The sequence below is a fragment of the Pseudoalteromonas sp. SWYJ118 genome (assembly GCF_015864505.1).
In the GTDB taxonomy this organism is placed as follows: Bacteria; Pseudomonadota; Gammaproteobacteria; order Enterobacterales; family Alteromonadaceae; genus Pseudoalteromonas; species Pseudoalteromonas arctica.
Window position 1 is genome coordinate 57,672 of the sequence record NZ_JADYXC010000011.1, and the last position, 57,671, is coordinate 115,342.

The 57,671-nt window shown below is 38.6% G+C and carries 43 protein-coding genes and 1 pseudogene (2 of these 44 cut by a window edge); 20 read left to right on the plus strand and 24 right to left on the minus strand.

Annotated features, from left to right (window positions below; translation table 11 throughout):
• The 3 genes from I6F48_RS11950 to I6F48_RS11960 all read left to right on the plus strand — a co-directional run.
• On the plus strand, positions 1–1,085 hold the 3' portion of the coding sequence (locus I6F48_RS11950) for an acetyl-CoA hydrolase/transferase family protein (RefSeq protein ID WP_197119495.1). Its footprint begins 442 nt before the window's first position; only the last 1,085 of its 1,527 coding nucleotides appear in the window; the start codon falls outside the window, past its left edge; the stop codon is at positions 1,083–1,085.
• A 592-nt stretch (positions 1,086–1,677) separates the two neighbouring features.
• Positions 1,678–1,989, plus strand: coding sequence for an EthD family reductase (locus I6F48_RS11955; protein WP_197119496.1), 312 nt, complete (start codon positions 1,678–1,680; stop codon positions 1,987–1,989).
• Between the two features lie 219 nt (positions 1,990–2,208).
• A complete protein-coding gene (locus I6F48_RS11960; protein ID WP_165728564.1) occupies positions 2,209–4,344 on the plus strand; it encodes a TonB-dependent siderophore receptor in 2,136 nt (711 codons plus the stop codon).
• Positions 4,345–4,377: 33 nt separating this feature from the next.
• Here the strand turns inward: I6F48_RS11960 and I6F48_RS11965 are convergent, their stop codons facing one another.
• From I6F48_RS11965 to I6F48_RS11985, 5 genes are all read right to left on the minus strand, one after another.
• Positions 4,378–5,472 (minus strand): mechanosensitive ion channel family protein, encoded by a 1,095-nt coding sequence (locus tag I6F48_RS11965; protein ID WP_197119497.1) that lies wholly within the window; start codon positions 5,470–5,472, stop codon positions 4,378–4,380.
• Positions 5,473–5,568: 96 nt separating this feature from the next.
• Positions 5,569–5,970 (minus strand): DUF6691 family protein, encoded by a 402-nt coding sequence (locus I6F48_RS11970; protein WP_165740904.1) that lies wholly within the window; start codon positions 5,968–5,970, stop codon positions 5,569–5,571.
• A gap of 3 nt (positions 5,971–5,973) precedes the next feature.
• The gene (locus I6F48_RS11975; protein ID WP_165740903.1) at positions 5,974–6,387 is read right to left on the minus strand and encodes a YeeE/YedE family protein; all 414 of its coding nucleotides are present in this window, start codon (positions 6,385–6,387) and stop codon (positions 5,974–5,976) included.
• A gap of 3 nt (positions 6,388–6,390) precedes the next feature.
• Positions 6,391–7,650: an OmpP1/FadL family transporter gene (locus I6F48_RS11980; RefSeq protein ID WP_197119498.1), complete on the minus strand. Its 1,260-nt coding sequence runs from the start codon at positions 7,648–7,650 to the stop codon at positions 6,391–6,393.
• A gap of 240 nt (positions 7,651–7,890) precedes the next feature.
• Entirely contained in the window at positions 7,891–9,315 is a 1,425-nt protein-coding gene (locus I6F48_RS11985; protein WP_197119499.1) for a sugar porter family MFS transporter, read from the minus strand.
• A gap of 368 nt (positions 9,316–9,683) precedes the next feature.
• On the opposite strand from I6F48_RS11985, the gene I6F48_RS11990 reads away from it, so the two are divergent.
• Both I6F48_RS11990 and I6F48_RS11995 read left to right on the plus strand, forming a co-directional pair.
• A complete protein-coding gene (locus tag I6F48_RS11990; protein ID WP_197119500.1) occupies positions 9,684–10,136 on the plus strand; it encodes a hypothetical protein in 453 nt (150 codons plus the stop codon).
• Between the two features lie 118 nt (positions 10,137–10,254).
• The gene (locus I6F48_RS11995) at positions 10,255–11,214 is read left to right on the plus strand and encodes a hypothetical protein (protein ID WP_197119501.1); all 960 of its coding nucleotides are present in this window, start codon (positions 10,255–10,257) and stop codon (positions 11,212–11,214) included.
• A 122-nt stretch (positions 11,215–11,336) separates the two neighbouring features.
• Here the strand turns inward: I6F48_RS11995 and I6F48_RS21360 are convergent.
• A pseudogene (locus tag I6F48_RS21360) lies at positions 11,337–11,516 on the minus strand (protein phosphatase); the annotation flags it as partial.
• Between the two features lie 90 nt (positions 11,517–11,606).
• Here I6F48_RS21360 and I6F48_RS12000 point away from each other — a divergent pair.
• The 3 genes from I6F48_RS12000 (at position 11,607) to I6F48_RS12010 (ending at position 19,628) form a co-directional block, all read left to right on the plus strand.
• Positions 11,607–13,805: an exonuclease domain-containing protein gene (locus I6F48_RS12000; RefSeq protein ID WP_197119502.1), complete on the plus strand. Its 2,199-nt coding sequence runs from the start codon at positions 11,607–11,609 to the stop codon at positions 13,803–13,805.
• A 468-nt stretch (positions 13,806–14,273) separates the two neighbouring features.
• Entirely contained in the window at positions 14,274–16,628 is a 2,355-nt protein-coding gene (locus I6F48_RS12005) for a TonB-dependent receptor (protein WP_197119503.1), read from the plus strand.
• Between the two features lie 594 nt (positions 16,629–17,222).
• Positions 17,223–19,628, plus strand: coding sequence for a TonB-dependent receptor (locus tag I6F48_RS12010; protein WP_197119504.1), 2,406 nt, complete (start codon positions 17,223–17,225; stop codon positions 19,626–19,628).
• A 79-nt stretch (positions 19,629–19,707) separates the two neighbouring features.
• Here the strand turns inward: I6F48_RS12010 and I6F48_RS12015 are convergent, their stop codons facing one another.
• From I6F48_RS12015 to I6F48_RS12035, 5 genes are all read right to left on the minus strand, one after another.
• Positions 19,708–20,025 (minus strand): hypothetical protein, encoded by a 318-nt coding sequence (locus I6F48_RS12015; protein WP_197119505.1) that lies wholly within the window; start codon positions 20,023–20,025, stop codon positions 19,708–19,710.
• A gap of 105 nt (positions 20,026–20,130) precedes the next feature.
• Positions 20,131–20,985, minus strand: a complete 855-nt coding sequence (locus tag I6F48_RS12020; protein ID WP_197119506.1) for a hypothetical protein — start codon at positions 20,983–20,985, stop codon at positions 20,131–20,133.
• On the minus strand, positions 20,982–22,085 hold the full coding sequence (locus I6F48_RS12025) for a nuclear transport factor 2 family protein (RefSeq protein ID WP_197119507.1): 1,104 nt from the start codon (positions 22,083–22,085) through the stop codon (positions 20,982–20,984). Before I6F48_RS12025 ends, I6F48_RS12020 begins: the two co-directional genes overlap by 4 nt.
• A gap of 9 nt (positions 22,086–22,094) precedes the next feature.
• Positions 22,095–23,060 carry an ester cyclase gene (locus I6F48_RS12030; RefSeq protein WP_197119508.1) on the minus strand — a complete coding sequence of 322 codons (966 nt, stop codon included), beginning with the start codon at positions 23,058–23,060 and terminating at the stop codon, positions 22,095–22,097.
• Between the two features lie 10 nt (positions 23,061–23,070).
• Positions 23,071–24,681 (minus strand): sodium:solute symporter family transporter, encoded by a 1,611-nt coding sequence (locus tag I6F48_RS12035; protein ID WP_197119509.1) that lies wholly within the window; start codon positions 24,679–24,681, stop codon positions 23,071–23,073.
• Between the two features lie 238 nt (positions 24,682–24,919).
• Between I6F48_RS12035 and I6F48_RS12040 the strand changes: the two genes are divergently transcribed.
• The gene (locus I6F48_RS12040; protein WP_197119510.1) at positions 24,920–25,933 is read left to right on the plus strand and encodes a nuclear transport factor 2 family protein; all 1,014 of its coding nucleotides are present in this window, start codon (positions 24,920–24,922) and stop codon (positions 25,931–25,933) included.
• Positions 25,934–25,998: 65 nt separating this feature from the next.
• Here the strand turns inward: I6F48_RS12040 and I6F48_RS12045 are convergent, their stop codons facing one another.
• Genes I6F48_RS12045 through hisD form a run of 5 tightly spaced genes read right to left on the minus strand, consistent with a single transcriptional unit; the run spans position 25,999 to position 30,787 of the window.
• Positions 25,999–27,021, minus strand: a complete 1,023-nt coding sequence (locus I6F48_RS12045) for an ester cyclase (protein ID WP_197119511.1) — start codon at positions 27,019–27,021, stop codon at positions 25,999–26,001.
• Positions 27,018–27,788, minus strand: a complete 771-nt coding sequence (locus tag I6F48_RS12050; protein WP_197119512.1) for an HpcH/HpaI aldolase family protein — start codon at positions 27,786–27,788, stop codon at positions 27,018–27,020. Before I6F48_RS12050 ends, I6F48_RS12045 begins: the two co-directional genes overlap by 4 nt.
• Positions 27,785–28,486: an alpha/beta fold hydrolase gene (locus I6F48_RS12055; protein ID WP_197119513.1), complete on the minus strand. Its 702-nt coding sequence runs from the start codon at positions 28,484–28,486 to the stop codon at positions 27,785–27,787. The genes I6F48_RS12050 and I6F48_RS12055 overlap by 4 nt, the downstream gene beginning before the upstream one ends.
• Positions 28,487–28,500: 14 nt before the next feature.
• The gene (locus I6F48_RS12060; protein ID WP_149591888.1) at positions 28,501–29,508 is read right to left on the minus strand and encodes a LacI family DNA-binding transcriptional regulator; all 1,008 of its coding nucleotides are present in this window, start codon (positions 29,506–29,508) and stop codon (positions 28,501–28,503) included.
• A 4-nt stretch (positions 29,509–29,512) separates the two neighbouring features.
• The gene (gene hisD, locus I6F48_RS12065) at positions 29,513–30,787 is read right to left on the minus strand and encodes a histidinol dehydrogenase (protein WP_165740531.1); all 1,275 of its coding nucleotides are present in this window, start codon (positions 30,785–30,787) and stop codon (positions 29,513–29,515) included.
• A gap of 129 nt (positions 30,788–30,916) precedes the next feature.
• On the opposite strand from hisD, the gene I6F48_RS12070 reads away from it, so the two are divergent.
• A complete protein-coding gene (locus tag I6F48_RS12070) occupies positions 30,917–31,657 on the plus strand; it encodes an SDR family NAD(P)-dependent oxidoreductase (RefSeq protein ID WP_197119514.1) in 741 nt (246 codons plus the stop codon).
• Positions 31,658–31,675: 18 nt separating this feature from the next.
• Complete coding sequence (locus I6F48_RS12075) at positions 31,676–32,674, plus strand: cupin domain-containing protein (RefSeq protein ID WP_197119515.1); 999 nt, start codon at positions 31,676–31,678, stop codon at positions 32,672–32,674.
• 29 nt (positions 32,675–32,703) lie between these two features.
• Here I6F48_RS12075 and I6F48_RS12080 read toward each other — a convergent pair whose 3' ends face one another.
• The gene (locus I6F48_RS12080; protein ID WP_197119516.1) at positions 32,704–33,588 is read right to left on the minus strand and encodes a DMT family transporter; all 885 of its coding nucleotides are present in this window, start codon (positions 33,586–33,588) and stop codon (positions 32,704–32,706) included.
• A gap of 105 nt (positions 33,589–33,693) precedes the next feature.
• On the opposite strand from I6F48_RS12080, the gene I6F48_RS12085 reads away from it, so the two are divergent.
• The gene (locus I6F48_RS12085) at positions 33,694–34,215 is read left to right on the plus strand and encodes a sel1 repeat family protein (RefSeq protein ID WP_165728573.1); all 522 of its coding nucleotides are present in this window, start codon (positions 33,694–33,696) and stop codon (positions 34,213–34,215) included.
• A gap of 2 nt (positions 34,216–34,217) precedes the next feature.
• Here the strand turns inward: I6F48_RS12085 and I6F48_RS12090 are convergent, their stop codons facing one another.
• Genes I6F48_RS12090 through dinG form a run of 6 tightly spaced genes read right to left on the minus strand, consistent with a single transcriptional unit; the run spans position 34,218 to position 39,055 of the window.
• Complete coding sequence (locus I6F48_RS12090; RefSeq protein WP_197119517.1) at positions 34,218–34,370, minus strand: DUF2496 domain-containing protein; 153 nt, start codon at positions 34,368–34,370, stop codon at positions 34,218–34,220.
• Positions 34,354–34,635 (minus strand): late competence development ComFB family protein, encoded by a 282-nt coding sequence (locus I6F48_RS12095; protein WP_024590772.1) that lies wholly within the window; start codon positions 34,633–34,635, stop codon positions 34,354–34,356. Before I6F48_RS12095 ends, I6F48_RS12090 begins: the two co-directional genes overlap by 17 nt.
• A 51-nt stretch (positions 34,636–34,686) precedes the next feature.
• A complete protein-coding gene (locus tag I6F48_RS12100; protein WP_197119518.1) occupies positions 34,687–35,580 on the minus strand; it encodes a histone deacetylase family protein in 894 nt (297 codons plus the stop codon).
• Between the two features lie 13 nt (positions 35,581–35,593).
• Positions 35,594–36,202, minus strand: coding sequence for a primosomal replication protein (locus tag I6F48_RS12105; protein ID WP_165735671.1), 609 nt, complete (start codon positions 36,200–36,202; stop codon positions 35,594–35,596).
• A gap of 1 nt (position 36,203) precedes the next feature.
• Positions 36,204–36,980, minus strand: a complete 777-nt coding sequence (locus tag I6F48_RS12110; RefSeq protein ID WP_197119519.1) for a TSUP family transporter — start codon at positions 36,978–36,980, stop codon at positions 36,204–36,206.
• Complete coding sequence (gene dinG, locus I6F48_RS12115) at positions 36,980–39,055, minus strand: ATP-dependent DNA helicase DinG (RefSeq protein WP_197119520.1); 2,076 nt, start codon at positions 39,053–39,055, stop codon at positions 36,980–36,982. The genes I6F48_RS12110 and dinG overlap by 1 nt, the downstream gene beginning before the upstream one ends.
• Before the next feature lie 194 nt (positions 39,056–39,249).
• Here dinG and I6F48_RS12120 point away from each other — a divergent pair, with 194 nt between their 5' ends.
• From I6F48_RS12120 to I6F48_RS12150, 7 genes are all read left to right on the plus strand, one after another.
• On the plus strand, positions 39,250–41,592 hold the full coding sequence (locus I6F48_RS12120; RefSeq protein WP_197119521.1) for a DNA polymerase II: 2,343 nt from the start codon (positions 39,250–39,252) through the stop codon (positions 41,590–41,592).
• 241 nt (positions 41,593–41,833) lie between these two features.
• Positions 41,834–44,722, plus strand: a complete 2,889-nt coding sequence (locus I6F48_RS12125) for a TonB-dependent receptor plug domain-containing protein (RefSeq protein ID WP_165728577.1) — start codon at positions 41,834–41,836, stop codon at positions 44,720–44,722.
• A gap of 67 nt (positions 44,723–44,789) precedes the next feature.
• On the plus strand, positions 44,790–45,032 hold the full coding sequence (locus I6F48_RS12130; protein ID WP_024593662.1) for a hypothetical protein: 243 nt from the start codon (positions 44,790–44,792) through the stop codon (positions 45,030–45,032).
• A 1,685-nt stretch (positions 45,033–46,717) separates the two neighbouring features.
• A complete protein-coding gene (locus tag I6F48_RS12135; RefSeq protein ID WP_197119522.1) occupies positions 46,718–49,603 on the plus strand; it encodes a TonB-dependent receptor plug domain-containing protein in 2,886 nt (961 codons plus the stop codon).
• A gap of 1,175 nt (positions 49,604–50,778) precedes the next feature.
• On the plus strand, positions 50,779–53,595 hold the full coding sequence (locus I6F48_RS12140) for a TonB-dependent receptor plug domain-containing protein (RefSeq protein WP_197119523.1): 2,817 nt from the start codon (positions 50,779–50,781) through the stop codon (positions 53,593–53,595).
• Between the two features lie 167 nt (positions 53,596–53,762).
• Positions 53,763–54,065: an H-NS histone family protein gene (locus I6F48_RS12145; RefSeq protein ID WP_007586043.1), complete on the plus strand. Its 303-nt coding sequence runs from the start codon at positions 53,763–53,765 to the stop codon at positions 54,063–54,065.
• Between the two features lie 124 nt (positions 54,066–54,189).
• Positions 54,190–55,941 carry a DEAD/DEAH box helicase gene (locus I6F48_RS12150; protein WP_197119524.1) on the plus strand — a complete coding sequence of 584 codons (1,752 nt, stop codon included), beginning with the start codon at positions 54,190–54,192 and terminating at the stop codon, positions 55,939–55,941.
• Between the two features lie 44 nt (positions 55,942–55,985).
• On the opposite strand, the gene I6F48_RS12155 is transcribed toward I6F48_RS12150, so the two are convergent.
• Entirely contained in the window at positions 55,986–56,321 is a 336-nt protein-coding gene (locus I6F48_RS12155; RefSeq protein WP_165725436.1) for a ribonuclease E inhibitor RraB, read from the minus strand.
• A gap of 214 nt (positions 56,322–56,535) precedes the next feature.
• Here I6F48_RS12155 and I6F48_RS12160 point away from each other — a divergent pair, with 214 nt between their 5' ends.
• Positions 56,536–57,671 carry the 5' portion of an autotransporter assembly complex protein TamA gene (locus I6F48_RS12160; protein WP_010553690.1) on the plus strand. Its footprint extends 592 nt past the window's final position, so 1,136 of the gene's 1,728 nt are visible here — the first part of the coding sequence; its start codon is at positions 56,536–56,538; its stop codon lies off the right edge, out of view.

Sequence of the window (57,671 nt, forward strand, 5' to 3'; positions counted from 1 at the left end):
GTAATTCAGCCAGTTTTGCTATTTTTGCCAAAGAAGTCATTGTTGAAATTAATATGCTGCATAACCCGAATCTTGAAGGTTTGCATGACATATATATTCCTTCGTATCGTCCTACTCGCCAACCAATGCCGTTAGTTAAAGTGGATGACCGAATTGGTAGCACTGCTATTCCTATCGATCCTGCAAAAATTGTTGGTATTGTTTTTACTAACCAAAGCGACTCGTTTTCTACCGTTACCGACCCTGATGAAGACACCGCCGCTATTGCGCGCCATTTAGTTAACTTTTTTAAAGACGAAGTGGCTCAAAATAAATTGCCAGCTAATTTAGGTCCGCTACAAGCAGGCATTGGTAACATTGCTAATGCAGTGATGATGGGACTACTCGACTCTGACTTTAAAGACCTAACAATGTACTCTGAAGTATTACAAGATTCGACGTTTGACCTAATTGATGCAGGTAAGCTTAGTTTTGCATCGGGCAGCTCAATTGTGTTGTCTGAGCGTTGTAACGCGCAAGTATTTAATAATTTAGAACAATACAAAGACAAGCTAGTGTTACGCCCTCAAGAAATTTCGAACCACCCTGAAATAGTCCGCCGTTTAGGTATTATTGCCATTAATACTGCACTTGAGTTTGATATGTATGGCAATGTAAATTCAACACATGTTTGTGGCACACGGATGATGAATGGTATTGGTGGCTCGGGTGATTTTGCTCGTAATGCTCATTTAGCAATATTTGTGACTAAATCGATTGCTAAAAATGGCGCTATTTCAAGCGTAGTGCCTATGGCCAGTCATGTTGATCATAACGAACACGATGTTGATATTTTAGTAACTGAGCAAGGCTTAGCTGATTTACGCGGTTTAGCGCCGCGTGAGCGAGCAATACAAGTCATTAAGCACTGCGTGCACCCAGATTACCGTGACGATATGTTAGATTACTACAATCGCGCTTGTGAGCGTGGTGGGCACACCCCTCATTTACTTGAAGAAGCGTTTAGCTGGCATATTCGTCTTGAACAACAAGGCAGCATGAAAAAAGTATCTGCAGCAGATGCTCAAGTGCAACTGTCTGCATAAGCATTTTGGTTTATTAAAATTGAATTAGTTAGTTTTATACTTACTTTTGAACCGCACTAGTGTCAGCTCAATCAGCTTTGATTAGTGCGGTTTGATATAAACTGTAAGTCCAAAATAATTTTATACCTACTCTTTGTATACCTTTCCCAACCACCTTTTATTATTTTATTCACTTAGGTTTAAGTGCTATTACCGTTATTAAGTGTGTAATGTGCTTATTAAAAATATAGGCACTAAATGGCGTTTGACAGAGGATTAGAAGAGCGACCTTACAGTAAAACCAGTTAAGGGCTTGGTTTATATTTTGCCTGAAGGTTTTGAGTCTGATTCTGATTTAGCATATTGGGTAAATACGTGCGTTAACTTTGTAGAGTCTTTGCCGCCCAAACCTTTTAAAAAAACGACCCGCACTTAAGTAAATTAGCGAAGTATCACCTTAATTAAAATAAGCACTGCAATCAAATTACTGGCGCTATGAGCATGAATGCTACATAATTGAGCGACTGCTCACTTATGCGCTTTTTACTTATGTATGATTCATACTGTTTCAAAAGACGCTTTAAATTTTTTAGTAAATAAAAGAGAGAATGTAATGATTAAAGTAAGCGTATTATACCCAAATAATGAAATTGCTACTTTCGATATGGACTACTACTGTAAAACACATTTACCCCTAGTTGCAGAGTTAGTTGGTAAAGCGCTTATATCAAGTAGTGCAGATGCAGGTTTAGCAGGTGGCGCACCGGGCGAAGCGCCAACTTATATTGCTATGGGGCATTTAGTGTTTGAATCGGTAGAATCTTTTCAGCAAGCCTTTGCACCTCATCAAGAGGCAATAGCCGCTGATTTAGTTAACTTTACTAACGTGTCTCCAGTAATTCAAATTAGCAATATTGCTGGGTAAATTACACGCTAAAACTAATTTAAGAACTACTTAATAACCCCTACCGCATTTAGTGCAGTAGGGGTTTTATTTTAACTGCAATAAAAGGGCTAGCGCTCTGTTTTAAGTAATATTAGTTCTAATATTTAGATGTATTAAACCCGCCCTTGTGTTGATTATGAAAATGATAAAAGTTATCATTTAGGTTGTTGGCTATCTACACTTCTCCCAGGAATTATCATGTTTAACCCTAATTATTTGGCATTAAGTATTGCTGCGTCTTTATCTGTTTTTTCTAATATAGCTTTTTCACAACAAAACGACGACATTGAAACTATTGAAGTAACTGGCCGTGCCCAGCAATTTTACCTAGAAACCGAAAGTAAAATTGGGACTAAAACTAATTTAGATCTTATTAAGCTTCCGCAATCTGCGCAGGTATTAACCGAGCAACTTATTATTGACCAAGCAGCGCGTGACATTACCGATTTGTACCGATCTATTGCGGGAGTGAGCGAATATAGCTACTCAGGCGTAACTTTTCGTGGTTTTAGAGATGACGCAAATGTATTTTACGATGGTGTGCGTGGCGACCCATATTCGGGCTTTGGTGTACCGCAGTTATTTAATGTAGAACGTGTTGAAGTATTAAAAGGGCCTGCCTCTGCTTTGTATGGCGGTGGCGAACCTGGTGGGATGATTAATTACGTAACTAAAAAGCCAAGCTACACACAAAAACGCGAATTAAAGCTTACTTTGGGTAATTACAACACCCGTGGTGCATCACTCGATATGACGGGTGGTTTAAACGATACAATGGCTTATAGATTGGGTGGTTATTATGAAGAGCAAGACAGCTTTCGTAACAATGCAGACTCAGCTAATACCGAGCTAACAGGCGGATTGTTATTTGATTTAAGTGATTCAACAACCTTAACCACAAGTGTTGACTACATAAAACAAGACCTGGGCGGTAACCGCTTACGGGGCGTACCGGTAGATGACAACGGCAACTTTTTAGTTGACCCAAGTTATAACGCTAATGAAGCGGTTGATTATCAAAATATGGAAGCTTTGGTGCTTCAAGCAGAACTTAGCCATTATTTTAATGATGATTTTTCTTTAAGTACTACGTTTCGCTACATGGATAACGAGCGAGACCAAGCCTACCATGAGTCGCAAAGCTGGGTAGATGTAAATGGTGATGGCGAAGCAAACATTGATGACGAAACCATCAAACGAGAATACCGTAAGCAATTTCGTGCCAATAAAGAAGCAAGCTTAACCACCGACTTTGTTTATAACTTTGGACAAGGACAATTAACCCATCAGTTTTTATTTGGTGGTGATTACCACACCGTTGATACCGAATATGACTACTTACGTGCCCGATATGAGGCCGATGGCGTCGCTAATTTAAATATTTTTAATTTAAACTACGGTGAAACCGACCCAAGCACTTATAACCTTACCGACATGAACCGCGATGGCGTTGATACCGACCGATTTGGTGTGTATGCACAAGACGTAATTAGCGTAGGCGAGCAGTGGACAATTATTGCAGGTTTGCGCTATGACCATTTTAAAGAGTTTAATCAAGAAACTGGTTTTAGTTACTCAGATAACGACATAACGCCGCGCGTTGCTGTTACTTATCAGCCAGTAGAAAACACATCGGTATATATTAACTACTCAGAGAGCTTTAACCCTACATCGTCAGCCGACCAAGAAGATGTAGAGGGCGAAGGTAATTTAGAACCAGAAACCGGCAAGCAAACCGAACTGGGTATGAAAAACCAATGGCTTGACGGCAAAATAATGAGCACCTTTGCAATTTACCAAATTAATAAAGAAAACGTGGTAATGAGCAACCCTGACGATACTGGCGCGGGGGATGGCATTGCTGCACTTTTAAATATAGGTGAAGTAGAAAGCCGAGGATTTGAAACAACTTTAGTTGGCGATTTGTCGCAGCACTGGACCGTAACGGCTAACTACGCGTACAACGATACGCAAGTGGTAGACGGCGTAACGGGTGATACGCTTTCAAATACATTTGGAGATGGTTCGCGCTTTGCTAATGCACCACGCCACCAGGCAGGTTTATGGACTCGCTACGCACTGGATTCGATTGATTCATCAATTGCCTTTGGTGCAAATTACGTAAGTGAGCAACTTAGTACAAGTGGTCAAAAAGTAAAACCATTTACCGTATTTGATATGAGCTGGACGAGTCGCTTTGATAACGTGTTATTGAGTGTAAATATTAATAATCTGTTTGATAAAGAATATGCTGTAAGTGGGTTTAGTGAGCGGAACGGCCACTTTCCTGGCAGCCCTCGTGAAATTATTGGGCAAATAACTTACAAGTTTTAATACTTATTAGCGCGAGAGTTACTCGCGCTTTTTTTAAGTGTTGCCTTGCACCTTTTTATCACTATTAAATTTAGCTGCTTCTTGAGTCGTGTTAATAGCCGTAATAGGGAAGGGGATTACAATACCTTCTTTTTTATAGCGTTTATGCAGGGCTTTTATAAAAGCAGATTTAACCCAAAAGCGATTAAAGTATTCTTTTGCGCGCAGCATAACCGTAAAGTTAATACTTGATCTGTCAAAGGTATGAAAAACCACAAAGGTATTGTAATCATCAACACCCCATTCGTGTGAAATAAGTATTTCACGAGCCACTTCAAGTGTTACTTGCTCAACAAATTCTAAATCTGAATCGTAATGCACGCTTATATCAACAGGCACGCTTAGCTCTTTTTCAGGGTAAAAGTAATTAATAATACGCGACTTAGATAATTGGCTATTAGGTATAATAATCATATTGTTGGGTAGCATTTTAACCCATGTAGATCGCCAGCCTATATGATCAACAAAGCCTTGCTCCTTAGATTCAAGCTCAATAAAATCACCCACCCTTATAGGTTTATCTATTACTAGCTGCACGCCAGAAAAAAAGTTTTCGAGGGTAGGTTGCAAAGCAAGGGCAACAGCCAGTGATGTAATTCCTAACGAGGCAATAATAGGCGTAATAGAAATACCTAACGTGCCCATTAACACCAGTAATCCTACTGACGATAATGTAACGCGTATCACGCCTTTAATTATGCTTTTGGAATTAAAAACCACGGCAGATTGTTCGCCATAGTAATTAATAGTGCCAATAATAAAGCGGTCTAAAAACATAATAAGTGCAAGCAGCGCTAATACAATATTAATGCTATTAAAAGGGATCTGTTGAGAAATAGAAGTACTAATAATGAAGGTGTCGTGCTCTAAAATGGTGAGTAGCACAATAATTGTGCACAGTGTTAGCGGCTTAGATATTGACTCTATTAGTAAAGTATCGAATATAAATTTGGTTTTTGAAGTCCATTTTTTTAGCCAGTACATTACAAAAAAACGAATTAAAAACAGTAGTATAGCTATAAGTAAAAGGGAGGACGCTGCGCTTAACCAAGGTGTGCTGTTAGAAAATTCCAGCGCTTTATTTAGCATAACTTAAACCTGTTCAATATAGTTTTATATATATTGCAGCAAGTTATGTACCTTTGTTTGGGTAAAGTAGCTGCCGAGTTTAGTCGGCAGCAAATATTATACTTTTTTGGCTAACCACATACCGCCTAGCACGGCTGCAAAAAACAATAAAAACTCCATTTTAAGAGATACCAATTGAACCAAGCCCGGGCCTGGGCATATGCCACTTAAACCCCATCCTAAACCAAAAAGTACTGAGCCAATAATTAAGCGCGAATCAACTTTTTTTAAATCACTTAAATTAAATGTGCCTGAAATAAGTGGCTTCTCTTTTTTTGCAACCCATAACCATGTAAGCATCATTATTAGCATGGCAACAGCCATCACTATAATTAAGCTTGCGTCCCATTGGTTCCCGTAGGTAAGAAAGTTAATCACTTTAGCGGGGTTTGTCATCCCGCTAATAATAAGTCCTAAGCCAAATATAAAGCCTATAACAACCATCATAATTGCTTTCATTATTTATCCTACAAGGTTTGCTGTAATGAAGGCGACAAGCATAAATGTGCATGTTGCAACCCAAGAGCGAGTAGAAAAGCGCGACATGCCGCACACACCATGGCCACTTGTGCACCCATTAGCTAAAGTTGTACCAGCGCCAACTAAAAGCCCCGCAACAATAATAAGCCAAGGCGGCAACTGTAATTCGCCTTCTAATAAAGAAGGCGCAAATACTCTTACAGCTACACCTGCCAACAACAATCCTAAAATAAAGTATAACTGCCAACGCGAGCCCGAATTTGCTTTAGCAAATACAGACTTAACAATGCCCGATATACCTGCAATTTTTCCGTATAAAACAAGTAATAACGTACACGCTATACCTATTAATGCACCGCCTATTGCAGCCGATACTGGGGTGAATTCTGTTACCATTTTTTAAATTTCCCAAACAATAGAAACACCTAAACCGGTTTGTTTCATTTCGATTGATATTTGCTGATTTGGCGCTAAATAGTTAGCACCCGTTACTTTTTTAGCTGGCGAATAAAAAGCCATAGCGTTTAATTGTACCTTGTTGGTAAAAGAATGGCTAAAGCCCGTTGTAAAATGCCACTCTTGAACGCCCGGCGCTAAAATATTTAATATAACTTGCGACGAAGGAATAGGTTGCTCGGTGTAAGACACCCCAAAACGTATCTTTTGTTGCGATGTACGCTGCCACTGATAACCAAGCTTATAAATAGTCATATCGTTCCAGCCAAACCCAGCACCTGCGTTAGCCCCTAAAGGCGCTGACATCAAGTTATCGACTGGGTTTGAAATACTTTTCACTTCGCTGTAATTTATTTTTTGCCAATCAAATACCACCTGATTACTAGGTGTAAGTTTATAAGCTGCACCAATTTGAAACGAACTTGGCAGATCAAACCCGCCTTGCTCTGCAAACAAACCTTTATAGCTATCAAACTCTTGCATAGACACTGATGAGCGGTAACTTGCCCCCCAGCTTAATGACGAATTTATATCTTGGCTAATACCTAGTTGAATGCCTAGGCCTGTGCTTGTATCGGTGCCATTATTTGTAAGCGCTTCTGGTGATTGCGAAAAAGGAGCAAAGTTTCCAAGCCCTTGCGCTTCAAACTGTTGCACCACGTAAATAGGGGAAACACCAAGGCGTGTTTGTTCATTCAACTTATAGCTTACTGTTGGGCTAATAAAGAGTTGTTTTAAATCAACGCCCGTTGTACCAGCGTAAAAAGTCCCCTCAGGAGAGGATTCTGCGCCGTACTCGGTATTCATACCGCCGTTGCCATACACTAATAAACCAATATTTACTTTTTCATTTAATTGATGGCCAATAGCAAACTCTGGAATTGCAAATACGGTGTTGTCGCTTTTTTGTGTTTTTGCTTCAAGATAAAATGCGCCAGGGTAAAAAGTATCTACTTTTGATGCAGTATATTTTCGTTCAGGTGAAAAAAGCTCTAAGCCCAGAGATAGCTCTGTTCCGTTTGGCAAAAAAGTAGCAGGATTATTAGCGCCAGACATTAACTCTTCTGAAAGGGCAACACCTGCGCCAGCCATGCCTTTGTGGGTCATGCCGTAGCCGTGTGTAAAATACCCATTAGTAGCAAATGCACTGAACGAACCTAAAGCACACGTTAAAGCTAAGCCTGATATTAACTGTTTTTTCATTTTAGTAGACACATAAAGTTGGAATGGGCGGACAATAGCTAATTTTTGATATTCTAAAAAGGAATTTAAATAGATTAGTTATAATAAAAGGTAATAGAGCATTGGCTATAAAGTTAAAATAAATGAGCAAAGATTGCTATTTAACTTTTAGGTTATTTATACAGGGAGTCCATATAAGACCCTAGATAACGCTGCTTTATATAAAGGCAAAGCGGCGACTAATATCACCGCTTTTAAAAATCACATAGATTCGAGCGTTTTACCGCGCGTTTCTTTAATGTATTTAACAACAAAAAAGATGCTTATAAGTGCCGATAACGCATAAAAGCCGTATGCACCGGCAAGGCCTATATTGGCAAGCATAATAGGGAAAGTCATGGTGATTGCAAAGTTAGCAATCCACTGCGCACTGGCAGCAACGGCAAGGGCAGCACCACGAATACGGTTATTAAACATTTCGCCTAATAATACCCATACAATTGGGCCCCAACTTAAGCCAAAAAATACCACAAATAAGTTAGCCATAATAAGTGCAAACGTACCCATGTTATCGCTAAGTGCAAGCTTGCCTGCTTCATCAAGGCCTGCGCTGCCAAATATATAAGTAAGCGCACTTAAACTAATAAACATGCCAATACTGCCCACTAGCAACAGTGGTTTACGGCCAACTTTGTCAACTAACGCAATGGCAATAAAGGTCGATACAATATTTGTAGTGCCCGCTAATACATTTATAAATAACGATTGCGACTCATCAAACCCAGCGGCTTGCCAAAGCTCAGAGCCGTAATAAAACACCACGTTAATACCTACAAATTGCTGAAACACACTCAGCGCAACACCTGCCCATACAATAGGGTGTACTTTTTTACTGCCATCAATAAATAAATCGCGAATACTTGGTTTTGTATCGCTATGCAAGGAGCGTTTAACATCGCTTATTTGTTTATCTGCATTGTCGTTCGATATTTTGCTAAACACCGTTTTGGCATCGTTTACTTTACCTTGCGCCACTAAATAACGAGGCGACTCCGGAATAAACAACACACCGACTAAAAATAGTACAGCAGGCACAAGCTCAGCCCAAAACATCCAGCGCCAAGCGGCTATATCAAGCATTAAAATATTTTGCGCGCTGCCAGCTGCATCAGCTATTAAATAGTTACTTAAAAACGCAGCAAATAAACCCAGTACAATAGCGAGTTGTTGTAATGTCGCTAAACGACCACGTAGTGCTGGTGGTGCAACTTCAGCAATGTAAGCTGGCGCTAATACCGATGCTGCGCCAATCCCTAAACCACCAAATAAACGATAAAAAATAAACTCCGCAGAGCTTTCGCTAATGCCCGACCCAAACGCACTAATGGCAAAAATAATCGCAGTGATGATCATAATTGCACGGCGGCCAAACTTATCAGCCAGCGGCCCCGCAGCAAGTGCACCTAAGGCACAACCAAGTAACACAGACGCTACGTTAAAGCCCGTAGCCACACTGCTAGAATTAAATGCATTACCGAGTGCCGACACCGTGCCGTTAATAACGCCCGAGTCAAAACCAAATAAAAAGCCACCAATAGCAGCCACTGCAGAGATAAATATTACGTACAAAAGAGAAGTGTTTTCAGCTGTGTTGGCTGAGTGAGTAGGCGGTGTGTGCGTTGTCATTATATGCCCTGAAAGTTAAATTAAATTTAAGGGAGCATAATATCGTAAAGCGTAATGGCTGAATACATTTGTGCAGGTATAAAGGCTTTAGTTTAAAAGTTTTAAAACTAGGTAACCGATTTTCAAATAACACAGACTGAATATTCAATAAATAATATGCTCTGTATGGTCAGAGCCTGTTTACCAATATTACTGTTCTTTATTATTTTGGTGTATTTTTGTAATTACGTAAACTGACATGAGGTTAAGTAATTGTTTACAGATGGTTATTTGATGGTTAAAGTGAATTGATTATAATATAGGTACATTTGTCGGCTTATAAAGCGACAGATATCGTAGACAGAGTTTCTATAACTCAAGGAGGAATTTTGGAATTATTGGAACCTTCAGCTTTTTGGCTGTCAATCATTTTTATTTTAGCTGGTGCTGGTGCCGTTTTTGCGATTTATAAATTCGGTAAAAAACTTTCTGAAGAAGAACTGATATACCTTTTTAGGGAGTGTTTTTTTAACAGCAAAAGATATCCTAAAGCTCCCGAAGAGCGTAAAAAAGCAATTCAAGAGCTATCAGATTGCTACAAAAATTTTTTGAGAGAACGTAATGATTTCTGGGAAAAGTACGGCCAGATAATCCTATCAATAGTCATAATAATTGTGCTGGCAGTTTTACTTCTTACAAAAACTATTAGCCCTGAAGCTGGTTTACCAATATTAAGTGCCGTCGGTGGTTTTTCTATAGCAAAATCTGTATCTACATCTTCATCTAATACAAATAGACCTATAGATCCTGAAAAACCGAATAATCCTGATAAAGATTTATAGTAAAGTTATAACAAGGGTTTTAAGTTGAGAAGTTACAGCGGCCATCGCTTCACGATTATAACCAGCCATTTTTTCAACTTAAAACGAATTTATGGGGCTAAGTAGAAAGGAATATGTTTTGATTCTTAATTTCCCAACAAAAGACGATTTTTTTTATGCAGCTACGGATTATCTAAACTCCTCTTGGGATTCAGTTATCGAACTTATTAGCGAGTTTGAAGAAATAGTTGGTCTAATTGATGATTCAGAGCATCCAGCTGAGAGTGAAAGGTATTGGGGGTCAGCCAAACAAACATTAATTAGTGCTACAGCTTTAGTACAACAAGCTGTGGAATTCTATATTAAAGGCAAAATTGTTGATGTTTCCCCTTATTTATTAATTTCTGGTAGTCCTCAATCTTGGCCGAAAGGTTGTAATAAAAAAGATGTTGAGTTTTCTCTGTTTAGAACCCTTGATGCACAAGATTTACTGAAAGTGCATGATACCGTTTGTAAAACTCGATTTACTGATCAATTTGTTCAATGGTATGAAAAACTTCGAGTTATAAGAAATAAAGTCATGCATACGGTAGACAAATCTTTAGTAGTCAAGCCATTAGAAGTTTTAGAGTTTATATTATTTGCCTATCATTACTTTTCTGACTCGAATAATTGGTTTGAATCTAGAAAACAGTATCTTGAAAAAACTCCTGTAAATTCAGTACAAATGTTTAAGGTAGAAGATAATGCGAATTCATATATTTTAAACGGAATACTAAATGAATTTAAAACAGTCAGTGAAGTATTATCACCAGCAAAAGTTAAGCTTTACTTTAACTATAATAAAAAGAAAAGATCATTTCATTGCCCAAGTTGCTATCAAATCGTTTTGCAAATGGATTTCTGGGATCATGAGTTTATTCACAGTTGTGCAGAGACATATCAATTGACAGGAACTGATAGTTCTTATGAGTGCTGTATTTGTAATTACAGTGGAACATTTTTAAGTAAAATATGTGAAGACGAGTGTTGTGAGGAGAAGTTGATTGATAGTGAATCAGGTGTGTGCCTATCATGCTTTTGTGAAAACGCGGTTTAACAATTAGTCAGCTTGTTAAGGCTAACTCATTACTAGCATAAAAATATTTTTACCACTATTTATAGTGCTAAATTCTCCCCCCAGTTTCTGTCTTACAGCTCAAAGCTCTCAAAGCACTCTTTTTACAGCTCTATAGTGAGCGCTTTAGGGCGAATGCTTTGTACTCGGTTGTATACTTCTTCTTTTGTGTAACCTGCCGAATTTAAAATAAACGCAGCGACCAACCCTTTGTGGCCAGTGCCGCCTTTGCAATGTATGGCAATGGTTTGTTTTTGTTATATGGTTTGTAGTATGTCGGTTTTTAAATTCAGTGCTTATCGACTCTACATTATTTTTATATGGCAATTATAAGCATTATTGATTACAAGTTTAAGATTGAATAATTAGCATAAATGCTAGATACTGTTTTTATATACAGTTGTGGCGATATTATGAAAAAAGAATTACCAGCAAAATACTATTTAGCGCATTTTAGAGAGCTTATTGAGTTTGTAACAAGTAAATGTATGCATTTACTTGAGCCTAAACACAGCGAATTTATTAGTAAAATTAATCAGCTAGATGAGCAAAGCCAATGCATGTTGGCGCGCGTGTACTCGCGAAAGCCTTATTTGGTGCAGGCGCAGTCGCTTAATTACGAAGAAATAACCTCGCCGCATCAGGCTATTTATACGCTAAAAAAAGCCGGTATTTTATTTGAGCCAAACGAGCAGCATTACTCGCAGCTTTTGGCTCACTTAACCAAACCTGCTTTGCTGGAGTTGCTAAGTAATTACCCAGAGCAAATAAGCTTTAAAAAGAGCGCCGCTAAAGGCGCGCTGGTGGATATTGCCCGTGAGTTTTTTAAAGTATGCCCACATGAGCTTGCGCCACTTTATAGCCAGTATGTAATTAATAACCGCAGTGATTACTACGAGTATTTTGAGTTTTTATTTGCAGGCAAATTAAGCAGTGGTGATGTGAATCATCAAAATCGTTTTGTAATGCGAGATTTAGGTTTAACCGCTACGCGCGAAGGCCACAGCGAGAGTTTGTCGCGCTTTGAAACACTTGATGAAGCGCAATCAAACTATTTATTAAACCGTTACCGGTTAGCATTTAAAAATATAACCGATGAGAGTGATTACGTTGCTTTAGCGCCGCAGGTTTTAGTGCAAGCCGCGCACGGTGCCATTGCTGTTGCGTTAAAAAACAAATTATTAGTAAGGCTTTATCGGCAGTTAAAAGGTGTTAATAGTGAACTTGCTTTTAGCTTACTTGAAGGGTGCGCGGATGATAGCGAAGCACAAGAAATTCAAATAAGAGAGCAATACAGGCTTGGTAATAAAGAGTGGGTAAAAGCACGATTAGAAGCCATTATTGAAAATCCGCTTACGGATGATTTACTGTATTTTGCTGACGACTTTTTAATGCGTAAGTTTAATAAAAAAACACGTTCGCGTTTAAGTGCCATGCTTGCCGATACCCAGTGCGTGCTAGAAATAGATGAACTTTACCGAGGTGAAGTAGAGCAGGGCGTAAACGATTATTATACTCGCCAAGGTATGACTGTATTTAATACCGAAAACACGCTTTGGCAAAGTTTGTTTGGTTTAGTATTTTGGCACGAGTTATTTGTAGAGTCGCCTTATCCGCCATGTAATGAGTTTGATATATATCCGCAAGTATTAAGGCTTGGTAATTTTTATGAAGCGCAGCAAACACAAATAAATGAGCGCTTAGCGCAGTGCCAAACGTCGCAAGCATTACTTAATTTAGTGTGTAAAAATGCAGCGCAATACTTTGAGCAACCTAATGGTTTATTTAGATGGCATAAAGAGCTACTACAACCATTAGAAGCACTTATTTTAAATAGCCCGCATGAGGCATTAATTACTCACTTAACCAATATGAGTAAACATTATTTACAGCTAAAAGACGGCTACCCCGACTTAATGGTAATAAATAATGGCAAAGTACATTTTGAAGAAGTAAAAGCACCGGGCGACAAACTTAGGCGCAACCAACTAACCACCATTGATAACTTAAAAAGCGTGGGCTTTGAGGTGCATATTGCCGCCATTAAATGGTTTGTAGATCCAAACCGTATTTACAGTGTGGTCGATATAGAAACTACGGGTGGGTTAAAAGGCGGTAATCGTATTACCGAAATTGGCCTTGTAAAAGTGCAACACGGCAAAGTGATAGACACCTGGACGACACTTGTAAATCCACAGCGGCACATACCCGGATTTATAACGTCATTAACCGGTATTAGCGACAGCATGGTGCGCAATGCCCCTGTATTTGCCGAAATAGCACAGCCATTGTTAGATAAACTTGCAGGCAGTATTTTTGTAGCCCATAACGTTAATTTTGACTACGGCTTTATTAAAAAAGAATGCGAGATGGCAGGGCACTTTTTTAAAATGACAAAAATGTGCACAGTGGTTGAGTCGCGCAAAGCGTTTAAAGGCTTAAAGTCGTATTCGCTGGGCAATCTTTCATCGCACTTTAATTTAAATTTAACCAGCCATCACCGAGCACTTGCCGATGCAACCGCCACTGCAGAGCTGTTATTACTTATTCAGCAATCCCAAAGTAGTGAATAGATCCTCAGATTAACTAAAAGCTACTAACTAGTTATGCTATGAATAGTCAGCACTTAATTGAAAATTAATTATGTGCTGATGTTTAAAGTAGATCTTTAATACAATTTAGACTTCGAAGTCTAAATGGTGCGCTTTGTTTGTATTTCCCCTCCTTTCTTTGTTTAAATACACTATATTAAACTGATCAAACCAGTAACTTTAAATCAGCTGTAAAAATTAAATTTGTTTATTATTAGTTGCTTGAATGTGTTTCATGATTTTGTTTTTATAACGCGTGTTAGTTACATGTAAAATTTGCATTAATCGCTGTTGCATTCGAATGCAAAAAGCGGTAGTTTTTATGAGTCGAAAAAATAGCCATTTAAATGTCGCATTTTTAATAATTATAAATAATAAAAATGTGATGGTGGGGCATAGCGCCCACAGATGCTTAATAAAATTCATTTCAACAGGTGGAGAATTTATCTCATGACGACGAATATTTTACGTAAAACACTTATTTTTGCTGCTGTAAATACGGCGTTATTAGGCTCAGCATCTGTATTTTCACAAGAAGCAAAGTTAAACCCTAACAAAGAGTTGGAGGTTATTTCTGTTACCTCTACTAAGCGGGTTAAAAGTATTCAGTCGGTGCCTTTGGCAGTTACTGCGGTATCGGCTAAAGATTTACTAGAAAATGGCATAACCGATATTTTAAGCCTTGATAGCCTAGCGCCAGGTTTAAAGTCGGGTGTGTCGGGCAGTGATGCTCGCCCCGCCATGCGCGGTGCTAGAACAGAGCAAGTAGAAGCTAACGATGTTGCGATTGCGTTTTATTCTAATGGCGTTTATCGCCCTCGTCATGGGCAAGCACTTGCTGGTTTTGTAGATTTAGAGCGTGTAGAAGTACTTCGCGGGCCTCAAGGTACGTTGTTTGGTCGTAACTCATTTGGTGGAGCTATTGATGTAATAGCTAAAAAGCCAGAGCTTGATATTACCGAAGGCGGTATGGCTACAACATTTGGTAATTATGGTCATTTACGTGGTGAAGGCTTTTTTAATGCCGCCTTAACCGATGATACCGCAGTACGCTTTACCGGGGTGCGAGAAATACGCGACCCATACGTAGAGAATTCGTTTAATGAATCAGCAGGCTTAAAAGATGCAGATATGTATTTTTTGCGTGGCCAAATATTTACTGAGTTTAACGATGATGTAAATTTAAATGTAAAAGTAGAAACATGGCAGGACGAGTCAAATGGCGGCGGTGCATTTGGCTATCATATTTTAGGTGTGCCTATAAACCCAGCGACAGGTAAAACAAGCTTGTCGGCTCCATTAACTGAGCGAATTGGTCGCGATGATGTGTGTGCCAGTAATTGTGGTCGCTTTGGTGCAGGTTTAGATAATGCAGCAACACCAGGGCTTGATACTGCACAAGGTGTGTCGTCAGACCCATTTACTCAGCAGTTTGATTACCAACCATCACGCGATGTAAGCGATGTAAGTATTAGCGCCGAGTTAAACTGGTCGCTAGAGTCGGTTGATTTAAAAATAATTGCAGCCTCAATGGATTACGAAGAAACGCGCTTTACCGATGGTGATTTTTCGACTTATGCAGCCACTGTAGATGGTAACGCAATTGAATCTAAAACTAACTCGTTAGAAGTACAAGTAAGCTCTACATACGAAAGTAATTTTGAGTGGGTGGCTGGTATTTACTTATTTTCAGAGGATCTAGACAACGCTTTTTTAAATGCGAGCTACGGAGCCGTGGTTGATAATGTACCCGATACAACGCAGCCTCAAGCGCTTCAATATGCACCTTGGTTAAACCAAATTCAGTTAGAAACGCGATCAGCGGCGGCTTACTTTCAAGGTAATTACGCATTTAGTGATGATACACGCGGTATAGCCGGCATAAGGTATACAAATGATAAGCGTGAGTGGGATATTTACGGTCAAAATACTAATGATTTAAGCACGCTAGATTTTTCAGAATTAGAAGTTAAAGACGCAGATGGCGATTGGAGTAAAGTAACGTGGAAGTTAGGCGTAGAGCATGACTTAACAAATTCTCAATTGCTTTATGCTACGGTTTCTACAGGCTTTTTAGCGGGTAATGCACAGGGCGCTTTTAATGGCGAAAATAGCTACGACGAGCAAACAGTAACGGCTTACGAGGTTGGCTTTAAAAGCATGCTGCTTGATAATTCATTAAGATTTAACGCTTCTTTATATTACAACCAATACGAGGACTTACTTTCTACGCGTTTTCAAAACGTAGGCGGTACGGCGGTATCGTTTTTTGGTAATGCGGGCGAAATTGATGCTGCTGGTCTTGAGCTTGAAATTGATTGGCAAGTGAGTGATGCATTGCGCCTAGGTGCACGTGCCGCGTTTACAGATTCTACTTATGGTGACTTTGTTACGCCAAATGTGTTTGAAGAAGGCGGAGAGACCATTAATGGCGTAGATAACTTACTGCAACTTGACGGTAACGAAGTGCAGTTAAGCCCAAAATATAACATTACTCTATTGGCGAGTTACGAGTTTGATTTAGGTGATAAAGGCCGCATTGTGCCTGCTACCAGTATTCAGTTATCGGATTCGTATACGACCAACGATCTCCCTTTTTCGTTTGGTACGCAAGATAGCTATCAAAAATACGATGCCAGCATTGCATGGTATTCGGCCGATAATGAGTGGGCCATACGCGCATATGTTCAAAATGCAGGTGATGAGCTTATTTTGCTTAGAACGGTTCGCTTTGGCGGTAACGTAGCGGCTGCTGACTATGCTAATCCTCGCACTTATGGTGTAAGAATAGGTTACAACTTTTAAGCCTGTTATCGTTTTTAACTGCTTTATACTCAGCTAGGGCGTATTGAACTTTGGTGGGTGAATTTGCAGCAGTATGTTTGGTTTTTAGGCAAGGCGGAGCCTATGTAGTGTGGTTATTCCCCATGAATAGGCGATAACGCAGCATAAAGACCAAACATGCGCTGCCCTTTGGATTCTTTCTAGGGACGATTAACTCTTTGTTGTTCGGTTTTTACTTAGCCCACTAGGTTACAAACCTCGCGCCGCGATTTAATCGCCCCTAGATTGAACAAATTTCAATCCACAAAGATCAACACGCCCTGAATTTAAGTTATTAATAAAATTGGATATTATTTAAAAGGCCAGCAATATTGTATTGCTGGCCTTTTTGTTTTTTAGATTTCGAAATCATACATATTTAAATTTTAAGTTATTGTTATTTGTGGTTTTTAATGATTAAGGTTAATTATTAGGCAGAAAGTTGTTGATCTTTTTGACTTCGAAGTCTATTTTGTATCAATGCATTTTCAATTGATACAATTTGTTTACTGTAATAATTGAAAATGTAGAGTTGGGGAGAAGTAGACACGTTTTAAACTCGGGAGAATAATTATAATGAAAGCTAAATTTACACGGACTCTCGTTCATTTTGCTGTAACAACTGCTATTGCAGCAACCACAATGAATGCTCACAGCGCCGAAGAAGCAACATCAACACAAACTCAGCAGCAAATTAAAGAACCAGCCATTGAGCGCATAGCCGTTACTGCAAACCGTCGCTCACAAGATCTACAGGAAGTATCATCATCAATCACTGCACTCGGGGAGGCTGATATTGCCCGTGCCGGTATTATTGATGTTACGGGTCTTGAGCAGGTTGTACCGGGTTTACGTATGGGGTCATCTGGTGGTGAGGTTCGTCCTGCCATGCGCGGCGCACGTACTAATGAAGTGGGTGTAGCAGGTACCGGTATTGCCGAGCAAATTGTAGGCATATTCCAAGATGGCATTTACGTACCTACTACCTCATCTGGTTTAGGAGCATTGGTGGATGTGCAGCGCATAGAAGTGCTGCGTGGCCCACAAGGTACTCTATACGGGCGTAACACCTTTGCTGGCAGTATTAATATAATTACTAATCAACCTGTTTTTGACGATTTACTGGGGAGTATAAAAGTTGAAACAGGGAGTTATAACCGCAGTGCTTACGAGGGTATTATAAATATTCCTGTAAGCGATACAATCGCGACTCGTTTTGTAGTGGCTTCTGATCGCCATGATGGCTATATCAATAATTTAGTGATTCCAGGACCTTCGGATGATTTACGCGAAAAAAATCAGTTTTATATGCGTAATGTCACTAAGTGGCAACCAAACGATAAGTTTAACGCAACGGTACGTTTTGACTACTCGCGTAAAAACTCAAACTCAGAAGCTATTTGGGGTTATCAGCAAATTGCGGGTTACCAAATAAGCGAAACGTCACCAGGCTCCGGTATATTTGATCCTAACCCTACAATTACAGCTGGGCATATTTATCAGCCAAGTGATGCGCAGCACGAAGATCTTGGCCCATATGATGTTTATCGCAATAGTTTTTCGCTTGATAAACAAGAAAGCTTTTCGACAACAGTAGCACTTGAGTGGTATACCGATTTTGCTGATATTAAGTGGACGACTAACTATTCAACCCTTAACGGCAAGCAATACTACGACAACGACTATAGCGATGGCGGCATTGATTTTGTAGGTGGTTTTGGCCGTGAGGATGACCAAAAAACTCTATCGTCTGAGTTACAGTTTGCGTCAAATAATGATGATTCTGATTTTTCGTGGATTGGTGGACTTTACTACTTTGACCAAGAAGCAGATTGGAGCTGGTTATCGCATGCAGATACAACAGGCGACGGTGTTTCAGACTCTGTTGTTGTGCCTTCGTGGGGGAATCCAGATTACGACCCACATACGGCTAAATCTATCGCAGCGTATGGGCAGTTACGTTATCAAATTAGTGAAGACTTACGTGTTGTAGGTGGCTTGCGTGTTAACCAAGACGATAAAACGTTTACTGGTGATACCATTCCCGATTGGGATGATTCTGCAATGTTATATAAAGCGGCTGCAGAGTACGACATAAACAAAGACATAATGGTGTATGCAAGCGTAGCCACGGGTTACAGAACGGGTGGTGCAAACGATTCGCGCGTAGTAGCACGTGGTGCAGACCCACTTTATGATAACGAAGATGTTATTTCGTACGAAATGGGTATGAAGAGCTACTTGCTAGATGGTGCAATGCGTTTAAATGTGTCGGTATTTATGAATAAGTACGAAGACGTAAAAGCACAGTTGTTTGCAACGTCATGTAACGATACAACAACGGGTGATACCGTTTTAGAATGTGTGTCCGCAGGTACAGCCACAACATTTGAGTATTACGAAAATGGCGGTGACGTAGAAACAAAAGGCCTTGAAGCCGACCTTCAATGGGTACCAATTGAGAATTTAACGCTTACCGGTACGTTATCGTTATTGGATAGCGAATTTGCTGATGGTTACGCTGTGGGTAACGAGCAACTTCGTCCGTTGTTAGCGCTTGGTAATCAAGGCGGCCGCCAAGATATAAACGATAATTCAAGCCAATTTAGTTTTGAAGGCTGGCGACCTGCAATGGCGCCAGAGTACAGCATGGGGCTTTCGGCGCGTTATGAATTTAGTTTAGGGGGCGACTCGTACTTAGTACCGTACATTCAAATGAATTACTTAGACGATTACTACGCGTTTGATACGAATATTCCAGAGTTAAGAGTAGATGCGCATTTAATGGCTGATGCACGCCTAACTTGGTTTATAAACGACAGCGTACAAATTGAGGCTTATGTTAAAAATATTGGCGACAAAGCTATATTAACGCGTGGCGTGGTGCATTCACAAATTGTTGATGGTTTGCCAGCTAACTCAGTACAAGCAAACTGGAGCAACCCGCGTACGTGGGGCGCGAGCTTAAAATATCAGTTTTAAGGTTTCCTAAAATGGTCAAATGACCATAACTTTCAGCCAGCTAATACATTTATTAGCTGGCTTTTTTATTTAAAAAAAGCTATCGAATTAGTTCGCACTGAGCATTAGTATCATATTTAGCGAGTCTTTTTTTACATTCATCTAGGGCTCTTATATTTGCTTTAGATTGTGAGCTGTAACCCTCTGAAAAACCATAAAACTCGCCGCCATTATAGGTTTTCCCTAGTGCGAATGCTTTTCTGCCAGCTCTTAATTCGAATGTGGTTAATGCATTTACCGTCGCTACATTATAACTACTTGAGTCACACAAAAGCGCGTTGGGTTCTACCTCACATAATATAGGCGTAGCTTGGCAGCCAGTTAAAAGTAAGACGATACCGATACTGAGATACTTCATTTATTGTCCTTAATTATTATAATTTAAGGCTTAATGTACCTAAAAAGTTAAAATTATAAACAAAAAAAAGCGCTCAGTGAGCGCTTGAAGGGAAGTAATAAGTGTTTACAGTGCGAATTGCTGATTTAACGCGAGGGTGTCAAATTGCATAACTTCGCTTGATATTAGAGTGTTAGTAAATGTAATAACGGTGAGTATTTGTTGGCGAACGCGTACGTTTTTGGCATTAAAAGTACCATCGAGTGTCCAGCAAATTGTTGCTTGATTTGAGACGCTGTCAAACTGTACGGTTTCTAGCTGAGCGTAGCGTCTGCTTAGGCTTTGTGAAAGCGCTAAATGGCAATTTAACAGTGCATCTTTTGATTGTGTTTCGTTACTGCCAGCAAGAATAACGTTTGCACTTTTAGTATAAACACTTTCAAAATTAGCTAAGTTATTAAGCTGCCAAATTTGCCACCAATTATTTAATGTTTCGGCAATTTGCGTTGGTAATTCACAAATGTCGCTGGGCGTTGCATGAAAGGTAGTAGGGTGCAGCTGGTTATCTAAATCGCTAACCATAATAGGATCGCTTTTAGGTAACTTAGGGATCACCAGCGTATTATTGCTTGCCTCACCTGTAAATTCGCTGTTGGCCAATAATAGCGTATCAACAACACATTTTACTGATTTTATGAAGGTGTTATTGTGCTTTATAACAAATGAAAGTCTTACTGGTTTTAGCAATTTTTTTGGTTGCAATACCAGCTGTAAAGTCTCAAGTTCCTGGCCTTTACTGTGCGTTTTAGATATTAATTCTGATACACCATATTGCGCTAAAAAATCAAGCCATAGCGGCTGTGCTTGCAATGAACCCATGGCGGTAAAGTGATGTTGTTGCCAACGGCTACTGCGCAGCAATTTACCTGAAATAGTTTTAATATCTGCTTTGGTGTATAAATCGATAATTGCGTTGATCATGCATTTACCTCCAATTCTGTTTGGCTATTTAATGCGTGTGCTCTAAATAGGTTTGCGAGTAGCGCAACTTCGTCAAAAACGGTGACTTCTTCAATGATTTTTTGATTTTTGATGCGTAAGTGCGAGGCGCCTAACACAAAATAAGGAAGATTTTTTAGCTCACTTAGTTCATCGCTTTGTGGGTTAAAATGCCCCGCAAGTGACCAGCGAATTGCTACATCTGTAGTGCTCTCATCAAAGGGGGTAATTGCTAAGTGATCGACGGTTAGCTTGGCATCAGGGCAGTTGGCAAAAAATTGTATAAATACGCCATTTATTTGTGCAAGGCCGGTTGCCATTCTGCCGCTTGGCCATTGTTGTGTGGCCGTTAAGCTATAAAACTCGTGTATTTTAGCAAATTGCTTTTGGTTAAATAATGTATCTAGCCAGTTATGCGCAAATGCGGCCAGTTCACCGTCTAAAATTGGAGTGCTTGGTGTGCGGTGATCAATTGCTTGTACTCGAGTAAACTCTTCATCAAGCCATAGGGTATGCTTTTCTTTACTTGGTACTTTGGCCATGTGCTTGGCTACATTAATAATACTTAGGCCAAGTTGTTTAACTAAAAAGCCGTTGTCGCGTACTAGCCATTCTTTTACTATTTTATTTTCAAAACAAACGCAGTCGGCAATGGTGGTTACTCGGCCTGTTTTATTTGTAGCAGGGCCAAATTCTGAGTTACCGGTATTACTCATTACACTGCTAATTAAGTGTGATGAGTAGTAATGCTCGTTGCCGTCTTCTGAAAAAATAACATTTTCGCCAATTAGGCTTCTATCAGGGAATGCGGCAATGGTTTTAAGTGTGCCTTGAATAACATCTTCAATATTTTCGCCATAAGCGCCAAGTGTAAAAACAGGGCATACATCAGCGTAATAGCGATAACATAAACCAATGTTTTTTTGCTCCCAAATGCGGTGCGTAATACGTAAAATGTAATCAACAATATCAACAAACTCTTCGTCAAACCCTATAAGCGCTTGCTGCTTTTTACTTTGCGGGTTTAATACGCTCGATAAAGGCAGCCAGTAAGGTTGGGTAATTGTGTTTTGTGTGCTCATAAATACCTCTTAGTTTGCTGCAGTGATTTTATTTTGCATTTGCTCAAAAATATCAATACCCATTCCCTCTAATAAATGAGGAATATCGATAGCGACCCAGTTTTCTTTTAAAATTCCGTTTTCGCAGCGCCAAAAGTCCATAACACGCGGAAACAGTTTATTACCCGATGCAGGTAAACCTAGCCAGTCATCCCCTCTATGAGTACCGTACATATGCGGCCAGCCACCGGTGGCTACAAAATTGTCGTGGCTTACTAAGCAGAGTGTTTTATTGATCCCACGATCAGGGAACCCTTTTAAAAATGGAGCTTGGTGGTGTTCTCTAAAGCCACTAATGCCTCGGGTTGTTCCTATACCGGCTGGGCCATACCAAATAAAATCTGGGTGCCAGTATTTTTCTAAATTAATGCTGTATAGGTCTTTACCATCGTAGCGGCCAAGCTCAGTAAGCATATCAATTACGAGCTGTTCGTTGGCTTTACTTAGTTCGTCGTTTTTAGCTGTAGCAGGCACACCATCAAGTGTAGTGGGGGGCATTATTAAACCCGGGTAACCTAAGCTTGGACGCAGTGGATTTACACCCACTTGGTTCATTACATCGATTAAATCTAAAAAGGTATAAACGTTAACTACTTTATTGTTTTCTATTTGAGCCATTTCGCTATAACGAATAAAAATACTTTTACCGCTGGCTGGAATACCTAATAACGGTTTTGTGAATGTGCCAGTAAAGTAACCTGTTGCGCATATCCATTGCTCGTCTTTGTAGTCGCCCTCAATAGAAATAAAGGGTTTACGCTCTATATCGGGTAATGAGTTTTTAAGCACTTTAAAGTAATTATTAATTACATTTTGTTTAGATGTAATTGGTTCAAAAGGGTGGCTTACCTGCCATTGAACGGTATCCGCAAGCAATGCTTGGTTTGGTAATTCTGCAGCGCTGAAGTTTTCAAAAAGTTGTTCTAAAATATTCATTTATTTCACCTTATACAAAATGTTCAAATAACATGAGAGACGCGAAGCTCACTACAAAAAAGCCGAGTAACCAGTAGTTTATTGAGTCAAATTTACCTGGAACTAAATACCAACCATTTTCTTTTTCAGGGCGGTTTTGTTCTTTAAACACTTTTAGCTGACCTTTAATGGTGTACTCGTTGTATTCCTCTTGAAAACCATCAAAAGCGATACTCAAAACAATACTAAATACAACACACGTTAGGGCACCAATTGCACAGTACCAAGGCCACGCTATATCGGTGTAAAGGGCACATATTGCAACAGTTACAAATGATACTAATGTGCCAATTAAGAGGCCTTTTTCGGTTGTGTGCTTAGAGAAAAACCCTAGTGCAAACATACCTAATTGAGCACCTACAAAGTATGAACCTACCTTGGTGAGTATTTCTAAAATTGAGCCTTCGCTGTAAAGGTGATACATAATGGCGGGTACAATGATGATGATTGCCCAGCCAAGGGTAAATAAACGTGTTGCAGCTAAATAATGTGCGTCGTTTTTTTCAGGTGCAAAATACTTTTTGTAAAAGTCGATAGTACTAATTGTAGAGAGTGAGTTAAGCGCTGAGTCGAGGCTCGACATAGAAGCAGCCATAACGGCTGCCGCTATTATTCCCATTAATCCTGGTAGACCATAGTCGGATGCAAACTGTAAAATAATTAGGTTGTCGTTTTCAAATGTACGTCCGCCGTAATAGCTGTAAAACAACACGCCCATAAATATAAAGAACAGGTAAATAAAGAATGCAATAAAGCCCATTAATAGATATGACTTTTTAGCATCACCAATGTTTTTAGCTGCAAGCGTACGCTGCACCATCATTTGGTTAGTACCGTAAACAGTGATGTGATAAAGCGACATAGCTAGCACGCCAGACCAAACGGTGGTTACTTGCGTGAAGTCGAACGAGAAATTAAGAGGGTCTAACTTACCTTGTGCTTTTAACTCAGTAAGTGTTGAGCTAAACGAGCCATCCATCGAGGTAATAAGGGCATACATAATAATGCCGGCACCAATAAATAATATTGCTGATTGGATAACATCGGTCCATATTACGGCAGTTATACCTCCTAGCATGGTATATATTAGTGCGATAATAGTGACTAAAAATATGGCAGTAATAACGTTAATATCTACAATAAAGGCAAGTACTAAAGAGGTTGCATAGAGTACAGCGGCTGACCCCATTGTTTGTGAAATAAGCCAAATTGTGGAGATTAAAATCCGCGCTTTTTTACCAAAACGACGCTCTTGGTATTCGTATATTGAGGCGACACCTGCATTGTAAAAAAACGGAAAAAACAAACACACAACAGCCACAATAACGAGTGGGTAGTTTAAGTGTATGGCAATAACCGATAAACCCTCTTTGTATGACCACGCTGGCGCACCTAAAAATGTAAGCGCACTAACATAGGTTGCCACTACCGATATACCAATAGCCCACCAAGGTGTATTTTTTCGGCCAATATAAAAATCATTAGCACTGCTCACCTTTTTACTTATTACAAACCCAAGTATGAGGTTAGCAATAATGTACCCGATGAGAATACTCCAATTCAATAATCCAAAATCATTCATAATTAATCCTGTTAGATTAGGTATTACGGGCTAATTAGCCTATTTATACTTTTTATTTTGAATCATCATGAATCACTTTGACTTCGAAGTCAATTGTCATTAGTATTATTTTAAATCGATTTATAACTTAGTATTTACAGGCTTTTAATTACTCTTTAAATAGAATACATTTTAGCAATGCATATTTATTTGCGGTTTAAGAGTGTTAATTTGATTGCGCAAACAACAAGGGAACATCATGGCAGAAATAATTAATAATAAGCAGTTGGTTCGTCAGTTTCATGCTGCATTAGAAAAAACACAAGGTAATGATTTAAATGCTGTATTTAAAGAATACTTGGCAGATAATTACAGCTTTAAAGGTGTGCATCCGTTTAATGAATTAAATAATGCTAATGATGTAATTGAACATGTTTGGCAGCCTTTATTTCATTCTTTTAAAGCTCTTCAGCGCCGTGAAGATATTTTTATTGCAGGGCAAAGTGAAGCCGATGGTGGCGAGTGGGTAATGAGTATGGGCCACTTTATGGGCCTCTTTGATCGTGACTGGTTAGGTATTGCACCTTCTCATAAATTGGCGACAATTCGCTACGCTGAGTTTAACTGTGTTAAAGACGGTAAAATTATTCAAACTGGTTTTTTTGTCGATATTATTGGGGTGATGCTACAAGTAGGTTTAAACCCATTACCGCTCTCTACCGGGCAATACTTTACTTATCCTGGGCCACGTACCCACGATGGAGTTCGTTTAGGTGAAGGGAGCGATGAGCAAGGTACGCGAACAATGAACTTGGTTAATCAGATGATTGATAACCTAACCGCGCTTAATCAAAGCGGTATAAATACTTGCCCACCCGAAGTGCTTGCAAAAACATGGGACGAGAACATGGTTTGGTATGGCCCTGCGGGTATTGGTGCTACATATACAATTGAGCGTTATCAGCAACAGCATATGTATCCGTTTAGAGAAGGGTTAACGGGTAAAGTATTTAATGGTCATATTTGCCGGTTTGCAGAGGATGAATATGCATGCTTTTTTGGTTGGCCAAACTTAACAAATACCGCCATTGGTGGCTTTTTAGGTTTACCTGGAGCTAATACTCCTGCTGATATGCGCGTGGTTGATGTATATCATCGTGAAGGTGATAAGCTAGTTGAAAACTGGGTGATTATTGACTTACCATATTGGTTAAAACAACAAGGCTTAGATATTTTAAAACGCACACAAAGTATTGCTAATCCGGGGGCGTAGCCTGTTTAAGCTATAAAAAAGCTCTGTTTTACAGAGCTTTTCTTTTATAACGGTTATATAAGAGGCTATGGAGCAAAGTTTAAATAGCGCGCTTTAGTTAGTTCTTTCATACGAGCTAATACATCAACTCCAATTTGATTGTACACATCGAGTATATCTATCAGCACCCAGTTTTCGCGAATTAAGTTATTCTCGGCTCGCCAAAAGTCGAGACTACGCATGGTTATTTGCTGATTTGCGGGCGCAATACCTAACCAACCACCGTTACTAATAGTCATGCTCATACCAGGCCATGCAGTAAACCCTACGTAGTTTTCATCGGCAAATAAATAACCTTTACTTGCATCGCCTACACGATTGGGTAGGGCATTTAAAAACGGGATTTGATGCCAATTTCTAAAGCCTTTTATACCGCGTGCAGTGCCTATTGTGCTTGGTCCATACCAGCTACAATGCGGATGCCAAAAGTGCTCTAGCTTCATGGCTTCAATGCCACCTTCAGCATAAAATCCAAGATGCTCACACATATCGCCCACAAGCTTTAAACTTTGCGCAGCTTGTTCGCTATTATAAGGACGGGTGATTACCCCATCTTGTGTGGCAGGCCCTGGCACATGCCACTCTTTGCCTAAGCTCGGAGACAGTGGCCATACGTTTGCTTGCATCATTACTTCGGGAATATCCCAAATAGCTTGTACTTCAACCACTTTGCTATTTTTAATCCGGTAAAACTCATGAAAACGCATACTCACTTGATGTCCTGTGGGTGGAATGCCTAGCCATGGTTTTTCGAATGAGCCGGTATAGTATCCACAGCAGCCAACCCAATCAGAGTCGTTTATAGAGCTACCTGCCATTACAATGGTATCGCGGCGTTCAAGGCCAACAAATGCTTTGCTAAGGGGTAAATAGGCTTGCTCAATAAGTGCATTAGGATTTGCGAGTGTTTCAAACGGGTAGCAAAGTTGTATTAATGCGTCATCAGTAAATAAGTTTGTGACTTCTTTTTTGAGCAAATTTATATCAAAGTTATAAAGTGCGCTTCTGAAGTTTTTAATTAACTCTTTATTTTTGTTATGGATACTCATATTTTTGATTCACTTGTAGCTGATTCAAAGTCTGCACGTAATTGCTTAGCACCACTTAGTAAAAAGCTATGATCAGAGCCTAATAGATAAAAACTTACGCCTAACGATTGCCAATGACTGAGCTCACTTAAATTACCAACAAACATGCCACAGCATTTATTATATTTTGCCGCGGCGTTAGCTATTTTAGTAACGGCATCAATAACAATAGGAGCGCTTGGGTTGGTTTCACCGAGTGAAATAGTTAAGTCCATTCGGCCTATAAAAATACAGTCAATTTCGTCTATTTGGCATAATTCATCGATGTTCTCAAGCGCATCGGCATCCTCTATTTGAGCAATAATGCAGGTAGATGATTTGTTGGCTGCTAAGTTATCGGTTAATGCATGTGTGGTATAGCCTGCAAAGCGGCTTGAACCTGCGTAACCCCTACCGTTGTTGCCATAAAAGCAGTTTTTAATAATCGCTTTTGCTTGCTCTGGCGTTTTAATGTGAGGTAGTACTAAGCCGTCAGCACCGATATCTAAACTGCTAAGTATAGTGGCGTGATCGGTATTACTTACGCGAATAAGGGTCGGCATATTTTTAGTACGGGCTGCCATAATGCAACTATCTAAATCGCCGCGATCAAACGGAGCATGCTCTGCATCTAAACACAAAACATCGAGATTAGTGTGAGAAAGTACTTCGGTATTATGATAATGAGTACTTTTTATAAATGTGCCTAATAGCAATTGTTGAGCATTTAACTTTTGTTTTAAATTCATTTAATAGACTCCAACCAATCTAAGAGTAGTGCGTTTAGGGTATTACTTCTTTCAAGCGGGACGAAATGTCCACAATTGCCTAATAAAATAAGATCGCTATTAGGGCAGGCGTTATGCATTGTTTTTTGAATAGTGCTTGGACATAAAACGTCACGTTCACCACCAACAAATAGTAATTTTTTATTGGTTTGTTTAATAACGTTTAGGGTGTCTTCGCGTGTTGCAAGGGCATTTAATTGTGCACTAAAAGCGTTAAAACCAAGCTCATTTGCCATTTTTAATGCAAGTTCACTGTGCTTTATATTTGGCTGGTGGAAATAATGCGGTAAAAAATCGTGCTTAAGTACGCTTTCTACGCCTGTAACGTGTGCTTGCTCAATTTGCTTTTGCCTAATGGCCGGGCGTTCAAGTTTGTCGGCTAGGCTATTACTTGATATTAAACACAGCGACTGTATAAGCTCAGGGTTTGATTTTAAAAGTGCAAGGGCAACAATCCCACCCATTGAAAAACCAATAAAAGGAGCAGGCTTTAGGGCTATGGTTTTAGTAAGCTCAGCCATTTTTGCAATGCTTGTTTGTTCAGTAAATGGAATAACGTGAGGGGTATAACCCGCATTTTGAAGGGCAATTATTTGCGCTTCAAACATACGGTGGTTACACATAGTACCAGGTAAAATATAAACAGGATTTTTGGCCACAAAAATTCCTTAATTTAGCGTGTTTTAATAGAGTTCCCTGTAATTAATGAACCGGTAAAAACTCGTGCTTCAGCAGCGGCTTGAGGGTTTTCAATACGTTCCATGAGTATGTCTACAGCGGCTTTAGTTAGCTGTTTCATAGGTTGTTGTATTGTGGTTATTTGATAGTTGTACCAAGACGCAGCACTAATACCATCAAACCCTACCACCGACACATCGTCGGGTACGCTTAAGTTTAAGTTTTGTTTGATTTCATCAATTACGCCAATGGCCATTACATCGTTACTGCAAATAATAGCATCGGGTAGGGTGTTTGTTTTTAACCAATCTTCTAATGCACTTCGTGCTGATTTATAGCCATAATCACCATAAATAACAGGCGTATTTTGGATACCTAAAGTGTGTAAATAATTTTGAGCTATTTCACGGCGCTCGTTGGCTACATCGGAGTCATCTGGGCCGGCAATAATTAAATACGACTTATGGTTAGATTGGTGTAATAAATCAATTAGCTGTTTAATGCCTTTATCGTGATTACAGCAAACTGTGTTTGCATTCGATTCAGGCACATTACGGTTATAAAGCACAATAGGTGTGCTGTGTTTAGCAAATAAATCTAGGCTTTTACTATCAAAGTGAGCCGCTAGAGCAATTACGCCATCAACCTGAAAGGTCCAAATGTTTTCGAGTAATTCATCTAATTCGTCTGCGTCATCAAGAGTAAAGAGCAGCACTCGTTTATTGTTAAGTGCTAGCTCTTTGTTAAGCTCAGAGAGTACCTCAGGGTAGTTCAAGTTTGCTCGCGATGATAAAATAACCGCGACCATACCAGACTGTTTAGTGATCAACATACGGGCAATGGCATTAGGGCGATAGCCCATTTCATTGGCTGTTGCGACTACCTTTTCGCGGGTTTTTTTAGACACGCTAAATCCGGGTCTAAATACACGCGATACCGCCGATTGTGATACACCCGCTTCGCGGGCTACATCATATGAGGTGACTCGTTTTTGCTTTGACAATGATTTATTTCCTATATCGTCTTACTCGTATGTCTGCTTGTTCTTTGTGGCCAGCGAACCCTTCTGCAGCACATAAACGTGAACAATACTCACCAACAACAACCGAGGCTTCTTCTGTTACTCGTTGGAAAGTACATGTTTTTATGAATTTTCCTACCCATAGCCCACCAGTATAACGCGCTGCTTTACCTGTGGGTAGTGTATGGTTTGTACCAATACATTTATCGCCATAAGAAACGTTAGTTTGCGGACCTAAAAACAAAGCTCCAAAGTTTTGCATGTTTTCTTTGAAGTAGTCGGTATTGCGAGTCATAATTTGTACGTGTTCAAATGCAAGATCGTTAGCAACTTCGATCATCTCCTCATAGGTATCACATACAATAACTTCACCATGATCCTTCCATGCCACACCTGCAATATCAGCTGTAGGTAATATGGTAAGCTGCCTCTCTACTTCAGCCATTGTATCAATAGCTAATTGCTCAGAGTTAGTCAGTAAAATAGCGGGAGACGTAGGACCGTGCTCTGCTTGGCCTAGTAAATCGGTCGCACATAATTCGCCATCAACACTGTCATCAGCAATAACGAGTGTTTCGGTAGGGCCTGCAAATAAATCGATACCAACTCGGCCAAATAACTGTCGTTTAGCCTCGGCTACAAAGGCGTTACCCGGGCCTACAATCATATCTACTGGAGCAATAGTTTGCGTTCCAATAGCCATTGCAGCCACGGCTTGTACACCACCGAGGCAGTAAATTTCATCTGCGCCGGCCATATCCATTGCAACCACAATTTCTGGTGATGGCTTGCCATTAAAAGGTGGAGCCATGGCGATAACACGTTTAACACCGGCTACTTTAGCCGTTAATACACTCATGTGTGCAGAGGCTAGTAGTGGATATTTCCCACCTGGTACGTAACAACCTACGCTCTCCATTGCTATGTGTTTATGGCCAAGTGTAACGCCAGGTAGTGTTTCTACTTCAACGTCTTTCATTGAGTCACGTTGAATTTGAGCAAAATTGCGGACTTGGCTTTGCGCCCATTTAATATCTTCGATTAATTGATCATCAAGTTGTGCATAACACGCTTTAATTTCATCACTAGATAGCCTGAAAGACTTCGGAGTCCATTTGTCGAATTTTTCAGAATATTCACGAATTGCTGCATCACCTTCAGATTCAACACGCGCTAAAATATTTTCTACAATATCTCTTACTGATTGATTTTGTTTTTGTTTTGAGTCAACTGGCTGACCTTTTTTTAAATGCTTTATCATTGTTTATATCCTTAGTGACTAGTTGTTTTATACACTGTTGATGAGACGTACTGGTTAAATAATGTCTTGCATCTGTGGGTACTCTAATTAATAATGACTTCGAATGCAATATAGAATTTAGGTGAACAAATGGGATTTGATAAAACTCTTTTACTTGGTAAAACCATTTTGATAACGGGTGCGGGTAAAGGCATTGGTAAATCGTGCGTACAAAAGTGTGTAGATGCGGGTGCAAATATAATTGCTGTGGCGCGTACAAAACACGATTTGGAGCAACTCAAGGAATATGCTCCTTCGCAAATAGAAATCTGGCCGCTTGATATAAACAGTGATGCTTTTTATGAGCGTTTACGCGGGCTTACTAAGTTAGACGGTTTACTTAACAACGCAGGTATTAACCGTGTTGCGCCAATGCTTGAGCAAACAGATGACAATATTGATGATGTAATTTCGATGAATATTCGTAGTGTTTATCGAATAAGCCAAGCAGCATTACCAGCCTTAATTAACTCTGGTGCCGGTGCTGTGGTTAACATGTCATCTCAAATGGGTTTTGTAGGCTCACCTAATCGCACTTTGTATTGCATGAGTAAGCATGCGGTAGAGGGGCTCACCAAGGCGCTGGCAGTTGAGCTTGCAACGCAAAACGTACGTGTTAATAGCGTTGCTCCTACGTTTGTTGAAACGCCAATGACAAAGCCAATGCTTGAAAATCCCGACTTCAAAAAGTTTGTTTATGACATGATCCCAATGAAAAAAATTGCCCAAACGGATGATGTTGCAAATGCTTGTGTATTTTTGCTTAGTGAGTTGTCTGCAATGATCACAGGAACAAGTATAAAAATTGATGGCGGCTGGACCGCTCAGTAATTAATTTAGGAGAGAATAATGAGTTTATTTGCAGATCGCTTAGTACGATACGATGATTTAATTCCGTGTAAGAACGCCTTTATTGATACGCGTTCGCCTGGTAGTGATCAAAAAGAAAATTTTACTATTATAGGTCCAGGTGTTGCCGAAAACCCTAATCAGCATGTGCATATTTCTATACCACATGGCTTTAATATTGGTGGTGCTCGCCAACCTGCTGGGTGCTTAAACTCGCAGCATAGCCACTTAACCGAAGAGATATTTGTTGTACACAGTGGCACATGGGCATTTTATACCGGTGTAGACGGTAAAGACGCTAAGGTAATTTTAAACGAAGGCGATATTATTTCGATTCCTTTAGATATTTTTAGAGGATTTGAAAACGTAGGTAATGGTATTGGCTACTTATATGCAGTGCTTGGCAGTGACGATCCGGGTAGAGTACTTTGGGCTCCACAAGTATTTGATATGGCAAAAGAGTTTGGCCTTATTTTACTTGAAAATGGCAGTTTAGTAGATACAACGCTCAATGAAAAAGCCCCTGAAGGGGTTAACCCAATGGCTGTTACTAGCAGCGAACAAATAGCGCAGCACCGAATAATAACAGACGAAGAGCTTGCGCAAACAGTGGTCAGAGCAAGTGATTTTAATTGGAACAAGCACTCTTACCTAAGCCAATTCGAAGGTGTTTACGAAGCACCGCTAGTTGGTAATTTAAATGCCGATACGCCTATTCAAACACAACTAAATTGGCCACATGGATTTAATATATCAGCGTTAAAACTCCAACCAAATGCAAAAATAGCAAAACACATTCGTTTTGAAGAAGAGGTTATTTTTGTTCATCAAGGTAGCTTAACCATTGATTTAGGCGATGAAGTACTAACGCTTACTCAAGGAGATACATTTTCAGTTCCTATTGAGCATAGCCGAGCGTTTAGTAATGAAGCGAAAAATGATTGTATTGTGTATATCACTCGCAGGAATGATTCGCCAAAAGATCCGCAATTTATTTAAACTTTAATACCATATGTAATTTAAGGCACTTAGCTTGTTTTAGCTAAGTGCTTTTTTCGTGGTAAAAAGCCAGTAACCAGCATTGTGCCTACAATTACAAATAGTGCGCCTAGTAATGTATTAGGCCCTATTTGCTCGTCTAAAAGTAAATGCCCCCAAAATATGCCAAATAATGGAATTAAAAAGGTGACAGTGAGTGCTGAAGTTGGGCCTATATCGTCAATAAGTTTAAAAAATAATATATACGCAAGCGCGGTACATACAACGCCCAGTACTAATACACCTAGCATAACGTTGGTGGTTGGAACTTCACGTATTGGCATAAATAAAATAAGTGGCAATACCATAAAACTCGACGCCCACATTGAGCCATGAGCGTTATCGAATGGAGCCAATTTGGGCGCATTTTTAGTGTAATGCGATGCAATGGCATAGCAAAGTGAAGCGCTTAATGCCGCTACTATGGCTATGATTGATTGGCTATTTAGTACAAAGTGATTTTGCCCAACAAGTATTGCAACACCTATCAAGCCAAGTAATAAACCAAGCACCATACTTTTGGTAGGCTTTGTTTTTGTCCATAAAATACCAACTACTACGCCCCAAATAGGGGTTGTTGAATTTAAAATTGATAAAGTAGAAGCGCTTATAGTTTGTGCTGCATAGGCAAAAAATAAAAACGGCAGAGCCGAATTAAACGCGCCTATAATAAAAAAGTGTTTTTTGTGTTCAGTAAAGGCTAAGCGGCGCTTTAAGTATAAGGCAACAATAAATAAAGTAACTGCGGCAAAGCCAACTCTAAACTCAATTAATACTGCAGGCCCTAAACTGTTAGCGGCCATTCGCATAAATAAAAATGATGCGCCCCAAATAGCGGCCAGAAAAAATAATCGCAGTAAGCTTGCTAAGGTCATGATAGTATTTTAATTATGCATATTGGATTTTAGAATAGCAGGGTTTATAAATACTGTAAGCCATATTCGGAACCGGCATATAAAAATAATAAATTAAGGATAAGAATGAAAACGTTCTCAGTAGTTTCTATGGTATTTATCACTTTTTTGGGTGGATGTAATTCAAGCTCAATCAACCTTTACAGTGATACCACCATGAAAAAGAATGAATACAATGGTATTAAAGCGTATCGAAAAGGACAGTTTGAGGCCGCTTTCAATTATTTAAAAGAGCCTGCTGGGCTAGGCTATAAAAGCGCACAATACACGTTGGCGTTTATGTTTTTGAAAGGCCAATACTTGGAGCAATCTACTAAACTAGGGATGGGCTGGCTAGGTGTTGCAAGAGAAGCGGGGGTTGAAAATTGGTCTGCGCAATACGATGTATTTTACAGTGCAGCGACTACGCAGCAAAAACAACAAATAGACGAAACAGTTGCGTTGTATATAACGCAATTTGGCGTTAAAGCACAAAATATGACCTGTCGTCGTTCAACTTCGCCTAGACGTACATTTGGTGAAGTTAAAATTGATTGCACTAAGCACGAAGGTAGCGTTACCGAGCACGACATACAAATAATAGAATAGAGTTATGGCTTTTCTAGCTTTTTTTCAAAGTCGCTTTTAACTATTTCAAGTGCTTTGAGTACTTCTTCTGGGGTAACATCGTGCTGCTCTAGTATCATAATTAAATCTACTGCAAGTTTAATATGTGTAGGGGCTTGATCAAGTGGGCTTGTCATTTAATTCTTTCTTTTTTGATATTTGGCTAATGGCGACATTTATTGCTGTTTGCACACGTTGTTCCATATGTATGCGTTCTGATTGCGGTAAATAAAACGCCATATCTACATCGTAGCGAATATATCGTGGCGGGAGCTGATTTAGTACCGTACAACAAAAGTCAGCCATTACATCTTCATCATATTTTTCATCAAGTTTAAGTTTGATGATTTCTTCAACTACAATCTTTTCGTAATAGTTGTGTATGTCTTCGTGTAATCGCATATTCCCACCGCTTTAAAATAATCCGTTTAACTGAGTCTATACTAAGGCTTACTATAAATCGATAGCGGCTTTAAATAGTTGTTTATGAAAATTAATTAGTGAACTCAAATTACGCTGATAACCGCCACCTAAAGCGCACATTAGTGGGATTTGATGTTGCTTACAGAAGTTGAGAACAAACAAGTCGCGCTCATATACGCCATTGAGCGATATATTAAACAAGCCTAACTCGTCTTTAGTGTAAATATCAGCGCCTGCATTATACAAAATAATATCAGGGTTATGTATGCGCACGCAAAAATCGAGTGCTTGCTCTAATGTAGCAAGGTACTCATCGTCGGCTGTTTTAGCGGGCAATGCAAAATCGTAAGTGGACTCTTGTTTATTAAGAGGAAAATTTTGTTCACAATGAATTGAGCAGGTAATAATTTGGTTATGGTTTTGAGTGATTTGTGCTGTGCCATCGCCTTGGTGTACGTCGCAATCAAAAATTAAAACAGTGTCGGCTTGCTCTGTATTTATTAAATGTGCTGCTGCAATAGCTAAATCATTAAAAATACAAAAGCCACTGCCAAAATCGCTATAGGCATGATGATAACCACCGCTCAAGTTAAAGGTTAGATCGTGACTAAATGCCGCTTCAGCAGCTTGAATACTCGCGCCAATAGATAAAAGAGTACGCTCTACAAGTTGTTGCGAATAGGGAAATCCCATCTTTTTAATTGCTTTATCGCTTAGTGTTCCATTTAAAAAGTCATCTATATAACGTTGGCTATGACATAGCGCAAGTTGAGATACGGTTACTTTTTTAGGCTCTTGAAAGTGAATCGCCGAAACACCTAGATTTTCTATTTCGGTTTTAAGTAACTTATACTTTTGAATAGGGAATCGATGACGTTCTGCAAGGATAAGGTCTGAATACAATGGATGATAATAAAGCTGCATAGTAAAGTGCGCCTTAACGCAGTTGTTGTTTTTCTACTTGTTGTATTTTGTCCTCAGTGGCAGAAATTGCTTTTCTGCAGCGACCCAATCGAGCATGTGTGCTTAATATTTCAAGGTTAAGCTTTTGTGCTTTAGCAGGCGAGGCTTTATCCATTTGCATTTTTCGCTCTTCAATCATGAGCACTAAACGGCGTTCAAACTCATGGTTTTGTTTTAATTCGTCGTAAAGTTCGTGCGATGATTGCATTATTTTTTGTACAGCATGCTTATAAACAGTTTGCTTAGGGCGAGGTTTATAATGGCTTTTGTTTTCTTTAACCCAAATAGGCGTTGATTTAATAACATTAAACACGGCTTGTACTTGTGCGCCAATGCGTTCAAGTGCGTAGGTATAAGCATGACGATGCTCGCTTGGCGGTAATCGTGACACTTCGTCTTCTATTTCTATTACGTAATCGACTAGATTCATGCTTTTTGTACTAAAAACTGCGCGGTCAAACAAGCTAGGTTGCGCTTGCATGTAACGATTTTTAGAAAAAAGTTTAGCTTTATCAAATTGCTCAGCTTGTTGTTTTAGCGTTGCAACTTGTTGACGTAGTTTATCTAAAGCCATCGAATGCATATTAAAAGTAAGCCTCGTAAATTAGTTTTAATGCTAAAAGTATAACCATAGTATTAAATACAGGGCGAATAAATTTACTACCAAAACGTATTGCTGAATGTGCTCCAAACCATGCGCCTAGCATAATAAAAAAGCCCATTGTTATGCCAAGTAAAAAGTTTACATGTCCGAGTGCTACAAAGGTGATGAGCGATATAAAATTAGAAACAAAGTTCATTGAACGCGCTAAACCACAATTGAGTAGCAAGTTCATTTTATAAAGCATGCCATTAGAAGCAGTCCAAAAAGTACCTGTACCTGGGCCTGCTAAACCATCAAAAAAGCCTAATGCTAAACCCTGTAGCCATTGTTTTATTTTCATCGCTTTGTTGAGTTTAGGCAGTTCATCGCCTTCTGTGGTGCTTAAATTACCAAATAAGCTATAGGCGGCAACTAAAATAATAATAATTGGGAGTAGTTTGTTTAAAAAGTCGATACTTAAATGATCAACAATAATAGTCCCTATCAATGCACCTATTGCGGTGGCAATTATGGAGGCAGCCCAAAACTTTGGACTAAATAAGTTCTTTTTATAGTATGTATAGCTTGCTGTTAAGGAGCCAAAACTTGCTGCTAGTTTATTGGTGCCTAATGTTAAATGTGGAGGTAAGCCTGCAGTTAATAAAGCGGGCACAGTTAACATACCACCGCCACCGGCGATAGCGTCTATAAAACCTGCGGCAAGTGCAACAGTACATAAAACAGCCCAGGTTGTTGGATCGAGTGCGAGTTCAAACATTAATAATCTATTTGTCTTTTAAAAGGTGGTAGGGTGTCGAGCATGGCTTTACCGTATCGCTTAGTAACTAAGCGTCTATCGAGAATAGTAATACAGCCTTCATCACTCTCTTTTCGCAGCAGTCTACCACAGCTTTGTACCAATTTCTTTGCGGCGTCTGGTACGGTAATCGTTAAAAACGGGTTACCGCCTTTGCTTTGTACAAATTCTGCTTGCGCTTCTTCTATCGGCGAAGTAGGTACAGCAAACGGAATTTTAGTAATTATTAAGTTATCTAAATATTTACCAGGTAAATCAAGGCCTTCCGAAAGGCTTTGTGTTCCAAATAAAATACTGCCTTTGCCTTCGTCTACATTTTTGGTGTGTAATTTAAGCAACGCTTCTCGCGACATTTCACCTTGTACTAATAAGTTAAAACCTTTTGTTCTAAGAAACTTTGTTACGTGGTCCATTTGCCAATAAGAAGCGAATAGTACAAGGTTCGCTTTTTTATCATTTAGGTACTCTGGTAATGTTTTAGCTAGGTGATCACTAAAGTCTTTATCGGTTGGTTCTACTTTAGATACCGGAATACGTAAAGTGGCTTGTTTTGGGTAATCAAAAGGAGAAGGTACTTTAATAAATTTAACGCCTTCTTCTTTAGCAAGTCCTGTTTCGTAAGCAAAGTGATCGAACGAGCCCAGTGCACTTAATGTAGCAGAGCACAAAACAGCGCCCGCGCATTCTCGCCACAATTTATCTTTTAAGTAATAACCGACCTCGATAGGGCAGTCGCTTAATAAGTGGTCGTGATGGCTTTTGTATTCAAGGCGTTTTATCCACCGTGCATGAGGAGCACCTTCGCCTTTTTTTGCGTAACTAAACCATAGTTTGTTTAGTTGCTCTAACCGGTTTATGTATTGACCGCTTTCGCCTAGTATTGGGTCGGCAACGTAAGGTTTTATGTCGCCATCACTTACATCTTGGGTAAGGGTGTCGTGCATTTTGTTTAAACAGCGCAGCGCATCTTGCGTGGCTTCGCTTATGTCTTTTGCTTTACTGTGCAGTGACTCTGGAATTTCACCGTGTTCAAAGCGATAAGTATCGTCTTTTGAGTATTCAAAGTCGGCATTATCAAGAATATCGCGAACTACTTTTAAATCTTTATTCGCGTCATTAATGCTGTCGCAAAGTTTAAAGTTTTGCCCAATAGCTCTTTGCCCCACTAAAACCTTCGCCATTTTCCCGCTAAACTTGGTGAGCTTATCAAGCCATTCTATCGTGCCTTTGATTGTTGCTGCGGCCGATGAAAAATCGCGTGTTATATGTGCTAAATGATGCGCTTCATCAATAACGTAAATGGTGTTGTCGGGCTCTGGTAAAATTTTACCACCGCCTAGGTCTAAATCGGCAAGTAATAAAGAGTGATTAATTACCAGTACATCCATTTGCATTAATTGATTACGAGCAAGCTGAAACGGACACGTTTGATGGGCCTTCATTTGGCGTTGGCATGAATGTTTATCGCACGCTATTAAGTTCCACACTCTATCGGGTACAGTATCGGCCCAACTGTCTCTATCGCCTTGCCATTTTTTATTCACATAGGCGTTATATAGCTCATTCAAACACTTGGTTTCCATTGCGCTCAATGGTGAAGTAAGCGTTGGCATAAAGTCCATTTGTGTTTGGCTATCGCCGTTTACAGCATTATGTAATTTGTGGGCACAAATATAACGATGGCGACCTTTTACTAAATCAAATTTAAAGTCGAGGCCTGAATGCTTTTTAAAAAATGGGAGTTCTTTTGCTATTAATTGTTCTTGCAGTGCAACCGTTGCGGTAGAAATAACTAGCTTCTTTTTTTGCGCTAAGGCAAGCGGTAATGCGCCTAAACAATAGGCAAGAGACTTACCTGTACCGGTGCCTGCTTCAATTACGCAAATGCGCTGCTTTTTATGGTATTCGCCAGCAAGCGTTTTTGCTATTTCGGCTACAAGGTAATTTTGACTGCTACGAGGGCGATAATCGTTTAGGTTGCTAGCCACATGCTGGTGTACTTGCCTAATTGTTTTTTTTAGTGAGTCAGAAAGCATGGGATGATTTACCTAAAGTATGTATATAATTACAGTGCTATGGATTTTAGAGTTATAAGAGTGTAACTACAAGAAGTGATGAAATTAATTTAGCAAAATAAAGTGTCTGAGTGTTTATTTAGGTTGAGTTTATGGCTTTAAAGCATTTTGAATTAAGTAAAAACTTACATATATATGTATAAGGTTTAGTAATAGTGTACTTAACAGCCGGTTTTATTGTTTCTTCTCATGCTTATGATACTGCAAACGGCATATGCTACGAAGCGTGGTTTTGTAGTGATAAAGGACCTATAAAAACGGTGTCGGCTAACGAAAGTGCACTGTTTTTTATCAAAAGCAAAGATGCTGAAATAGCGAATGAAATATTAGTAGCTGAATCACTTAACTTTAGTATTAAAAGTCTTGAGCTAAAAAACTTTCAGCAAGAAGATATGTCGGCCTGTTACTTCAAATCACTTAAACACTTTTATTCTGCTACTAAAGCTTTAAAGCAACGTGGAGTTGTATTATTTGAAGAAGATATTCGACCAATAGAGCGCTATTTAATGGAACGCTTTATAAAAGGTGGAGCTTGGATAACGGGTAATGTATTTAAACAAGATGGCTATACATTAATAACCGACGCTAAATTAAAAGCGAATGAAGAATATTCCCCAACCCTTAATAAACTCTCGTTAGATATTGAATGTAACGAAAGTGGGGTTTTGTTTTCTGTTGGGCTCGTAGGTTGTAATTTAGACTGTGTTTTAATGATTGGCGAGCCAGATAGAGAAGCTACCAACCTCGAGTTTGATATTATTTGGTGTGTAGATGAGGCTGAGCTGTTAAAGGGGTTAGAGCATTTTATTAAGCTTAGCGATCCTGATGTAATAATTGGCTGGAATGTAATTGAGTTCGACTTTGCTGTTATTCATGAAAGAGCTGAAGCACTCGGGATTAAGTTATTACTGGGTAGAGGAAGTCAGCCTTTGTATGTTCGAAAAGGGCACTTTACTCGAGTATCGATATCCGGGCGATGTGTAGTTGATGGAATAGACACTTTAAAAAATGGCACATATAGCTTTGAGAGCTTTTCGTTAGCTAATGTTTCAAATCAAGTGTTGGGTGAGTCTAAATTAATCGACACGGCTAATAGTTTGCAGGAAATTATTAGGCAATTTAACGAAGATAAACTTTCTTTAGCAAAATATAATCGACAAGATTGTATTTTGGTAAATAAAATTTTTGATAAATTAAAGCTACTCGATTTTTCTATTATAAGAACAAAGCTTACGGGGTTAGAGCTTGAAAAAAAGGGCGGCTCTGTTGCTGCTTTTATCAATATGTATTTACCATTACTGCATCGCAGTGGTTATGTTGCCCCAAATATGGGCGATCATGGACTTACATTTGAAAGCCCTGGTGGTTATGTCATGGAGTCTATTCCTGGCCTTTATAAAAATGTCATTGTTTTAGACTTTAAAAGCCTATACCCCAGTATTATGCAAACTTTTTACATTGATCCACTCGGACTAATAGAAGGTCTGAAAAATCCTGAGCATAGTGTGCAGGGATTTAATGAAGCCGTATTCTCGCGAGACAAGCATCACTTACCTTTACTTGTTAAAAGCTTAGCGTCTCAAAGGCAGCTCGCCAAAGATAACCAAGATCAAATGCTCTCTCAAGCAATCAAAATAATAATGAATAGTTTATATGGCGTTCTAGGCTCAAAAGGATGCAGGTTTTACGATCCTAGGTTATCGAGCTCTATTACGCTAAGAGGGCACGAAATAATGCTACAAACTAAAAAGTGGATAGAGGAACTTGGTTATAGCGTTATTTATGGCGATACCGACTCTACGTTTATTAAGTTGGATGATGAGCTAACACCAGATGAGTGTAATGAAATTGGTGCGTTTTTAGCTAAAAAGATAACTACAGATTGGGTTAATGAGACTAAACAAACGCACAACTTAACAAGTCATTTAGAAATAGAGTTTGAATCTCTTTATAGCCCTTTCTTTTTACCAACAATAAGAGGGAAGTTAGTTGGCTCTAAAAAGCGCTATGTCGGTAAATTAATTAAACCAAACGAATCAAAACTAGTATTTAAAGGATTAGAAACGGTAAGAAGTGATTGGACTAAACTTGCTCAACAATTTCAGTTCGATCTATTTACTGGTCTTTTTGATGGAAATTTAAAGATAAATGACCTTGTAAAAGACTATACAACAAAGCTATTTAAAGGTGAGTTTGATGATTTACTCATATTTAAAAAGAGATTAGGTCAAAACTTAATCGATTATAAAAAGAATATTCCTCCTCATATTCAGGCAGTTAAGAAACACCAGAAAAAAAATAGCGAATTTACGGTCAATAGGGGTGAATTTGTTACATTTGTTTACACAACTGCTGGAGTTGAACTATATCAAGGCTTTCATAGCTATGACTATGCAACTTATGTAGAAAAACAGATTGTACCGTTAATTGAAATGGTTGATCTTGTTTCGCACTCAAGTGTTTATTTTGGGTTAAATTTACAAGAGGAACTTTTTTAATAACACCATAAATAGCAACATATCTGTGTTTTCATACTGTCCACATCTTATTTATTCTAGTTTATTGCGATTTTGATTATTATATTCGCAAATATTTCTTTTTCCGCAAAGGTTTGTTAACTTTTTGTTGGCTTTTTGGTGGTTTTTGTTTATTATTTGCTTTAGTTGCTGTTAATCTTATGTAACTAAAATAAATAAATAATGATTACTACTATAAAGTAGTGACACCAGGGAGAATCAAATGTTAAACAATCAAGTAGCTAAAGCAGTGCGTGTCGCACTTGCATTTGGTGCAGCTTCAACAGCTGCATTTTCAGGTAATACAATGGCAGCCGAAGGCGCCGATAAAGTAGAAAGAATTGAAGTAACTGGTTCACGTATCAAAAGAACTGATATGGAAGGTGCGAATCCAGTACAAATATTAACACGCGATGACCTAATTGCTTCAGGTATTGGTAACGTAGGTGACATTCTTCAAGAAATTCCTTCAGTTGCTGGTGCGGGTACTAATGCTTCTGTTAATAATGGTGGCTCAGGCGCGGTGCGTGTATCTTTACGCGGTTTGGGTTCTTCAAGAACGCTAGTATTATTAAACGGCCGTAGAATGGTTGCGTCGGGTAGTGGTGCAAACTCTTCTGTAGATTTAAGTACAATCCCTACAGCAATTATCAAGCGAGTTGAAATTCTAAAAGACGGTGCTTCTGCAATTTACGGTTCAGATGCTATTGGCGGTGTAGTTAACGTTATTACACGTGATGATTTTGAAGGTTTTGAAGCTACAGCAAGTTACGATGCTTCGACACATGGCGGTGATGGCGAAACTAAAAGCTACGATTTTACTGTAGGTTTAACAAGCGATAAAGGCAGCGTGGTAGCTAGTGCATATTACGTTCAGCAGGGTTCTCAGTCTTCTGGTGATAGAGACTGGTCTAAATTTTCTTTAGACATGGATCATACAGGTGAGCTTTCTAAAGGTGGTTCTTCAGCTCCACCATGGGGTCGTTACAACGGTATTGATGGTTCAGTAGCTGGTGAAGATTGTTCTTCTTTTACTCACGGTGCAGCTAATGGTCCTGGTCAATCAGATCCAAGCGATTTTTCTAATCCAACTGGTTATGATTGTTGGGATTGGGATAAAGATACTTACAACTTTGCGCCTGTAAACTTTCACTTAACTCCGGCTGAGCGATATGGCGTATTTGTTCAGAGTAACTATGAGTTTTCTGATCATGTTCGTTTCTTTTCAGAAGTTAGTTTAAACCGCCGTATTTCAGATACTAAGCTTGCTCCATTACCTCTAGCACCACTTGCGTTCTTTGGTGTGACAAATGCAAATTATTCTGCAGATAACTACTATAACCAACAATTTGGTCCTAAAGACAGAAATGGTGACTCAGTTGAGATTTCTGATTGGCGCCGTCGTATGGTTGAAACTGGCGGTCGAGATACTCAATTTCGCGTAGATACAGTTCGCGCAGTAGTTGGTTTTGAAGGCGATATCAATGACGATTGGGGTTATGAAGTTTCATACATCTTTGGTTCAAGTGATTCTACAACTAAACGAGCTGGTGGCGTAAACTTTGAAAAAGTTTCACAAGCCGTAGGTCCTTCATTCCAAGACGTTGACGGTAGCATTGTATGTGGAACTGTAGATGATCCTATCGCTGGTTGTACATCATTAAATGTATTTGGTATCCCAGGAACTGATACTCAAGTTACTCAAGAAATGTTAGATTTTATTTCGTTTGAAGCTCACGATTTTGGTTCAAACGAACAGCAAATTATTAGTGGTAGTGTGTTTGGTAGTGCATTTGAATTACCAGCAGGTAGTTTAGGTATGGCATTTGGTCTAGAACATCGTGAAGAGAAAGGTGGTGATTTCCCTGATGCACTAATAGCATTAGGAATTACATCTGGATCTAGCCGTCAAGAAACATCAGGCAGCTACACTGTAGATGAGGCTTATGCTGAGTTTAATGTACCGCTATTATATGACGCACCTTTTGCAAAAGTGTTAGAGCTAGATTTAGCAATTCGTTATTCTGATTATGATACTTTTGGCGATACTACAAACCATAAAGTAGGAATTAAATGGTCTCCTATGGACGGCCTTATGTTCCGAGGAACATCATCTACTGCATTTAGAGCACCTTCAACTTCTGATTTATTCTCTGGCGCATCAGATAATAGCCCTGAAGTTTCGGACCCGTGTGCTACTAACCCTACATCATTCTGTATAGCTGACGGCGTACCAGCAGCTGGTTTTGAACCTATTGGTGACCAATTATCTTCTACTCTTGGTGGTAACCCAGAGTTGCAACCAGAAGAAGCTGATATATTTACAGTTGGTGTAGTTTATAGCCCTGAGTTTGTTGATGGTTTATCTTTCACAATCGATTACTGGGATATCGAGCTGGAAAATGCAATTAGCTCTGTAGGCGAGCAGTTAATTTTAAACAAGTGTGCTGAAAGCGGTACATACTGTGATCAAATAACTCGTTATACATCAGGTATTTTAGCTGGTAACTCAAGTGACATTGATAACAGAAACATAAATGTTGGTGGTGTAGAGTCATCTGGTTACGACTTTAATGTTGCTTATACAACTGATACGTCAATTGGTTCATTATCAGCAAGCTTAGATGCAACTTACTATGACGACTACACAATAACTCAAGCCGACGGTTCAACACTTCAAAATGCTGGCTACTACCGCCGAAATAGTGGTGATGGTAACTTCCCTGAGTGGAAAACTAACTTCAATGTATCGTTAGCTCAAGAGAATTGGTCTGCAACTTATGCATTGCGTTACATTGGTGAAGTTGAAGAAAACTTTACAAATATTGACCCTGATGATTTAGCTGATGTTAACTCTTCATTTAGAACTGAAGCCGTTAATATCGGTGGTACTCTTGATTCTTATGATGTTATTAGAACCGTTGACTCACAAGTAATACACAATGTTCGCTTTAGTTACTTCCTTGATAACTACACAGCTACTGTTGGTATTAATAACGTATTTGATGAAGATCCTCCGTATGCAGCAACAGGGTTTAACGATAATACAGACCCTCGTACTTACAATACAACTGGTCGTCATATATTCTTGACTCTTAACGCTAAGTTCTAGAGTTCAGAAAAACAATAATAAAGCGCTAATATTCATAATATTAGCGCTTTTACTTTAAGGGAATAAAATGAAAAAGCTAATCGTAATAATCATTTCAAGTTTACTATTTCTATCTGGTTGTAGTTCACTGAGTGAAGACTCTCTAAGCAGTAATGAAAATATGGTATGCGAAAAAATAGCGGTGACAGGTAGTAATATTAAAAAGCGTACATGCATGTCAAAAGAGTTGGCAGAAGAAAGACGCAAAAAAAACCAAGAGGCAATGAGAGAAATTAACAAAAGAGGAAATATTTACCAAGATAGGAACTAATTTTACTACTAAGTTTAATTGCAATACTTTAACTTATGTTCGAAATTTTGATGTGTTAGTACTAATAATAATGCGGACAGGTTATCTATATTAAGTAAACTATTTGCTATTAAACTTACCCCTCCTCCAGGCTACATTATTTCATTGAATTTCGACTATCTGCCAAACCTTGTTAACGTGGTAACTTTGTATTTAGTTGGTGTTTTCTCGTATTTCAATAACGTATTTTTTACAAAACTATTATATATGATTCATCTCTTGGTTTATTTAAGTGGTTGATTTTAATCGCAATAAGTTTTTTAAGTGTTTGTCGTTATTTATAATTTATAGCTTATTTATTTTGAGTAACTATAAACTATAGTTGTTCTATTTCTAGCGATAATCATTGTAGAGGCTCCCGGCAAAAGTATCTGTAAATATGAATATAGAGGATATCCCGCATTACACTTAATAGGGGATAACTCTTCTTAAGTACATTCAATATTAACAGTTAAGGCCTTATCAGATACATGTAGCTTATCTGATGATTTTGGATGTTTTAACTTTGATTTACCGGTTAATGTGATACTCAGATGAATGTTATCAAATTAGTAAATAAAGAGATGGTTTTAATATCATTAGAACAAGTATTAAGGAATAATATTGGCCAGTTAATAACCAAATGTTCAAGCACTACCTTCACAATTGAGTTCATAATTTCCTCTCATTAAACAAACACTCATCAGTCGATGCTCTTTTCGAGTATAAAAATGATAATGAACATTTTTACGACATATCAAAGAAAGTTTATTTATGATTTGCAGCTGGCTAGCTCAATAAATCAGGTTAAACACGATGTAGGCCAAATTACAAAATAATATAACCAAACTTATAATCTGACATGTGTACCCAATAGTTCTAAACTGAATTTTTCAAACAAATTAAATGCAGGCAGTAGTAGGTATTTACATAAAAGCCACACAGGTAGCTTGGTTATAATCTGCCTATCCTAAAAAGACCAGGATAAAATTTAAGTGATTACTTCAAAAGGTTTTTTCCACATATCTAAGTTAAAAAACATAAAATTTACAACTCAGATTGCAAAATAAGGAAGGAGTAAGTAATTATGCATGTTTACACATTAATTGGGTCCATTCCTATAATAAATTTTACAAGCATACTATAAGTCATATACTCGAAAAGATTAAAGTAATCGCATATATATCTTATTGTTAAGGTATAAAAGTGAGGTTATCTAATTGATAGTAAAGTTATTTTTTATTTCACCTTAAATAAAAGAGACACTTTTTTAAACCTGCAGCTTTAGATATTTCTACTAAATATGAATGTTTTTATATATTTTAATGATGCTTTGTTACAAATCTTTACAAACATTCAAGTTATTGTTATTAAAGTGTTTTATTTTAAGGTGATATAAGCTTTAAATATACACATATTACTTTTTCAATAAAATCAGCTGCTTACTGTTGGTTTTAATGTAATGGTGAAAGATACATTTGTTATTTTTGCTGGTTTAAAGTTAATAATGTGTTGACCTCTTTGTTTCTCTAGTACTATCATCCGTCACACAATAAAGTCCTACTGTACCTTCATATAGGCATTTTTAGTCTTATTAAGTGGCTTTATTGCGCATTAATTTTAAAAATTAAGCATAAATAATAAAATAGTATTCTAGGGAGAATCAAATGTTAAACAATAAAATTTCAAAGGCAGTTCGCTTAGCGATTGCTTTTGGTACAGCATCAACGGCTGTTTTTTCGGCAAGTTCAATTGCGGCAGAAGAAGGCGTTGAAAAAGTAGAACGTATAGAAGTTACAGGTTCACGTATTAAGCGCTTCTCAGAGGTTTCACCTACTCCTGTAACTACAATCACCGGCGAAGAGCTATCTAATGCCGGCATCACAAACATATCAGATTTGTTACAAAAACTGCCTTCATCTGGCGTAGGCTCTGCACCTACAACAACTACTAACACTATTTTTGGTGCGGGTATAAATACTACAGATCTTCGTCAGCTTGGAGAAGGCCGTACTTTAGTACTTGTAAACGGTCGTCGATACGTAGGTGCTTCTGTAGATAATCCTGCGGTAGATTTAAACGGCATTCCGACTGAAATGATTGAACGTATGGATATTGTTCATGGCGGCGCGTCAGCAGTTTACGGTTCAGATGCAATTGCGGGTGTAGTTAATATTATTTTGAAAAAGTCTCAAGATACTATGGACTTCAACTACAAAAAATCTATTACAGAACAAAGTGGTGGTGAAGAAGAGTCTTTTTCATTCACATTTGGTGGTGAAAGCGACAAAATAAGTTTTATTACGAGCTTATCTTACTCAGAAACAGAACAGCTTGAAGCTCAAGACCGTGACTTTCTTCGTAACCCAGTTTCTGGAATGTTAAACCCTGATAATGTTTCTGACACAGATGGAATTCCACAGAATATCTTAGCTACAGGTGAGTTTGCCGGTTTGCAAACACTAGGCTATTACGATCGCGCAGGTGATGCATTCTTACCTGATGGCCATGTTGTATTTGGTGATAATGGTGAATTTAGTCCCGTTGCAGTTGGTGGTGTAACAAGACCTGCACCGAATAATCAACTTAGATATTTTGGTGACGGCTTCTCTAATGGTTACAAATTTATTGAACATCAAGATCTTGCAACACCACTTAATCGTTTCAATGTTTTTACAAACATTGTAAATAATTATGCTGACGATCATTCAATGAATTTTGAAGTTTCTTTTTCAAAAGCAAGTGCTTATGCAGAAAGTAGCCCAATTTTCCTTGCTGAATCGATTCGTTCAGATAATGCATTTTTAGACCCAGCTGCTAAAGCACAACTAGATGAAGCTGGTAGAGATTCAGTTACAATTTATAAGCTAGCTTCGGGTTTCGGTAATCGTACCTATGAAGATGATCGTACAACACTTAATACAACTCTTTCTTTCCAAGGGTTATTACTAGAAGAGTTCGATTACGAAGTATATTTTAGTTACGGTCGCAATAAAAACGACACTACATGGAACGGTGAATTCCTTACTGAGAACTTTAACAAGGCTATTGACGCGGTAGAAATTGACGGAGCAATTCGTTGTGCAGACCGTGATTCAGATGGTTCTTTAGTTGGTGCGTTAGATGGTTGTCAGGCATTGAGCCTGTTCGGTCTTAATGGTGCATCTCAAGAAGCTTTAGATTACGTTACTACCTCAGCATCAATTTCTAAAGTTAAACAGCAGCAAGTTATTGGTGGTGTTATTTCAGGTTATGCTTTTGATATGCCTGCCGGTGGTGTTTCTTTTGCTTTAAGTGCTGAGCATCGTAAAGAAACTGGTTCTAATGAACCTGGTGCAGCAATGCAGAATAATCTAGTGTTTGGTAACTTTGTAAAAGCATGGGATGGTGAATTTACAGTTGATGAAATTGGTGTTGAAATGTCAGTTCCATTATTAGTGGATGCACCATTTGTTGATTCATTAAGCCTTGAGTTAGCCGCTCGTTACATGGATTACTCTTCAGTGGGCGATAATGTAGCTTGGAAGGTAGGCTTTAACTATGCAATGAACGATGAACTTCGTTTCCGTGGTACAAAGTCTAAGTCGGTTCGTGCTCCATCATTATCTCAACTTTATTCTGCTGGTACTCAGTCATTCGCGTCTTATGGCGATCCATGTGACCAAACTAATATATCTACAGCGAGTGATAGCAAAAAAGCAAACTTAATTGCTAACTGTCAAGCTGCAGGCATTCCAAATCCAGGTACTACAGTTGGAGATTGGAGACCATCTGATGATTGGCGTAGTGTTACTCCGCCAAGTGTGAATTCAGGTAATGCAAACCTTCAAGAAGAAACGTCTGACGATACATTATTTGGTGTAATTTATACCCCAACTGAAAATATCACGTTAATTGCAGATTATTGGAGTTTTGACGTTGAAGATGCAATTAACTCTTTAGGTGCACAGCGTGTTATTGATGATTGTTACGAAGCGTCTAGTTTAGATAATAGTGCTTGTGACTTAGTTGACCGTGATCCTACGACTCTTGATATTTCTGAGGTTCGTAATGGACCATATAACTTAGCATCTTACTCTCTTAAGGGTGTTGATTTAGAAGGTACATACAAGTATGAAACGAGCTACGGTTCATTTAACTTCCGTTTACTAGCAAGTTACCTTGAGCATAGAGAGTTTAATACAGATGTTTCTAGCGAAGGCTATGAACCAACACCTACAGTTGGTGAAGTAAGATACCCTCGTTGGCAGGGTAACCTAACGGTAGGCTATACTTACGATGATTTATACGTAGGTATGATTGGTAAATACCGTCATTCAACAGTATTAGACAGAGAGTGGACTGCTGAAAATAACAACTATAATGATGTTCCTTCTTATACAGAATGGTCAATAAATGGTCGTTATACTGTTAGCGAAATGCTTGAAGTAAGATTAGGTGTTTCAAACTTATTTGATATTACACCTCCTAGAAACCCTGGCACATACGATGATGGTGAGTTTTTCGACGTATACGGCAGACGTTTCAACTTAGGACTAAACTTACGTTTCTAATATCTTTAGTAAATAAGTTTATAAACGAAAGTGTTTAATATTAAAGCCTACTGAAATTTCAGTAGGCTTTTTTATGTTTTACTTGCCCTAATATGTTTTTATACGAACCGGCTTATATATGGGGTTTATTTAACGATAAGTAAATTTCGCTATAACTAGGCAAAAATTTTTACATCTAGTTGATATTACGTTTCTTTAGACTGGAAATTGTTGGATTTACTTAGCGGTTCTTCAGAAGTTTAAAAACATAATGGATACCAACAAAAGATTATCTTTCATTACTTAAGCTGAAAATGTGGTGATTGGATATATTCTTGGGTAGTACAGGCCTCAACCTTGATCATATCTGATACGCCAATTACTTTTTTTGATAAAGAGGTTACGTGCTTCAAAGCTACGTTAACAACGTCTTCGTATCCTTTAAAAGCCTATTCTAAATTTATTATATTCTAATCTGATGAATAGGGTGGTGCTTTAATATCTTTGAGTTTTAAAGCTATCAGCAGCATCACATTACATCACGCATAACAGCAGCTCTTTCATTTTTTCGTTTCAGTATTAAGCTTGCGTCACTCGCATAGCGTCTTTATCTATATAAGGAGTTATTAACACTCCTACCTCGCCGACTTTCTGAAATACAGACTAAGCATTTATACATATTTAATAGTAATTACTACAAAAAGTGACTCAGCTATTTTAGTTAGCCTGCCATCGGTGTGCGATTTTTGAAATCAATGAACATATAGCTTTATGGATTTTTTCTTTTTTAGAAAGGCCAAGTAGTACTTTTTCAGATAGTTGAATAGCTATAGTTGTCTCAATCATTTTTGTTAATTTTATGTAGGTAATTTATTTTTTGCATGCTTTTACACCTACATAATTCGCCACAATAAGGAAGTAAGTAACTTGTTTGAGGCGAGACTTAGATATGATTTCTTCAGTAAATAGCACTTATTCTAAATCAAGTTTTTGCAATAATGCAATAATGCAAAAAGAGCATTGTGTTTGTTTTTTGTTACTGTAAAGCTTTGTAAATAAAGAGTTTTATTTGGTTAGCCAAGTGTTGACCTTTTGCATGAGTTAGGACTACTATTCGAATCAAAATAGGTACTGTGATTAATTACAGACCGTTTTTGAAGGCAAAACAATTAAAATAGTATTCTAGGGAGAATCCAATGTTAAATAATCAAGTTTCAAAAGCTGTTCGCTTAGCGATTGCTTTTGGTGCAGCATCTACAGCTGTTTTTTCTATGAACACAATCGCTGCAAACGAAGGTGTTGAAAAAGTAGAGCGTATTCAAGTAACGGGTTCACGCATAAAGCGCACTGATATTGAAACAACCGTGCCAATCACATCAATTGGCCGAAGTGATATTATTCAAATGGGCGCATTGAATGTAGCTGATGTTTTGAATCAATCCCCGGTCACTATTGCTGGTTCAAACCAATCAAATAGTGCATTTGGTACTACAGGCGTTGGTCTTAACACTACATCTTTACGTAACTTAGGTTCTTCAAGAACATTAGTATTAGTGAATGGTCGTCGCTTTGTATCAGGCGTTTCTCCATCAAGTGGTTATGCGGTTGACTTAAATGCAATACCAGCATCAATGATTGAACGTATTGATATTCTTAAAAGTGCTTCTTCAGCGATTTATGGTTCAGATGCTGTTGCTGGTGTTGTGAACATTATTACGCGAAGCGATTTTGAAGGTGTTGAAGTTAACGCTCAAACAGGTGTTTCAGGTGAGTCTGATCGCGAAAAATATTCTTTAAACCTTACTGCTGGTAATAGTTGGGATTCAGGTAGTGTAACAATTGCTGCTGGATATGATGATGATAAAGGTCTGAAGTCATCCGATCGAGACTTCTCAAGATATGATGAAGCTATATTTTTGAATGATGAGGGTGGTGAATATGTTGGTATTCAGAATTCTTCATATCCGCCTCAAGGCCGTGTTGGCGCATACAATGCAGATGGGACACCTTATGTAGGTGATGAGAATTCATTCAATCGTGCTTCTTACCGACAGTTAGTTACTCCGCTTGAGCGTAAATACGCAGCAGTTAATTTTAAACAAGATATTTCAGATAGTGTTCACTCTTTCACGGAAGTAAACTGGAATTCATCTAAAACATACAACTCGACTATTGAACCAACTCCTTTTACTACGGATGATGTATATCTACCTTCACGTGGTGGCGTTGGTGGGATTAAACTGGGAAGCCCTTTAGTTCCAGACCTTTTACGCCAAAATTTAATGTCTGATAATCCTGATTTAACAATGGATAATAATATTCCAACGTTAGTTCGCCGTATGGTTGAGTTTGGTGCTCGTTCAACAGATTTAGAGCGTGATACTATCCGTATTGCGACAGGTATAGATTGGGAAATTAATGACAACTGGCTTTTAAACTCTTATATTTCATGGGGTAAAACTGACCAGCGCCAAGAAAATGGTGGTCAAATAAATGTTGAACGTGCTGCAAATGCATTAGATGTATACACTAACGCAGAAGGTAACGTCCAATGTTCTAATGATTTAGCAGTACTTCAAGGATGTGTGCCTTTAGATTTGTTCGGTGCAGGAACTTTGTCTGATGAAGCTGTTGCATATGTAAGATCACCTGCAAAATCTCAAGGTCAAGTTGAGCAATTTATATTTTCAACAACCCTTTCAGGTGAATTACCAATTGAGCTAGAAGGTGGTATGGTTGGTCTAGCAGTTGGTGCAGAACATCGTCTTGAAAAAGGTTCATACTCTCCAGGTGATTTAGCGCAAACTGGTGCTTCAAGTACAAATAAATCTGAGCCTACGAATGGTAGCTTCTACACTAACGATGTTTTTGTTGAAACTGTATTACCAGTTCTCGAAAATGTTGAACTAGATTTAGCCGCTCGCTATTCAGATCATGAAATTGTTGGTGGACAAACAACATGGAATGCAGGTGTACAATACTCTCCTACAGATACAGTAAAATTAAGAGCATCAGCAGCGCGAGCTATTAGAACTCCAAATATTGCTGATTTATTCGGTGGTAGAGGTGAAACATTTTCAGGTGTTGCAGATCCATGTGATGCAATTACTGCATCATCTACCGGAAATGTAGCGGCTAACTGTCTTTCTATCGCTGAAGTGGCTAATCGAGTTGCTACTGAAGGCGCATTCAATTTAACAACTATTGAACGTCAAAGCACTGGCGGTTATGTTGGTGGTAATGAAGATGTAAAAGAAGAAACATCTGATTCATTTAGTGTTGGCGCTATTTGGCAAGTGACTGATGAATTTTCATTAACGCTTGACTACTACGATATTGCTGTAGATAACGCTATTGCTACCACTGCTAGAACAACGGTATTAAACCGGTGCTACGGTGTTAATCCATCAGACTTTGATGCGACATGTGGTGGGGCAATACGTGATACAAGAGGTGCTTTGACAGAAGTTAGCTCTGGTACTAGCAATGAAAATGATTTAAGCACAAAAGGCTTGGATATTGAATTAAGCTATAAACAAGAATTTGCTTACGGGCAATTATCAGCTGACTTGATTTGGAATCATTTGTATGAGTATGCTGAAACATCAATTGAATCTGGTGAAGAGATAGATTACAGAGGTGAAGTATTAACTCCTACTAATCGTGCAAATTTAAATTTAGGCTATGCAGTTGATGACTTTGCAGTATCATGGCGCATGAAGTACTGGGCAAGTTCAAATGATAGTAATATTGAAGGAAACCAAAATTTCTCAACTGGTGCTCCTTTAGAAAAGTTTAATCGCTTCCCGACTGTTATTTATCATGATCTATCAGGTACTTATAACATCACGTCTGGAACAGACGTTACTTTGTCAGTTCGAAATGTTTTTGATAAGCAACCTCCTGTAGCAAACCAAAGTTCTGTAAGTGGAGCATCAGGTATAAACACTGTTGGTGAAGCTTATGATGTTACTGGTCGTTATTTCCAGTTAAGCTTTACTACTAAGTTCTAATTATTATTTATATAAAATGATAAAAGCCGCGATTTTAATCGCGGTTTTTTTATAAATAAATTTTATATACATTAATAAATTATGTGTCGTAGTTATTTTTGAAAAATACCCTTATACTAAAAAAGAATATTTAAATAAATCTAATCACACAATTTAGCGAGATATAAATGAAAGAAGTCCGATCTTTTATTAAAACAGCATCATTAACGGATCTTGAAAAAGCCCAACAGCTTATCAATGATGCAATTTCAAAATATACCCAGCAGCAAAAAGCGAAACAGGAAGTTTTGGATCTTTTAAAAGAAAAAGGACTTACGCTAGAAGATTTACAAGATGGGGCATCTGACAAACGTACTAAAGTTAAGCCTAAGTACCGCATGGAACTTAATGGTGAGACTATTGAATGGACAGGCCGTGGCCGTCGTCCTAAAGCGTTTGAAGGTGTTGAGCTTGAGAAGTTTTTAGCTTAAAGCTAAATATAAGAGAAGCTTCGGCTTCTCTTTTTTGTTTCCCCCTCAATAAAATATAATTAAAGTTTAAAACTCCCAGCTATTATTTGCTAAAATCTCTTCACTCAAACCTATTTGTTTTCCCATGAGCTATAAACTAAGACCTTACCAGCAAGAAGCCGTAGAACGAACCGTTTTACACTTTAGAAAGAGTAATGATCCTGCCGTTATTGTGCTACCAACCGGCGCAGGTAAGAGTTTGGTTATTGCTGAACTTGCCCGTATTGCTAAGCAAAAAATATTAGTACTTGCTCATGTAAAAGAGTTGGTAGAGCAAAATTCGCAAAAATATAAAAGTTTTGGTTTAGAGGCGAGTATATTTTCAGCAGGTTTAAAAGAAAAGTCATTAAACCATCAAGTAACCTTTGCCAGTGTGCAATCACTTTCTCGTAATTTAAATAAATTAAATGAGCATTATTCGTTACTTATTATTGATGAATGCCACAGAGTAAATGGGGATAAAAAAAGCCAGTACGGAAAAGTAATAAGTAGTTTAAAAGAATATAACCCTCAGTTAAAAGTATTGGGTTTAACAGCAACACCTTATCGGCTAGGAACGGGGTGGATATACCATCATCATTATCATGGCTTTGTTAAAGGGACTAAAGAAAGCCCGTTTAAAAGTTGTATTTTTGAATTGCCGCTCAGGTATATGATCAAACATAATTATTTAACGCCGCCTAACGAAGTTGATGCAGCAATTAGCCATTATGATTTTTCGTCCTTAGATAGCAATGCATTTGGGCAATACACGACTGATGACATGAATGCGCTTTTAAAAAACAGTGAGCGCGCAACGAAAGCTATATTACAGCAAGTAATTCAATACAGTGAGCAGCGTGAAGGTGTTATGGTTTTTGCCGCCACGGTATTGCATGCTCAGGAAATATTAAGCTACCTACCAGCTCATCAAAGTGCGCTAATAACAGGTGATACGCCAAACACTGAGCGCGATAAAATCATTAAGCAATTTAAAGCTAAGCAATTAAAGTATTTAGTTAATATTTCGGTATTAACTACAGGTTTTGATGCGCCGCACGTTGATTTTATTGCTATTTTACGCCCTACAGAATCGGTTAGTTTATATCAGCAAATTGTGGGGCGAGGCTTGAGGTTATCTGAATCAAAAACGGATTGCTTAGTAATAGATTATGCCGGCAATGGTTTTAATTTATTTCACCCAGAAGTAGGCGATAAAAAAGGCGATAGTGATAATGAGCCTGTGCAGGTACTTTGTCCTGGCTGTGGGTTTGCTAATATATTTTGGGGTAAAACTGATTCTGCTGGAAAAGTAATAGAGCACTTTGGCAGGCGATGTAAAGGGTTGTTAGAAGACGATAGTGGCCATAAAGAGCAGTGCGATTATCGTTTTAGATTTAAAGAATGCGAGCAGTGCGGCGCTCAAAATGATATTGCTGCACGACAATGCCATGATTGCGGCGCGGTAATGGCTGACCCTGATGATAAGCTACGTAATGCATTAAACTTAAAAGACGCACTTGTGCTTCGATGTAGTGGGTTATCGGTAACTCAAATTAAAGACGATTTAATTAAAATAACGTATTTTGATGAAGATGGCGCAAGTTGCGATGAGGTATATAACCTCGCAAATAAAGGCGGGCAATTTATATTTAATAAGCAATTTGGTCTACGAGTAGGACTTGGGCAAACACCTATTAATTTTAAGACTGCAGAGCAAGTAGTAAACGCACAATTTGAATTAGTACCACCGGATTTTGTTATTGCACGAAAAAGCAAAAAGTATGGTTGGAAAGTGGCTGATAAACTATTTGACTATAAAGGGGGTTTTAGAAAGGCAAATCAGTTAAGCCGCTAAGCTTAACTGATAGAGTACATTGAACTAATACAATTAAAAGGCAACTAAGCTTCTTCACCGTCCATTAATCCCCAGCCATCACCGTATCCATTAAAGCTATTAGCAATACTTTCAATGTATTGCTCTGCTTGTCCTAGAAGGGTGTGCTCTGGCACCATTTGTACTTGAGTGATTACTTCCCAAACGCCAGTGTCTTTGCATTTTTCGAGCTCAGCATTTTGAACTAATGCATCAGAGACTATTTCTTTAGCAAATTTTTCAGCATCGGCTTCTTGTTCAAATAAAATAAAAAAATCGACTTGGTGCATTTTATTTAAATCAATGCCAGCAGCGGCTATTTCGGCTAAAAGTTGGCCGTTATCATCATCAGGGAATTGCATTAAAAACTCATTTAAAATTAATTTTTTATTCGTAGGCACTATTGTAACTAAAATATTGTCTTAACGCGTACTAATTTTAATTATGCTGATATTTATTCAAAGTTAAATTTACGCGTTAGATTGTTATTAAGTTAATGTGTTGCTCATTATGGCTATGCTAATATGCGGGTAATTAACTAGTTTTTTGTAAGATATTAAAAGTAAGGATATTTACTTGTTTATTAAGTTTTTACGTTGCATGTGTGTTGTGAGCGCTTTAATTGCGACAAATAGCTATGCGGCAGAAAAAGTCATAGAAGATTACGAAATTGAAGGGTTAAGTGGCGATTTAGAAAATAACGTAGCTCTTTACCTCAAGCAGTTAATTGGCGAGAAGCCAACCCGTACACTTCGCCGTTATGCTCAAAAACAAGTACAAAATAGCATCAAAGCACTTGGCTATTATAGCCCGACCGTCGAGGTTATTTATGATAAAGACGACAGCGAACTAATTGTTAAAGTTGAACGGGGGCCTGCAACTCGCATAGAAGCAATTAATATTACGCTAAACGGTGATGGTCAAAGCGATACCCAATTACAGGCATTGATTAAAAGCAATCACTTAAAGCAAGGTGATGTTTTAAATCATGGTAAATATGACTCTGCTCATAAAAAAATAGAATCTATGTTGCTGGAGCTTGGTTATTTTGATGCTAAGTGGCCAGCGCGCAAATTAGAAGTGTCGCTTAAAAAAAATAGTGCTGTTATTACTTTCATAATTGATACCGGAGTTAGGTATGAGTTTGGCGATATACAAATTGCCAGTAGTACACCCGCTGAAAAATACATACGCTCTATAGCGCCTTTCTCGCAGGGCCAACCTTATAAATCAACACATATTGCTGACTATAACTTGGATTTATCAAGTACCCCTTATTTTGCCAGTGTACGTGTTTATGCTGACATTGCAGCGCGCAAAAACAGCCAAGTACCGATTAAAGTTGAAGTATTACCCAAGCCAGCTAACAGCTATGAAATTGGCGGTGGTTTTAGTACTGACTTAGGGCCCAAGGTGCGTTTTAAATGGAGTAAACCGTGGATCACAGAAGACGGCCATTACCTCGAAACTAATTTAAATGTGGCACAAAAGCAGCAAGATATTTCCATGGCTTATACAATTCCGGTTGATGATCCTAATGATGATTTATGGCGATTCTCTGTCGGTTATAAATTAGAAGATGAGCTCACAAACGACACTTATAGTGAAATATTAACGGGGCAAGTTCAGCGCCAATGGTTGACCGAAAATAAGTGGGTGCGTACTGCATTTTTACGCCGCGACCAAGAAACCTACCGTATTGGTGATGAAGA

Bases quoted from the DNA above. Each gene is read 5' to 3' on its own strand.
- I6F48_RS12105 (WP_165735671.1), bottom strand. From the start codon at position 36,202: ATGCATTCGATGGCTTTAGATAAACTACGTCAACAAGTTGCAACGCTA.
- I6F48_RS12000 (WP_197119502.1), top strand. From the start codon at position 11,607: ATGCTAGATACTGTTTTTATATACAGTTGTGGCGATATTATGAAAAAA.
- I6F48_RS12150 (WP_197119524.1), top strand. From the start codon at position 54,190: ATGAGCTATAAACTAAGACCTTACCAGCAAGAAGCCGTAGAACGAACC.
- I6F48_RS11985 (WP_197119499.1), bottom strand. From the start codon at position 9,315: ATGACAACGCACACACCGCCTACTCACTCAGCCAACACAGCTGAAAAC.
- I6F48_RS12050 (WP_197119512.1), bottom strand. From the start codon at position 27,788: ATGAATTTAAAACAAAAGTTAAATGCTCAACAATTGCTATTAGGCACA.
- I6F48_RS12070 (WP_197119514.1), top strand. From the start codon at position 30,917: ATGGGATTTGATAAAACTCTTTTACTTGGTAAAACCATTTTGATAACG.
- I6F48_RS12085 (WP_165728573.1), top strand. From the start codon at position 33,694: ATGAAAACGTTCTCAGTAGTTTCTATGGTATTTATCACTTTTTTGGGT.
- I6F48_RS12125 (WP_165728577.1), top strand. From the start codon at position 41,834: ATGTTAAACAATCAAGTAGCTAAAGCAGTGCGTGTCGCACTTGCATTT.
- I6F48_RS12110 (WP_197119519.1), bottom strand. From the start codon at position 36,980: ATGTTTGAACTCGCACTCGATCCAACAACCTGGGCTGTTTTATGTACT.
- I6F48_RS12035 (WP_197119509.1), bottom strand. From the start codon at position 24,681: ATGAATGATTTTGGATTATTGAATTGGAGTATTCTCATCGGGTACATT.
- I6F48_RS12135 (WP_197119522.1), top strand. From the start codon at position 46,718: ATGTTAAACAATAAAATTTCAAAGGCAGTTCGCTTAGCGATTGCTTTT.
- I6F48_RS12025 (WP_197119507.1), bottom strand. From the start codon at position 22,085: ATGAGCACACAAAACACAATTACCCAACCTTACTGGCTGCCTTTATCG.
- I6F48_RS12020 (WP_197119506.1), bottom strand. From the start codon at position 20,985: ATGATCAACGCAATTATCGATTTATACACCAAAGCAGATATTAAAACT.
- I6F48_RS12155 (WP_165725436.1), bottom strand. From the start codon at position 56,321: ATGCAATTCCCTGATGATGATAACGGCCAACTTTTAGCCGAAATAGCC.
- I6F48_RS12090 (WP_197119517.1), bottom strand. From the start codon at position 34,370: ATGACAAGCCCACTTGATCAAGCCCCTACACATATTAAACTTGCAGTA.
- I6F48_RS11975 (WP_165740903.1), bottom strand. From the start codon at position 6,387: ATGGTAACAGAATTCACCCCAGTATCGGCTGCAATAGGCGGTGCATTA.
- I6F48_RS12045 (WP_197119511.1), bottom strand. From the start codon at position 27,021: ATGAGTATCCATAACAAAAATAAAGAGTTAATTAAAAACTTCAGAAGC.
- I6F48_RS12030 (WP_197119508.1), bottom strand. From the start codon at position 23,060: ATGAATATTTTAGAACAACTTTTTGAAAACTTCAGCGCTGCAGAATTA.
- hisD (WP_165740531.1), bottom strand. From the start codon at position 30,787: ATGATAAAGCATTTAAAAAAAGGTCAGCCAGTTGACTCAAAACAAAAA.
- I6F48_RS12040 (WP_197119510.1), top strand. From the start codon at position 24,920: ATGGCAGAAATAATTAATAATAAGCAGTTGGTTCGTCAGTTTCATGCT.
- I6F48_RS12130 (WP_024593662.1), top strand. From the start codon at position 44,790: ATGAAAAAGCTAATCGTAATAATCATTTCAAGTTTACTATTTCTATCT.
- dinG (WP_197119520.1), bottom strand. From the start codon at position 39,055: ATGCTTTCTGACTCACTAAAAAAAACAATTAGGCAAGTACACCAGCAT.
- I6F48_RS12075 (WP_197119515.1), top strand. From the start codon at position 31,676: ATGAGTTTATTTGCAGATCGCTTAGTACGATACGATGATTTAATTCCG.
- I6F48_RS11960 (WP_165728564.1), top strand. From the start codon at position 2,209: ATGTTTAACCCTAATTATTTGGCATTAAGTATTGCTGCGTCTTTATCT.
- I6F48_RS11970 (WP_165740904.1), bottom strand. From the start codon at position 5,970: ATGAAAGCAATTATGATGGTTGTTATAGGCTTTATATTTGGCTTAGGA.
- I6F48_RS11955 (WP_197119496.1), top strand. From the start codon at position 1,678: ATGATTAAAGTAAGCGTATTATACCCAAATAATGAAATTGCTACTTTC.
- I6F48_RS12010 (WP_197119504.1), top strand. From the start codon at position 17,223: ATGAAAGCTAAATTTACACGGACTCTCGTTCATTTTGCTGTAACAACT.
- I6F48_RS11965 (WP_197119497.1), bottom strand. From the start codon at position 5,472: ATGCTAAATAAAGCGCTGGAATTTTCTAACAGCACACCTTGGTTAAGC.
- I6F48_RS12080 (WP_197119516.1), bottom strand. From the start codon at position 33,588: ATGACCTTAGCAAGCTTACTGCGATTATTTTTTCTGGCCGCTATTTGG.
- I6F48_RS12095 (WP_024590772.1), bottom strand. From the start codon at position 34,635: ATGCGATTACACGAAGACATACACAACTATTACGAAAAGATTGTAGTT.
- I6F48_RS12100 (WP_197119518.1), bottom strand. From the start codon at position 35,580: ATGCAGCTTTATTATCATCCATTGTATTCAGACCTTATCCTTGCAGAA.
- I6F48_RS12005 (WP_197119503.1), top strand. From the start codon at position 14,274: ATGACGACGAATATTTTACGTAAAACACTTATTTTTGCTGCTGTAAAT.
- I6F48_RS12015 (WP_197119505.1), bottom strand. From the start codon at position 20,025: ATGAAGTATCTCAGTATCGGTATCGTCTTACTTTTAACTGGCTGCCAA.
- I6F48_RS11980 (WP_197119498.1), bottom strand. From the start codon at position 7,650: ATGAAAAAACAGTTAATATCAGGCTTAGCTTTAACGTGTGCTTTAGGT.
- I6F48_RS12145 (WP_007586043.1), top strand. From the start codon at position 53,763: ATGAAAGAAGTCCGATCTTTTATTAAAACAGCATCATTAACGGATCTT.
- I6F48_RS12140 (WP_197119523.1), top strand. From the start codon at position 50,779: ATGTTAAATAATCAAGTTTCAAAAGCTGTTCGCTTAGCGATTGCTTTT.